The organism is Brevundimonas sp. AC546 (assembly GCF_979258305.1).
The window spans coordinates 895,508-947,418 of record NZ_OZ409849.1 but is presented as its reverse complement, the minus strand read 5'-3'; the positions used below and the strand labels follow the sequence as shown (position 1 = coordinate 947,418).

Annotated in this window: 67 protein-coding genes (1 of these 67 cut by a window edge); 49 read left to right on the top strand and 18 right to left on the bottom strand. The window is 66.3% G+C overall.

Annotated features, from left to right (window positions below; translation table 11 throughout):
* The first annotated feature begins 842 nt into the window (after positions 1-842).
* The 31 genes from rpsJ to ACZZZD_RS04640 all read left to right on the top strand — a co-directional run bounded on the left by rpsJ (position 843) and on the right by ACZZZD_RS04640 (position 17,520).
* Entirely contained in the window at positions 843-1,148 is a 306-nt protein-coding gene (gene rpsJ, locus ACZZZD_RS04790; RefSeq protein WP_003164367.1) for a 30S ribosomal protein S10, read from the top strand.
* A 21-nt stretch (positions 1,149-1,169) separates the two neighbouring features.
* Positions 1,170-1,919 (top strand): 50S ribosomal protein L3, encoded by a 750-nt coding sequence (rplC, locus tag ACZZZD_RS04785; protein WP_463433107.1) that lies wholly within the window; start codon positions 1,170-1,172, stop codon positions 1,917-1,919.
* On the top strand, positions 1,919-2,557 hold the full coding sequence (gene rplD / locus ACZZZD_RS04780) for a 50S ribosomal protein L4 (protein WP_135195321.1): 639 nt from the start codon (positions 1,919-1,921) through the stop codon (positions 2,555-2,557). Before rplC ends, rplD begins: the two co-directional genes overlap by 1 nt.
* Entirely contained in the window at positions 2,557-2,859 is a 303-nt protein-coding gene (locus ACZZZD_RS04775) for a 50S ribosomal protein L23 (RefSeq protein ID WP_159844796.1), read from the top strand. Before rplD ends, ACZZZD_RS04775 begins: the two co-directional genes overlap by 1 nt.
* Positions 2,860-2,863: 4 nt before the next feature.
* Positions 2,864-3,700, top strand: a complete 837-nt coding sequence (rplB, locus tag ACZZZD_RS04770) for a 50S ribosomal protein L2 (RefSeq protein ID WP_008259904.1) — start codon at positions 2,864-2,866, stop codon at positions 3,698-3,700.
* 2 nt (positions 3,701-3,702) lie between these two features.
* Complete coding sequence (gene rpsS, locus ACZZZD_RS04765; protein WP_135195324.1) at positions 3,703-3,981, top strand: 30S ribosomal protein S19; 279 nt, start codon at positions 3,703-3,705, stop codon at positions 3,979-3,981.
* Positions 3,982-3,984: 3 nt separating this feature from the next.
* On the top strand, positions 3,985-4,365 hold the full coding sequence (gene rplV, locus ACZZZD_RS04760) for a 50S ribosomal protein L22 (protein ID WP_159844793.1): 381 nt from the start codon (positions 3,985-3,987) through the stop codon (positions 4,363-4,365).
* Positions 4,365-5,120: a 30S ribosomal protein S3 gene (gene rpsC / locus ACZZZD_RS04755; RefSeq protein ID WP_159844791.1), complete on the top strand. Its 756-nt coding sequence runs from the start codon at positions 4,365-4,367 to the stop codon at positions 5,118-5,120. Before rplV ends, rpsC begins: the two co-directional genes overlap by 1 nt.
* A 3-nt stretch (positions 5,121-5,123) precedes the next feature.
* Positions 5,124-5,564: a 50S ribosomal protein L16 gene (rplP, locus tag ACZZZD_RS04750; RefSeq protein ID WP_087119314.1), complete on the top strand. Its 441-nt coding sequence runs from the start codon at positions 5,124-5,126 to the stop codon at positions 5,562-5,564.
* Complete coding sequence (gene rpmC, locus ACZZZD_RS04745; protein ID WP_135195327.1) at positions 5,564-5,761, top strand: 50S ribosomal protein L29; 198 nt, start codon at positions 5,564-5,566, stop codon at positions 5,759-5,761. The genes rplP and rpmC overlap by 1 nt, the downstream gene beginning before the upstream one ends.
* 10 nt (positions 5,762-5,771) lie before the next feature.
* Positions 5,772-6,014 (top strand): 30S ribosomal protein S17, encoded by a 243-nt coding sequence (gene rpsQ / locus ACZZZD_RS04740; protein ID WP_409718687.1) that lies wholly within the window; start codon positions 5,772-5,774, stop codon positions 6,012-6,014.
* An 18-nt stretch (positions 6,015-6,032) separates the two neighbouring features.
* Positions 6,033-6,401, top strand: a complete 369-nt coding sequence (gene rplN, locus ACZZZD_RS04735; RefSeq protein ID WP_003164378.1) for a 50S ribosomal protein L14 — start codon at positions 6,033-6,035, stop codon at positions 6,399-6,401.
* A 1-nt stretch (position 6,402) separates the two neighbouring features.
* Positions 6,403-6,711, top strand: coding sequence for a 50S ribosomal protein L24 (gene rplX / locus ACZZZD_RS04730; RefSeq protein ID WP_135195328.1), 309 nt, complete (start codon positions 6,403-6,405; stop codon positions 6,709-6,711).
* On the top strand, positions 6,711-7,271 hold the full coding sequence (rplE, locus tag ACZZZD_RS04725) for a 50S ribosomal protein L5 (protein ID WP_159844788.1): 561 nt from the start codon (positions 6,711-6,713) through the stop codon (positions 7,269-7,271). Before rplX ends, rplE begins: the two co-directional genes overlap by 1 nt.
* A gap of 19 nt (positions 7,272-7,290) precedes the next feature.
* Entirely contained in the window at positions 7,291-7,596 is a 306-nt protein-coding gene (gene rpsN / locus ACZZZD_RS04720) for a 30S ribosomal protein S14 (protein ID WP_135195330.1), read from the top strand.
* Positions 7,597-7,611: 15 nt separating this feature from the next.
* Positions 7,612-8,010, top strand: a complete 399-nt coding sequence (gene rpsH / locus ACZZZD_RS04715; RefSeq protein WP_135195331.1) for a 30S ribosomal protein S8 — start codon at positions 7,612-7,614, stop codon at positions 8,008-8,010.
* 1 nt (position 8,011) lies between these two features.
* Positions 8,012-8,545: a 50S ribosomal protein L6 gene (rplF, locus tag ACZZZD_RS04710; protein WP_159844783.1), complete on the top strand. Its 534-nt coding sequence runs from the start codon at positions 8,012-8,014 to the stop codon at positions 8,543-8,545.
* Between the two features lie 3 nt (positions 8,546-8,548).
* On the top strand, positions 8,549-8,905 hold the full coding sequence (gene rplR / locus ACZZZD_RS04705) for a 50S ribosomal protein L18 (protein ID WP_135195333.1): 357 nt from the start codon (positions 8,549-8,551) through the stop codon (positions 8,903-8,905).
* Positions 8,906-8,917: 12 nt separating this feature from the next.
* The gene (rpsE, locus tag ACZZZD_RS04700; RefSeq protein WP_135195334.1) at positions 8,918-9,526 is read left to right on the top strand and encodes a 30S ribosomal protein S5; all 609 of its coding nucleotides are present in this window, start codon (positions 8,918-8,920) and stop codon (positions 9,524-9,526) included.
* A gap of 2 nt (positions 9,527-9,528) precedes the next feature.
* A complete protein-coding gene (rpmD, locus tag ACZZZD_RS04695) occupies positions 9,529-9,732 on the top strand; it encodes a 50S ribosomal protein L30 (protein WP_135195335.1) in 204 nt (67 codons plus the stop codon).
* Between the two features lie 143 nt (positions 9,733-9,875).
* Complete coding sequence (rplO, locus tag ACZZZD_RS04690) at positions 9,876-10,469, top strand: 50S ribosomal protein L15 (RefSeq protein ID WP_463433090.1); 594 nt, start codon at positions 9,876-9,878, stop codon at positions 10,467-10,469.
* Positions 10,470-10,596: 127 nt separating this feature from the next.
* Positions 10,597-11,976 (top strand): preprotein translocase subunit SecY, encoded by a 1,380-nt coding sequence (secY, locus tag ACZZZD_RS04685; RefSeq protein WP_135195337.1) that lies wholly within the window; start codon positions 10,597-10,599, stop codon positions 11,974-11,976.
* 37 nt (positions 11,977-12,013) lie between these two features.
* Entirely contained in the window at positions 12,014-12,574 is a 561-nt protein-coding gene (locus tag ACZZZD_RS04680; protein WP_463433088.1) for an adenylate kinase, read from the top strand.
* A 27-nt stretch (positions 12,575-12,601) separates the two neighbouring features.
* Complete coding sequence (locus tag ACZZZD_RS04675; protein ID WP_463433086.1) at positions 12,602-13,333, top strand: energy transducer TonB; 732 nt, start codon at positions 12,602-12,604, stop codon at positions 13,331-13,333.
* A 128-nt stretch (positions 13,334-13,461) separates the two neighbouring features.
* Complete coding sequence (gene rpsM / locus ACZZZD_RS04670) at positions 13,462-13,830, top strand: 30S ribosomal protein S13 (protein ID WP_159844768.1); 369 nt, start codon at positions 13,462-13,464, stop codon at positions 13,828-13,830.
* A 9-nt stretch (positions 13,831-13,839) separates the two neighbouring features.
* Entirely contained in the window at positions 13,840-14,229 is a 390-nt protein-coding gene (gene rpsK, locus ACZZZD_RS04665) for a 30S ribosomal protein S11 (RefSeq protein ID WP_013268944.1), read from the top strand.
* Positions 14,230-14,320: 91 nt separating this feature from the next.
* Positions 14,321-15,340 carry a DNA-directed RNA polymerase subunit alpha gene (locus ACZZZD_RS04660; protein WP_463433084.1) on the top strand — a complete coding sequence of 340 codons (1,020 nt, stop codon included), beginning with the start codon at positions 14,321-14,323 and terminating at the stop codon, positions 15,338-15,340.
* A 105-nt stretch (positions 15,341-15,445) separates the two neighbouring features.
* On the top strand, positions 15,446-15,865 hold the full coding sequence (gene rplQ, locus ACZZZD_RS04655; protein ID WP_055753399.1) for a 50S ribosomal protein L17: 420 nt from the start codon (positions 15,446-15,448) through the stop codon (positions 15,863-15,865).
* Positions 15,866-15,955: 90 nt separating this feature from the next.
* Positions 15,956-16,414, top strand: a complete 459-nt coding sequence (locus tag ACZZZD_RS04650) for a GNAT family N-acetyltransferase (RefSeq protein WP_463433080.1) — start codon at positions 15,956-15,958, stop codon at positions 16,412-16,414.
* A 189-nt stretch (positions 16,415-16,603) separates the two neighbouring features.
* Positions 16,604-17,047 (top strand): LysR family transcriptional regulator, encoded by a 444-nt coding sequence (locus ACZZZD_RS04645; protein WP_463433078.1) that lies wholly within the window; start codon positions 16,604-16,606, stop codon positions 17,045-17,047.
* Positions 16,975-17,520, top strand: a complete 546-nt coding sequence (locus ACZZZD_RS04640; RefSeq protein WP_463433076.1) for a LysR substrate-binding domain-containing protein — start codon at positions 16,975-16,977, stop codon at positions 17,518-17,520. The genes ACZZZD_RS04645 and ACZZZD_RS04640 overlap by 73 nt, the downstream gene beginning before the upstream one ends.
* On the opposite strand, the gene ACZZZD_RS04635 is transcribed toward ACZZZD_RS04640, so the two are convergent.
* Both ACZZZD_RS04635 and ACZZZD_RS04630 read right to left on the bottom strand, forming a co-directional pair.
* On the bottom strand, positions 17,492-18,349 hold the full coding sequence (locus ACZZZD_RS04635) for an ABC transporter permease subunit (RefSeq protein ID WP_463433074.1): 858 nt from the start codon (positions 18,347-18,349) through the stop codon (positions 17,492-17,494). The two genes, ACZZZD_RS04640 and ACZZZD_RS04635, sit on opposite strands and share 29 nt — an antisense overlap.
* A complete protein-coding gene (locus ACZZZD_RS04630; protein ID WP_463433072.1) occupies positions 18,339-19,250 on the bottom strand; it encodes an ABC transporter ATP-binding protein in 912 nt (303 codons plus the stop codon). The genes ACZZZD_RS04635 and ACZZZD_RS04630 overlap by 11 nt, the downstream gene beginning before the upstream one ends.
* A 99-nt stretch (positions 19,251-19,349) precedes the next feature.
* Here ACZZZD_RS04630 and ACZZZD_RS04625 point away from each other — a divergent pair, with 99 nt between their 5' ends.
* The 3 genes from ACZZZD_RS04625 to ACZZZD_RS04615 all read left to right on the top strand — a co-directional run bounded on the left by ACZZZD_RS04625 (position 19,350) and on the right by ACZZZD_RS04615 (position 23,215).
* The gene (locus ACZZZD_RS04625) at positions 19,350-20,606 is read left to right on the top strand and encodes an alkaline phosphatase family protein (RefSeq protein ID WP_463433070.1); all 1,257 of its coding nucleotides are present in this window, start codon (positions 19,350-19,352) and stop codon (positions 20,604-20,606) included.
* Positions 20,607-20,668: 62 nt separating this feature from the next.
* Positions 20,669-22,390, top strand: coding sequence for a tetratricopeptide repeat protein (locus tag ACZZZD_RS04620; RefSeq protein WP_463433068.1), 1,722 nt, complete (start codon positions 20,669-20,671; stop codon positions 22,388-22,390).
* Between the two features lie 57 nt (positions 22,391-22,447).
* Positions 22,448-23,215 (top strand): SDR family NAD(P)-dependent oxidoreductase, encoded by a 768-nt coding sequence (locus ACZZZD_RS04615; RefSeq protein WP_463433066.1) that lies wholly within the window; start codon positions 22,448-22,450, stop codon positions 23,213-23,215.
* 49 nt (positions 23,216-23,264) lie between these two features.
* Here ACZZZD_RS04615 and ACZZZD_RS04610 read toward each other — a convergent pair whose 3' ends face one another.
* The 3 genes from ACZZZD_RS04610 to ACZZZD_RS04600 are packed head-to-tail and all read right to left on the bottom strand — an operon-like array spanning position 23,265 to position 28,258.
* On the bottom strand, positions 23,265-24,047 hold the full coding sequence (locus ACZZZD_RS04610) for a DsbA family protein (RefSeq protein ID WP_463433064.1): 783 nt from the start codon (positions 24,045-24,047) through the stop codon (positions 23,265-23,267).
* A 24-nt stretch (positions 24,048-24,071) separates the two neighbouring features.
* Positions 24,072-25,472, bottom strand: coding sequence for a M48 family metalloprotease (locus ACZZZD_RS04605; RefSeq protein WP_463433062.1), 1,401 nt, complete (start codon positions 25,470-25,472; stop codon positions 24,072-24,074).
* A gap of 59 nt (positions 25,473-25,531) precedes the next feature.
* Positions 25,532-28,258, bottom strand: coding sequence for an Rne/Rng family ribonuclease (locus ACZZZD_RS04600; RefSeq protein WP_463433060.1), 2,727 nt, complete (start codon positions 28,256-28,258; stop codon positions 25,532-25,534).
* A 509-nt stretch (positions 28,259-28,767) separates the two neighbouring features.
* Between ACZZZD_RS04600 and ACZZZD_RS04595 the strand changes: the two genes are divergently transcribed.
* Together ACZZZD_RS04595 and ACZZZD_RS04590 are read left to right on the top strand one after the other, a co-directional pair.
* Positions 28,768-29,943, top strand: coding sequence for an N-acetylmuramoyl-L-alanine amidase family protein (locus tag ACZZZD_RS04595; RefSeq protein ID WP_463433058.1), 1,176 nt, complete (start codon positions 28,768-28,770; stop codon positions 29,941-29,943).
* Between the two features lie 39 nt (positions 29,944-29,982).
* Positions 29,983-30,660, top strand: coding sequence for an SDR family oxidoreductase (locus tag ACZZZD_RS04590; protein WP_463433056.1), 678 nt, complete (start codon positions 29,983-29,985; stop codon positions 30,658-30,660).
* Between the two features lie 6 nt (positions 30,661-30,666).
* Here the strand turns inward: ACZZZD_RS04590 and ACZZZD_RS04585 are convergent, their stop codons facing one another.
* The gene (locus tag ACZZZD_RS04585) at positions 30,667-31,335 is read right to left on the bottom strand and encodes a J domain-containing protein (protein WP_463433054.1); all 669 of its coding nucleotides are present in this window, start codon (positions 31,333-31,335) and stop codon (positions 30,667-30,669) included.
* 45 nt (positions 31,336-31,380) lie between these two features.
* On the opposite strand from ACZZZD_RS04585, the gene ACZZZD_RS04580 reads away from it, so the two are divergent.
* The 7 genes from ACZZZD_RS04580 (at position 31,381) to ACZZZD_RS04550 (ending at position 39,940) form a co-directional block, all read left to right on the top strand.
* Complete coding sequence (locus tag ACZZZD_RS04580) at positions 31,381-31,686, top strand: BolA family protein (protein ID WP_463436084.1); 306 nt, start codon at positions 31,381-31,383, stop codon at positions 31,684-31,686.
* A gap of 79 nt (positions 31,687-31,765) precedes the next feature.
* The gene (locus tag ACZZZD_RS04575) at positions 31,766-33,586 is read left to right on the top strand and encodes a response regulator (protein ID WP_463433052.1); all 1,821 of its coding nucleotides are present in this window, start codon (positions 31,766-31,768) and stop codon (positions 33,584-33,586) included.
* A 124-nt stretch (positions 33,587-33,710) separates the two neighbouring features.
* Positions 33,711-34,175: an RcnB family protein gene (locus ACZZZD_RS04570; RefSeq protein ID WP_159844718.1), complete on the top strand. Its 465-nt coding sequence runs from the start codon at positions 33,711-33,713 to the stop codon at positions 34,173-34,175.
* Positions 34,176-34,272: 97 nt separating this feature from the next.
* Positions 34,273-35,961 (top strand): cisplatin damage response ATP-dependent DNA ligase, encoded by a 1,689-nt coding sequence (locus ACZZZD_RS04565; RefSeq protein WP_463433050.1) that lies wholly within the window; start codon positions 34,273-34,275, stop codon positions 35,959-35,961.
* Between the two features lie 51 nt (positions 35,962-36,012).
* On the top strand, positions 36,013-36,963 hold the full coding sequence (locus ACZZZD_RS04560) for a mechanosensitive ion channel family protein (RefSeq protein ID WP_463433048.1): 951 nt from the start codon (positions 36,013-36,015) through the stop codon (positions 36,961-36,963).
* Positions 36,963-37,979 (top strand): threonine aldolase family protein, encoded by a 1,017-nt coding sequence (locus ACZZZD_RS04555; RefSeq protein ID WP_463433046.1) that lies wholly within the window; start codon positions 36,963-36,965, stop codon positions 37,977-37,979. The genes ACZZZD_RS04560 and ACZZZD_RS04555 overlap by 1 nt, the downstream gene beginning before the upstream one ends.
* 110 nt (positions 37,980-38,089) lie before the next feature.
* Complete coding sequence (locus ACZZZD_RS04550) at positions 38,090-39,940, top strand: ABCB family ABC transporter ATP-binding protein/permease (RefSeq protein ID WP_463433044.1); 1,851 nt, start codon at positions 38,090-38,092, stop codon at positions 39,938-39,940.
* Here ACZZZD_RS04550 and ACZZZD_RS04545 read toward each other — a convergent pair.
* The 6 genes from ACZZZD_RS04545 to ACZZZD_RS04520 all read right to left on the bottom strand — a co-directional run bounded on the left by ACZZZD_RS04545 (position 39,925) and on the right by ACZZZD_RS04520 (position 43,512).
* Positions 39,925-40,404, bottom strand: a complete 480-nt coding sequence (locus tag ACZZZD_RS04545; RefSeq protein ID WP_463433042.1) for a chemotaxis protein CheE — start codon at positions 40,402-40,404, stop codon at positions 39,925-39,927. The two genes, ACZZZD_RS04550 and ACZZZD_RS04545, sit on opposite strands and share 16 nt — an antisense overlap.
* On the bottom strand, positions 40,401-40,952 hold the full coding sequence (locus ACZZZD_RS04540; RefSeq protein WP_463433040.1) for a response regulator: 552 nt from the start codon (positions 40,950-40,952) through the stop codon (positions 40,401-40,403). The genes ACZZZD_RS04545 and ACZZZD_RS04540 overlap by 4 nt, the downstream gene beginning before the upstream one ends.
* Positions 40,953-41,071: 119 nt before the next feature.
* Positions 41,072-42,019: an acetyl-CoA carboxylase carboxyltransferase subunit alpha gene (locus ACZZZD_RS04535; RefSeq protein WP_463433038.1), complete on the bottom strand. Its 948-nt coding sequence runs from the start codon at positions 42,017-42,019 to the stop codon at positions 41,072-41,074.
* Positions 42,020-42,109: 90 nt separating this feature from the next.
* A complete protein-coding gene (locus ACZZZD_RS04530) occupies positions 42,110-42,301 on the bottom strand; it encodes a type II toxin-antitoxin system HicA family toxin (protein WP_463433036.1) in 192 nt (63 codons plus the stop codon).
* A 66-nt stretch (positions 42,302-42,367) separates the two neighbouring features.
* Positions 42,368-42,592: a DUF1902 domain-containing protein gene (locus ACZZZD_RS04525; RefSeq protein WP_463433034.1), complete on the bottom strand. Its 225-nt coding sequence runs from the start codon at positions 42,590-42,592 to the stop codon at positions 42,368-42,370.
* A gap of 17 nt (positions 42,593-42,609) precedes the next feature.
* On the bottom strand, positions 42,610-43,512 hold the full coding sequence (locus tag ACZZZD_RS04520) for a site-specific tyrosine recombinase XerD (RefSeq protein ID WP_463433032.1): 903 nt from the start codon (positions 43,510-43,512) through the stop codon (positions 42,610-42,612).
* A gap of 125 nt (positions 43,513-43,637) precedes the next feature.
* Between ACZZZD_RS04520 and ACZZZD_RS04515 the strand changes: the two genes are divergently transcribed.
* From ACZZZD_RS04515 to ACZZZD_RS04505, 3 genes are read left to right on the top strand one after another with little or no spacing between them, the layout of a single operon-like run.
* Complete coding sequence (locus tag ACZZZD_RS04515; RefSeq protein ID WP_463433030.1) at positions 43,638-44,204, top strand: shikimate kinase; 567 nt, start codon at positions 43,638-43,640, stop codon at positions 44,202-44,204.
* On the top strand, positions 44,201-45,307 hold the full coding sequence (gene aroB, locus ACZZZD_RS04510; RefSeq protein WP_463433028.1) for a 3-dehydroquinate synthase: 1,107 nt from the start codon (positions 44,201-44,203) through the stop codon (positions 45,305-45,307). Before ACZZZD_RS04515 ends, aroB begins: the two co-directional genes overlap by 4 nt.
* Positions 45,307-45,912, top strand: a complete 606-nt coding sequence (locus tag ACZZZD_RS04505; protein WP_463433026.1) for a GNAT family N-acetyltransferase — start codon at positions 45,307-45,309, stop codon at positions 45,910-45,912. Before aroB ends, ACZZZD_RS04505 begins: the two co-directional genes overlap by 1 nt.
* Here the strand turns inward: ACZZZD_RS04505 and ACZZZD_RS04500 are convergent.
* Genes ACZZZD_RS04500 through tadA form a run of 3 tightly spaced genes read right to left on the bottom strand, consistent with a single transcriptional unit; the run spans position 45,909 to position 47,375 of the window.
* Positions 45,909-46,460, bottom strand: a complete 552-nt coding sequence (locus tag ACZZZD_RS04500; RefSeq protein WP_463433024.1) for a DUF805 domain-containing protein — start codon at positions 46,458-46,460, stop codon at positions 45,909-45,911. The two genes, ACZZZD_RS04505 and ACZZZD_RS04500, sit on opposite strands and share 4 nt — an antisense overlap.
* Positions 46,442-46,873, bottom strand: coding sequence for an MliC family protein (locus ACZZZD_RS04495; protein WP_463433022.1), 432 nt, complete (start codon positions 46,871-46,873; stop codon positions 46,442-46,444). The genes ACZZZD_RS04500 and ACZZZD_RS04495 overlap by 19 nt, the downstream gene beginning before the upstream one ends.
* Before the next feature lie 43 nt (positions 46,874-46,916).
* A complete protein-coding gene (gene tadA / locus ACZZZD_RS04490; RefSeq protein ID WP_463436083.1) occupies positions 46,917-47,375 on the bottom strand; it encodes a tRNA adenosine(34) deaminase TadA in 459 nt (152 codons plus the stop codon).
* A 12-nt stretch (positions 47,376-47,387) separates the two neighbouring features.
* On the opposite strand from tadA, the gene ACZZZD_RS04485 reads away from it, so the two are divergent.
* The 3 genes from ACZZZD_RS04485 to rsmD are packed head-to-tail and all read left to right on the top strand — an operon-like array spanning position 47,388 to position 49,921.
* A complete protein-coding gene (locus ACZZZD_RS04485; RefSeq protein WP_463433020.1) occupies positions 47,388-48,911 on the top strand; it encodes a pseudouridine synthase in 1,524 nt (507 codons plus the stop codon).
* A gap of 21 nt (positions 48,912-48,932) precedes the next feature.
* On the top strand, positions 48,933-49,346 hold the full coding sequence (locus ACZZZD_RS04480) for a GFA family protein (RefSeq protein WP_463433018.1): 414 nt from the start codon (positions 48,933-48,935) through the stop codon (positions 49,344-49,346).
* Positions 49,346-49,921, top strand: a complete 576-nt coding sequence (gene rsmD, locus ACZZZD_RS04475) for a 16S rRNA (guanine(966)-N(2))-methyltransferase RsmD (RefSeq protein ID WP_463433016.1) — start codon at positions 49,346-49,348, stop codon at positions 49,919-49,921. Before ACZZZD_RS04480 ends, rsmD begins: the two co-directional genes overlap by 1 nt.
* Positions 49,922-49,993: 72 nt before the next feature.
* On the opposite strand, the gene ACZZZD_RS04470 is transcribed toward rsmD, so the two are convergent.
* The 3 genes from ACZZZD_RS04470 to ACZZZD_RS04460 all read right to left on the bottom strand — a co-directional run.
* Positions 49,994-50,446, bottom strand: a complete 453-nt coding sequence (locus tag ACZZZD_RS04470) for a hypothetical protein (protein ID WP_463433014.1) — start codon at positions 50,444-50,446, stop codon at positions 49,994-49,996.
* 219 nt (positions 50,447-50,665) lie between these two features.
* Positions 50,666-51,130: a low molecular weight protein-tyrosine-phosphatase gene (locus ACZZZD_RS04465; protein ID WP_463433012.1), complete on the bottom strand. Its 465-nt coding sequence runs from the start codon at positions 51,128-51,130 to the stop codon at positions 50,666-50,668.
* A 36-nt stretch (positions 51,131-51,166) separates the two neighbouring features.
* On the bottom strand, positions 51,167-51,911 hold the 3' portion of the coding sequence (locus ACZZZD_RS04460; RefSeq protein ID WP_463433010.1) for a hypothetical protein. 191 nt of this gene lie beyond the right edge of the window; only the last 745 of its 936 coding nucleotides appear in the window; its start codon lies off the right edge, out of view; it ends in the stop codon at positions 51,167-51,169.

Genomic DNA, 51,911 nt, shown 5'->3' with positions numbered 1-51,911 from the left:
GAAGGGAGCCCGAGGAGGGCGGCTGCTATCAGCCAGGGTCGAAGCTGAGCAATAAACCGACGTTCGATGTTCGTCCGTCGCAAAGCTGTTGCACGACTGTCACGCGTTGCGGCGGGAATGTGTCACCGAAGGGGAGGTCCTGCGGCAAGGGGTTAACGGCCGGTCATTTCCTGGTCGTGGCCCGTGCTCGCCTGAGTGTGCGGAGATGAATTGGGAGGCCGGTGAGCCGACGGCGCCTCTACTGCCAGCGGCGTAGCCAGGGGTCCCCTCGTCAATGGCGCTCGCGCGGGGCGGCGATGGTCACGGCGGCGTCGAGCTGCATCGACTTCGCTGCGCCTATAAGAGAAGGCGACATGATCGAACTGGCGTCGCGGGCGATGAAGGTCGCCGCGCATCGGCGACTATGGACCTCGAACTGTCGCCCGAGGCGCTGTTGACGGCCGACCGGCGGCGGAGTTCGTGATAGCGGCGGTCGATGAAGTGGGTTGATCAAGCCCGATTTCGCAGGCCGCGTCGGCCCTCGAAACGGCCTGACGAAATCCCGTCGCCGCCTTGGTTTCGCCGCTTGACGAAATCGGAATCACTAGGCATAAGCCCCACTCTTGTTGGACCGGCTGTGCAGCGAACCCCTCGGGGCAGGTTGCAGACGCGGTTCGCAGGAACGACCTGAGACCCTGTTCTTTGCAGTGACCCAGGACTTAAACGGCCTTCGCGGGTGACTGCGTGGGCCGATCGTTTTTGCGGATTTGCGTTCCCTGAGGGCTTTTTGCCCGAAGGCCTTCGGTCTTTGAAATGGTTCACAGGGACGCGGTCCTCCGACCGCATTGGAAGTAAGCACCGATATGGATCAAAGCATCCGCATCAGGCTCAAGGCCTTTGATCACCGCGTCCTCGATTTCTCGACGCGCGAGATCGTTAATACCGCCAAGCGCACCGGCGCGACCGTTCGCGGTCCGATTCCGCTGCCGACCCTGATCGAGAAGTTCACCGTGAACCGCTCACCGCACGTCGATAAGAAGTCGCGTGAGCAGTTTGAAATCCGCACGCACAAACGCGTGCTCGACATCGTCGACCCCACCCCGCAGACCGTGGACGCGCTCATGAAGCTCGACCTGTCCGCCGGTGTGGACGTCGAGATCAAGATTTAAAGTAGAAAGAGGCGGGATCCGATGCGCACGGGCGTGATCGCCAAGAAGCTGGGCATGACCCGCGTGTTCGCCGATGACGGCGCGCACGTACCGGTCACTGTGCTGCAGCTCGACGGCTGCCAAGTCGTCGGCCAACGTACCCAGGAGCGTGACGGTTACGTCGCTCTCCAGCTGGGCGCTGGCACGAAGAAGGCCAAGAACACCAACAAGGCTCAACGCGAGACCTTCGCCAAGGCGGAAGTCGAACCGAAAGCCTATGTGACCGAGTTCCGCGTCGACGCGGACGGTCTGCTGGACGTGGGCGCCGAACTGTCGGCCGAACACTTCCTGGTAGGCCAGAAGGTCGACATCCAGGGCGAGACCATCGGTAAGGGTTTCGCCGGCGCCATGAAGCGCTGGAACTTCGGCGGCCTTCGCGCCTCCCACGGCGTTTCGGTCTCGCACCGTTCGCACGGTTCGACGGGTAACCGTCAGGACCCGGGTCGCACGTTCCCCGGCAAGAAGATGGCCGGCCATTACGGCACGGAAACCGTCACCACCCAGAACCTGACCGTCGTCCGCGTGGACGCCGAGCGTGGCCTGATCCTGATCAAGGGCGCTGTCCCTGGTCATGACGGCAGCTACGTTAAGGTTCGCGACGCCATCAAGAAGGCTCGCCCGGCTGACGCTCCGTTCCCCGGTGCGCTGAAGTCGAGCAAGTCTGCTGCTCAACCCGCCTCGACCCCGGCTGAAGAAGCCTCCGTCGAAGCGACCGAAGGCGGTGAAGCGTAATGAAACTCTCTGTCATCCAACTCGACGGCAAGGCTGCTGGCGACGTGGAACTGTCGGACGCCGTCTTCGGCATCTCCGACATTCGCGGCGACATCCTGGCCCGCACCGTCAACTGGCAACTGGCCAAGCGCCGCGCCGGTACGCACAAGGTTCAAACCCGCAACGAGAACTCTCGTACGGGTAAGAAGATGTACAAGCAAAAGGGCACCGGCGGCGCTCGTCACGGTTCGCGCCGTGCACCGCAGTTCGTTGGTGGTTCGCGCGCCTTTGGTCCGATCGTTCGCGATCACGGTTTCTCGCTGCCTAAGAAGATCCGCGCGCTGGCCCTGCGTCACGCCCTGTCTTCCAAGGTCAAGTCGGGCGACCTGATCATCGTCGACACCGTTTCGGTCAAGGAAGCCAAGACCGCCTCGCTGCGCGAGACGCTCGGCAAGCTGGGCTGGACCAAGGCTCTCATCATCGCGGGTCCCGAAGTCGATACGAACTTCGGCCTGGCCGCTCGCAACATCCCGCACATCGACGTCCTGCCGAACGCCGGCCTGAACGTCTATGACATCCTGCGGGCTGACAAGCTGGTCCTGACCAAGGCCGCCATCGAGGCGATCGAGGCCCGCTTCAGCGATAAGGAAGCTGCGTAATGGCTGCTCAACCTACCGCCAAACACTACGACACGATCCTCTCGCCGATCATCACCGAGAAGGCGACGATCCTGTCCGAGCAGAACAAGGTCGTCTTCCGCGTCTCCGACACGGCGACCAAGGACGAGATCGCAGCTGCGGTCGAAAGCCTGTTCAAAGTCAACGTCCTGAAGGTCAACACCCTGGTTCAAAAGGGCAAGACCAAGCGCTTCCGGGGTATCCTGGGTCGCCGGGTCGACATCAAAAAAGCGATCGTGACGCTGGCCGACGGCCAGTCGATCGACGTCACCACGGGGCTCTGATCAGATGGCCTTGAAACATTACAATCCGACCTCGCCGGGCCGTCGCGCCCTCGTGCTGGTCGACCGTTCGGAGCTCCACAAGGGCCGTCCGGAAAAGTCGCTGACCGAAGGCCTGACCAAGTCGGGCGGACGCGGGCAGGGCGGTCGCATCGCGGTCCGCTTCCGCGGCGGCGGCGCCAAGACCCTGTACCGCAAGATCGACTTCAAGCGTCGTAAGTGGGACATGGTCGGCACGGTCGAGCGCCTGGAATACGATCCGAACCGCACGGCCTTCATCGCCCTCGTGACCTACGAAGACGGCGAGAAGACCTACATCATCGCGCCGCAACGCCTTAAGGCTGGCGACACGGTGATCGCGGGCGAAAAGACCGACGTGAAGCCGGGCAACGCCATGCCGCTTCGTTCGATGCCGGTGGGTACGATCATCCACAACATCGAAATGAAGCCGGGCAAGGGTGCTCAGCTGGCCCGTTCGGCCGGCGCCTACGCCCAGCTGGTGGGTCGCGATCAGGGCTACGCCCAGATCCGTCTCGGCTCGGGCGAACTGCGCATGGTCCTGGACGGCTGCATCGCCACGGTGGGCGCGGTTTCGAACCCCGACCACATGAACCAGAACCTGGGCAAGGCCGGTCGCAAGCGTCACATGGGCTTCCGCCCGCACGTTCGCGGCGTCGCCATGAACCCGATCGACCACCCGCATGGTGGTGGTGAAGGCCGGACCTCTGGTGGTCGCACCCCGGTTACCCCGTGGGGCAAGGACACCAAGGGCACCCGTACCCGCAAGAACAAGGCTACGGACAAGTATATCATCCGTACCCGCCACGTTAAGAAGGCTCGCTAAGAATGGCCCGCTCCTCCTGGAAAGGCCCGTTTGTCGACGGGTATCTGCTCAAGAAGGCCGACGCCGTTCAAACGTCGGGCCGCAAGGACGTGATCAAGACCTGGTCGCGCCGCTCCACCATCCTGCCGCAGTTCGTCGGTCTGACGTTCGGCGTCCATAACGGTCAGAAGCACGTGCCCGTGTCGGTCTCGGAAGAGATGGTCGGCATGAAGCTCGGCGAGTTCGCCCCGACCCGGAGTTTCCCGGGTCACGCGGCGGACAAGAAGGCCAAAAGGAAGTAACTGATGGCCCAGACAAAAAATGAGCGTCGGGTCGCCCCGACCGAGGCCCGCGCCAAGCTGGTCAACGTACGCATCAGCCCGCAAAAGCTGGGCCTGGTCGCCGCATCGATCCGCGGCATGCCGGTCCAGAAGGCGCTGAACGAGCTGGAATTCAGCCGCAAGCGTATCGCGACCGACGTCCGCAAGGTCCTGTATTCGGCGATCTCGAACGCCGAGAACAACCACAACCTCGACATCGACAACCTTGTCGTCGCCGAGGCCTATGTGGGCAAGAACCTGGTGATGAAGCGTTTCGCGAGCCGTGCTCGTGGTCGTTCGTCGCGCATCCTGAAACCGTTCAGCGAGATCACCATCGTGGTCCGTGAAGCCGGCGAGGCCGCCTGATGGGTCAGAAAATCAATCCGATCGGTCTGCGCCTCGGCGTGAACCGTACGTGGGACAGCCGTTGGTTTGCCGCCGGCGCCGACTACTCCCGCCTGCTGCACCAGGACCTGAAGCTACGCGAGTGGCTGCGGGAACGCCTGGGCGCCGCTGGCGTCTCGCGCATCATCATCGAGCGCCCGCACAAGAAGTGCCGGATCACCATCTACGCCGCCCGTCCGGGCGTCGTGATCGGTAAGAAGGGCGCTGACATCGAGAAGCTCCGTAAGGACATCTCGGCGCGCACCGAAGGTGAAGTTCACCTGAACATCATCGAAGTCCGCAAGCCGGAAACCGATGCGCAGCTGATCGCTGAAAACATCGCGCAACAACTGGAACGCCGCGTGGCCTTCCGTCGCGCCATGAAGCGTTCGATGCAGTCGGCGATGCGTCTCGGCGCCAAGGGCATTCGTATGAATGTCTCGGGCCGTCTGGGCGGTGCGGAAATCGCACGTATGGAATGGTATCGCGAAGGTCGCGTGCCGCTTCACACGCTGCGCGCCGACATCGACTATGGCTTCTACGAAGCCAAGACGACCTACGGCATCATCGGCGTGAAGGTCTGGGTCTTTAAGGGTGAAGTGCTGGAGCACGATCCCATGGCGCAGGACAAGCGTTGGGCCCAGGAAGCTTCGGGTCCGTCCTCGAACGAAGGCCGCGAACGCGGCGGCCCCCGTGGCGACCGCGGTCCGCGTCGCGACCGGGGACGTGAGAACTAAGTCATGTTGCAACCGAAGAAGACCAAGTACCGCAAGGCCTTCAAGGGCCGGATCCATGGCTCGGCCAAGGGTGGCTTCTCGCTGAACTTCGGGTCGTATGGCCTGAAGACGCTGGAGCCGGAACGCATCACTGCGCGTCAGATCGAAGCGGCTCGCCGCGCGATCACCCGCCAGATGAAGCGTCAGGGCCGCGTCTGGATCCGCGTCTTCCCCGACCTGCCCGTCACGGGCAAGCCGGCTGAAGTCCGGATGGGTAAGGGCAAGGGCGCCGTGGACCACTGGGCCGCGCGCTGCCACCCTGGCCGTATCCTGTTTGAAATCGACGGCGTTCCGGACGATGTCGCCCGCGAAGCGCTCCGTCTCGGCGCAGCCAAGCTGCCGGTCCGCACCAAGGTGGTGACCCGCATCGACGCCGGCGTCGCTCATGTCGAGGTAGCCGCCTGATGACCAAGATCGCCGACTTGCGGTCGCAAACGACCGACCAACTGTCCGACGAGCTGCTGAAGCTCAAGAAGGAACAGTTCAACCTGCGCTTCCAGGCGGCCACCGGCCAAATGGAAAAGACTCACCGCGTTGGTGAAGTCCGCAAAGACATCGCACGCATCTCGACGCTTCTGCGCGAGCAGCGTGCGGCCTCGTAAGGAAACGAATATGCCCAAGCGAATTCTTGAAGGCGTGGTCGTGTCCGACAAGGGCGAAAAGACCGTCGTCGTGAAGGTGGAGCGCACGCTGCTTCACCCTGTTCTGAAGAAGATCGTTCGTCTTTCGAAGAAGTACCACGCGCACGACGAAGCCAACGCGCTCAAAGTCGGCGACATCGCTCGCATCGTCGAGTGCGCCCCGAAATCCAAACTGAAGCGCTGGGAAGTCCTTTCCACCGCCTCGGCCTCGTAATCAGAAGGATCTGATCTTATGATCCAGATGCAAACTAACCTGGAAGTGGCCGATAATTCGGGCGCCCGCCGGGTCATGTGCATCAAGGTGTTGGGCGGCTCCAAGCGCCGCTACGCCTCGATCGGCGACACAATCGTCGCCTCCGTGAAGGAAGCCATCCCTCGCGGCCGCGTGAAGAAGGGCGACGTCGTTCGCGCCATCGTCGTGCGCACCGCCAAGGACATCCAACGCAAGGACGGCTCGGTCATCCGTTTTGACAAGTCGGCCGCCGTCATCGTCAACAAGCAGAACGAGCCTGTCGGCACGCGGATCTTCGGCCCGGTTCCTCGCGAACTGCGCGCCAAGAACCACATGAAGATCATCTCGCTGGCTCCGGAGGTCCTGTAACATGGCCGCCAAGATCAAGAAGGGCGACCGCGTCGTCGTCCTCACCGGCAAGGACAAGGGCCGCACGGGCAACGTGCTGAAGGTCCTGCCTACCGAAAACCGCGTCCTCGTCGAAGGCTGCAACATGGTTCAGCGCCACACGCGCCCGAGCCAGGCTGACCCGCAGGGCGGTATCAAGAACAAGGAAGCCTCGCTTCACCTGTCGAACGTCGCGATCGCCGACGCCAACGGCAAGGCGACCCGCGTCGGCTTCAAGATCGATGGGGACACCAAGGTCCGCATCGCCAAGACGACGGGAGACGTCATCTGATGGCTACCGAAAAGTACGCCCCGCGCCTCAAGGTCGAGTATCAAGCTCGCATCCGCCAGGTGATGAAGGAAAAGTTCGGCTACACGAACGAAATGCAGGTGCCCAAGCTGGACAAGATCGTCCTGAACATGGGCATCGGTGAAGCTGTCGCGGACTCCAAGAAGGCGAACACCGCCCTCAAGGATCTGACGGCCATCGCCGGTCAGAAGGCTGTCGCCACTAAGGCCCGTAACTCCATCGCCGGCTTCAAGCTGCGCGAAGGCATGGTCATCGGCGGCAAGGTCACGCTGCGCGGCGAACAGATGTACGAGTTCCTGGACCGGTTCATCACGATCGCGCTGCCGCGCGTGAAGGATTTCCGTGGTCTGAAGGGCACGTCCTTCGATGGTCGCGGCAACTACGCCACGGGTCTGAAGGAACACATCGTGTTCCCGGAGATCAACTACGACCAGATCGATCAGATGTGGGGCATGGACATTGTCGTCTGCACCACGGCCAAGACCGATGAGGAAGCCAAGGCTCTCCTCACCGAGTTCAAGTTCCCGTTCGTGAAGAACTGAGCGGGAAGGGAAGAGCACAATGGCTAAGAAAAGCGCCGTAAACCGTAACGAAGCCGTCAAGGCCCTGGTTGCGAAGTATGCCGCGAAGCGGGCCGCCCTGAAGGCGACCGCCAACGACGAAAACCTGCCGCTGGAGGAGCGCTTCGATGCGCGCCTGAAGCTGGCTGAACTGCCGCGCAACTCCGCGCCGAGCCGCATTCGCAACCGTTGCGAAGTGACGGGTCGTCCGCGGGCGTTCTATCGCAAGCTCAAGATGAGCCGGATTGCGCTGCGTGAACTCGGCAACCAGGGCCAGATCCCTGGCCTGACGAAATCCAGCTGGTAAGGGGAGCGAACAGACATGATGATCAACGATCCCCTGAGCGACATGATCGCTCGCATCAAGAACGCGGCGACCCGCAAGCGTTCCAAGGTGCTGACCCCCGCTTCTCGTCTGCGTCAGCGCGTCCTCGACGTGCTGCAGGACGAAGGCTACATCCGCGGCTACAACCTGGTTCAGAACCCGGGTGAGTTTCCGCAGTTCGAGATCGAGCTGAAGTACTTCGACGGTCAGCCCGTCATCGCCGAGATCGCTCGCGTGTCCAAGCCGGGCCGCCGCGTCTATTCGGCGATCGGCGATCTGAAGCCGATCAAGAACGGCCTCGGCATCTCGATCCTCTCGACTTCGAAGGGCGTCATGTCCGACGCCTCCGCCCGCGACGCTAACGTCGGTGGCGAAGTCCTTTGCAGGGTCTACTGATATGTCCCGTATTGGCAAGAAAACCATCGCAGTGCCGAAGGGCGTGACTGTCACGCTCGACGGCCAGAGCGTCACCGTGAAGGGCCCCAAGGGCGAAAGCTCCTGGACCGTCGCAGACGAAATCGAAGTCACCCAGGAAGGCGACGAACTGTCGCTGGGTCTGCGGTCGGACACGCAACGCGGTCGCGCGATGTGGGGCCTGTCGCGCACCCTGGTCGACAACATGGTCGTTGGCGTCACCACGGGCTTCGAAAAGTCGCTTGAACTGGTCGGCGTGGGTTACCGCGCCGCGATGAAGGGCGACGCCCTGTCGCTGCAACTCGGCTTCTCGCACGAAGTCGATATCGCTCCGCCGGCCGGCGTCAGCTTCGCAGTGCCGAAGCAAACCGAGATCAAGGTCTCGGGCGCTGACAAGCAAGCCGTCGGTCAGATCGCCGCGGTCATCCGCAAGCTGCGTCCGCCGGAGCCCTACAAGGGCAAGGGCGTCCGTTACGCGGGCGAGAAGGTCCGTCGCAAGGAAGGCAAGAAGAAGTAAGTCATGGCTCTTTCTCTTCGACAACAAGCCAAGCGCCGCTCGGAGCGCACTCGTCGCCGCCTGAAGGCTGTCGCCAACGGTCGTCTGCGTCTGTCGGTCAGCCGTTCGGACAAGAACATCTCGGCCCAGATCATCGACGACGCCCAAGGCGTGACCGTCGCGTCTGCCTCGTCGCTGGAAGGCGGCAAGGGCAAGCGTGGTTCGGACACCGCTGCGGCCGCCGCGATCGGCAAGCTGATCGCCGAACGCGCCATCGAGAAGGGCGTCAAGGACGTCGTCTTCGACCGTGGCGAGTACATCTATCATGGACGGGTCAAGGCGCTGGCGGAAGCCGCGCGTGAAGCCGGCCTGAACTTCTAAGGGACGCGACAGATGGCGCATCAACCCCAACGTGGCGGCGGCGGCAACGACCGCAACCGTCGTGACAACCGCAATGGCCCCCAAGCCGATGGTCCGGATTCGGACATCGTCGAGAAGCTGGTCCACATCAACCGCGTCGCCGCCACCGTCAAAGGCGGCCGTCGTTTCTCGTTCGCAGCCCTGATGGTCGTCGGTGACGGCAAGGGCCGCGTCGGCTTCGGTCACGGCAAGGCGCGCGAAGTGCCGGAAGCCATCCGCAAGGCGACCGAAGAAGCCAAGAAGACCATGATCCGCGTTCCGCTTCGCGAGAACCGCACCCTGCACCACGACGGCAACGGCCGTTGGGGCGCCGGCAAGATCATGATGCGCGCTGCCCCTCCCGGGACCGGCGTCATCGCAGGTGGTCCGATGCGCGCCGTGCTCGAAACCCTCGGCGTTCAGGACGTCGTGGGCAAGTCGACCGGTTCGTCGAACCCCTACAACATGATCCGCGCGACGTTCGAAGCGCTGAAGGTCCAGTCCTCGCCCCGCCAGGTCGCGTCCAAGCGCGGCAAGAAGGTCGCGGATCTGATGGGCCGTCGCAACGACGGCGCTTCGACGCCTGAAGCTGTGGAGTCCTAATCATGGCCCCGTCCAAGAAGACCGACGCCAAGACCGTCACCGTCAAGCAGACCGGTTCGCCGATCCGCCGCAAGAACGACCAGCGCGCCACCCTGGTGGGCCTGGGTCTGAACCGCCTGGGTCGTGAATCGACCCTGGAAGACACGCCTTCGGTTCGTGGGATGATCGCCAAGGTCGCCCACCTGACCGAGATCGTCGAAAAGTAAGCCGTTTCGCCCTCTCCCGGACCCGGGGGAGGGCGTTTCTGCACTTGCGAATACCCCAAGGGTCGCCTATCAGCGGCCCTTAAATTTTTACAGCCGAGTCCGGATCAATGGTCCGGGCGCTAGCACCCGAAAGGATCAGGCATATGAAACTGAACGAAATCCGCGACAACGAAGGCGCGCACAAGAAGCGCATGCGTGTCGGCCGTGGCCCCGGTTCGGGCAAGGGCAAGACCGCTGGCCGTGGCGTCAAGGGTCAGAAGTCGCGTTCGGGCGTCGCCATCGGCGGCTTCGAAGGCGGCCAAATGCCGCTGTACATGCGTATGCCCAAGCGCGGCTTCAACAACGCCAACGCTCTGAAGCTGGCTGAAGTGAACCTGTGGCGCCTGCAAGACGCCATCGATGCTGGCAAGCTGGACGCAAAATCGGAACTCAAGGGCGACGCCTTGGTTGCCGCCGGCGTGATCCGTCGCGTCAAGGACGGCGTGCGCCTGCTGGGCACCGGTGAGCTGAAGCAAGCGCTGAACCTGGTCGTCTGGTCGGCGACTTCGGGCGCCATCAAGGCCATCGAAGCCGCTGGCGGTTCGCTCGTGCAAGAGCGCATCGCCGCCGAAGCCAAGGCCGCTGCACGCGTCGAGAAGCGCAACCTGGCCAAGGGCAAGGTTCCGCCCGCCAAGCCGCGTCTCGGCGACGAGAACAAGATCTCGGCCCGCACCAAGCGCGCCGCCGCAAAAGCCTAAGCCACGCGTCGTCGCGGCTATTAGGCCGTGGCCTGATTACACCTGCGACGACGAAAGAACGGAAGCGGCCTCGCAAGAGCGCCGCTTCTCGCCTATCTGACGACTCAATCTGTCGTGGGGACGCATAATGGCTTCGGCCGCAGAACAACTCGCCGCCAATATGAACATGGGCTCGTTCGCGAAAGCGACCGAGCTGCACAAGCGCCTGCTGTTCACGCTGGGCGCGCTCCTGGTCTATCGGATCGGGACGTACGTGCCGATTCCGGGCATCAACTCGCAGGCCTTCCTGCAGTTCTTCCAGGACCCGTCGGGTCAGCGCGGCATCCTGGACATGTTCAACATGTTCTCGGGCGGCGCGGTCGAGCGCATGGCCATCTTCGCGCTGAACGTGATGCCGTACATCTCGGCCTCGATCATCGTGCAGCTGATGGGCACCGTGTATCCGCCCTGGGAGAAGCTGAAGAAGGAAGGCGGCGAAAGCGGCCGCAAGCAGCTGAACCAGTACACCCGCTATCTGACGGTGTTCCTGGCGCTGGCGCAGTCCTTCGGCATCGCGGCGGGTCTGAACAGCACGGCTGGCCTGGTGGACAACCCCGGCATCTTCTTCATCGCCTCGACGGTCGTGACCCTGACCGGCGGCACCATGTTCCTGATGTGGCTGGGCGAGCAGGTGACGGCGCGCGGCGTCGGCAACGGCATCTCGCTGATCATCTTCGCCGGTATCGTGGCGGTCCTGCCGTCCACCATCGCGCGCCTGCTGGGCCTGGCCCAGCAAGGCCAGATGTCGGCCTTCGCCCTGCTGTTCATCGCCGTGCTGGCGGTGGCCACCGTGGTCTTCATCGTCTTCATGGAACGCGCCCAGCGCCGGCTTCTGATCCAGTATCCGAAGCGCCAGGAGGGCAACCGCATGGCCGGGGGCGAGCGTTCGTTCCTGCCGCTGAAGGTCAACACCGCGGGCGTGATCCCGCCGATCTTCGCCTCGTCGCTGCTGATGCTGCCGACGACGGTCGCGACCATGACGGCCAACGCCGATCTGCCCAGCTGGATGAGCTGGCTGCCGCTGGTGACGGCGCAGCTGACGCACGGCCAGCCGCTGTTCATGGCGCTGTATGCCGCCCTGATCGTCTTCTTCTGCTTCTTCTACACCTCGATCACCTTCAATCCCGAGGACACGGCCGAGAACCTGCGCAAATACGGCGGCTTCCTGCCGGGCATCCGTCCGGGCAAGCGCACGGCGGAATATCTGGACTATGTCCTGACCCGTCTGACCGTGATCGGCGCCGCCTACATCACCGCCGTCTGCCTGCTGCCGGAGTTCCTGGTCGCCCAGATGGGCAACAGCCTGTACTTTGGCGGAACGTCTATCTTGATCGTCGTCTCGGTCACGATGGACACTGTGGCCCAGATCCAGTCCCAACTGCTGGCGCACCAGTACGAAGGCCTGATCAAGAAGGCGAAGCTGCGCGGTCGTGGCGGTCGTGGCGCGCCCACGCCCGTGCGCCGCTAGGTCTTAAGCTGACAGACGCCCAGGGGAGGGCTGAAGCATGAACTTGATCCTGTTCGGACCGCCGGCGGCGGGCAAGGGCACCCAGGCGAAGCGGCTGGTGGAAGAGAAGGGCATGGTCCAGCTCTCCACCGGCGACATGCTGCGCGCGGCGATCGCCTCTGGCTCGGAGCTGGGGCTCAAGGTCAAGGACGTGCTGGCGCGTGGCGATCTCGTCACCGACGAGATCGTCATCGCCCTGATCGAGGATCGTCTGACCGAGGCCGAGGCCGCCGGCGGCGCCATCTTCGACGGCTTCCCCCGCACCGTGGCCCAGGCCGAGGCGCTAGACGAGATGTTGGCCAAGCGCGGCGTTCAGATCGACGCCGTCGTGCGACTGAAGGTCGATGACCACGCCCTGACCGAACGGATCGCCAAGCGGTTCGCGGAGCAGGGCCGGCCCGACGACAATCCCGAATCGTTCAAGGTCCGGCTCGAGGCCTACAACCGCAACACCGCGCCGCTGCTTCCTTATTACGAAGCCCAGGGCAAGCTGACGCAGGCTGACGGCATGGGCTCCATCGAGTCCGTGGCCAAGGCCATCGACGAGGCCCTGGCCTGATTTGCGGTTTCAGGCGTTGATCGCCTGATGACCGAACATGCCGACCCCAGACCCGAGGAGACCCGCCTGCGTCGCTGGCGAATGGCGGGTATCTTTATTGCCGTCGCTGTCGCCGAGATCGGCCTGTTCCTGCTGCTGGGGCGTGTGAGGGGGCCGGCCCAGACGCCTGTGGTCGAACCCCCGCCGTTCGAGGTCGTGCTCTACGATCCCCCGCCGCCAATCTCGACCGAACCGCCCGCGCCAGAGACGGGTGGCGGCGCGCCCGCAGCGCCCTCTGTCATTCACACGCCGCCGCCTCCGCCCAGGGAACGCCCGCGCGAGGTTCCTGCGCCGCCCATAAAGGCGCCTGAACCCGCGCCCTTGGTCGGCATCGCTCCGGTTCCGTCGCTCCAGCCCGGCTTTGGCCAGGGCGGGCAGGGGACAGGCAGCGGTGCTGGCGTCGGATCCGGCGCCGGTCCGGGGAGCGGCTCGACCGGCCCGCGCCTTGTCACCGGCCCCACCATCGGTCAGATTCGCGCCAACCACCCCTCGGGCGCGCGCAGCCGCTATGGCCGGGTGGAACTGTCCTGTATCATCCGCCTGGACAGCCGGCTGGATGGTTGTCGCGTGGTGGAGGAGACGCCGCCCGGCCTGGGCTTCGGCGCGGCGGGCCTTCAGGTCTCGGGCTTCTTCCGTTTCCAGCCCCCCACCGAAAACGGCCGACCCGTCGAGGGGCAGCGGGTCACTGTCGGCGTGGACTTCGGCCGTCCGCCGCGTTGAGGCGCCTCCAGATGTTGACGCCTCGTGAATCACATGTATAAGGGCGCCTTCCCGCGAAGGGCGCCACGCTCCTGGTCTGTTGACCGGAGCGTTTGTTGCGTCTGACTAACGCGTATCTGGAGAATTTCGTGGCCCGTATTGCTGGCGTCAACATCCCGACCAACAAGCGCGTAGAGATCGCGCTTCAGTATATCCATGGCATCGGCCCCGCCGCCGCCAAGGACATCACCGAGAAGGTGGGCATCGAAGCCGCCCGCCGCGTGAACCAGCTGACGGACGCCGAAGTCCTGTCGATCCGCGAAACGATCGACAAGGATCACACCGTCGAGGGCGACCTGCGCCGCGAGACGTCGATGAACATCAAGCGTCTGATGGACCTGGCCTGCTACCGCGGCCTGCGTCACCGCAAGGGCCTGCCGGTCCGCGGTCAGCGCACCCATACGAACGCCCGCACCCGCAAGGGTCCCGCCAAGCCGATCGCCGGCAAGAAGAAGTAAGACAGACACATGGCCAAGGAACCGGGTCGCGTAAAGAAGCGCGAGCGCAAGAACATCACCTCGGGCGTCGCCCACGTGAATGCTTCGTTCAACAACACCATGATCACGATCACCGATGCCCAGGGCAACGCGATCTCGTGGTCTTCGGCCGGACACATGGGCTTCAAGGGTTCGCGTAAGTCGACCCCTTACGCCGCCCAGATGGCCGCTGAAGACGCCGGCAAGAAGGCTCAGGAACACGGCGTGAAGACGCTGGAAGTGAACGTCTCGGGTCCGGGTTCCGGCCGTGAGTCGGCCCTGCGCGCTCTGCAGTCGGTCGGCCTGACGATCACGACCATCCGCGACGTCACGCCGATGCCGCACAATGGTTGCCGTCCGCCCAAGCGTCGTCGCGTCTAAGCGACACCGCCTAAAGCACCCCCATCTCCGTCCGCTCCATCATGGCCTCGTCGACAAGGCCGGAGCAGGCGAAACCCGTTCGAGGGACAAAATGATCGAAAGAAACTGGCAAGAGCTGATCCGTCCCGAGAAGCCGCAGATCGAGATCGGTTCCGACGCCCAGCGCAAGGCGCGCCTGGTGGCCGAACCTCTCGAGCGTGGCTTCGGCGTGACGCTTGGCAACGCGCTCCGTCGCGTTCTGCTGTCCTCGCTGCAAGGCGCGGCTGTCACGGCCATCCAGATCGACGGCGTCGTTCATGAATTCTCGTCGCTGGAAGGCGTGCGGGAAGACGTGGTCGACATCGTCCTGAACATCAAGCAACTGGCGCTGCGCATGCACGCCGAAGGCCCCAAGCGCATGACGCTGCGCGCCACGGGTCCCGGCGCCGTGACGGCCGGCCAGATCGACGTGCCGGCGGACATCGAGGTTCTGAACCCCGATCACGTCATCTGCACGCTGGACGACGGTGCGTCGGTCCGCATGGAACTGACCGTCCAGAACGGCAAGGGCTATGTCGCCGCCGAACTGAACCGTCCGGAAGATGCGCCGATCGGCCTGATCGCCGTCGACGCCCTTTATTCGCCGGTCAAGAAGGTCGCTTATCGCGTCGAGCCGACCCGTCAGGGCCAGTCGCTGGATTACGACAAGCTGCTGCTGGAAGTCGAAACCAACGGTGCGGTCACGCCGGTTGACGCCGTCGCTTATGCGGCGCGCATCCTGCAGGACCAGCTCCAGATCTTCATCACCTTCGAAGAGCCCAAGAAGGCTGTCGAGCAGTCGGACGGCAAGCCCGACCTGCCCTTCAACCCGGCGCTGCTGAAGAAGGTGGACGAGCTGGAACTGTCGGTCCGTTCGGCCAACTGCCTGAAGAACGACAACATCGTCTACATCGGCGACCTGATCCAGAAGACCGAGGGCGAAATGCTTCGCACCCCGAACTTCGGCCGCAAGTCGCTGAACGAGATCAAGGAAGTTCTGACGACGATGGGCCTCAGCCTCGGCATGGACGTGCCGAACTGGCCCCCCGAAAACATCGAAGACCTGGCCAAGAAGTTCGACGACCAGATCTAAGTTCAACCCTCCGCCCGTCTCCCCTTCGGGAGATGTCGGGGCGGTTAGAAGATTACGGTGTCAGGTCTCGCGAGAGATACCTTCGCCGGAGTAGGAGAGACCCAGATGCGCCACGGCGCCGCCCATCGTAAACTCGGTCGCACGAGCAGCCACCGCACCGCCATGTTCGCGAACATGGCCGCCTCGCTGATCAAGCACGAGCAGATCACCACGACCCTGCCCAAGGCGAAGGAATTGCGTCCCTTCGTCGAGAAGCTGGTCACCCTCGCCAAGAAGGGCGACCTGCACGCTCGTCGTCAAGCCATCAGCCAGGTTCGCGACGTGCCGCAAGTCGGCAAGCTGTTTGAAACGCTCGGCCCGCGCTACAGCGAGCGTAACGGCGGCTATATCCGCATCATGAAGGCTGGCTTCCGTCACGGCGACAACGCCCCGATGGCCGTCATCGAGTTCGTCGATCGCGACGTCGAAGCCAAGGGCAAGGACTCCGGTCCGGTCCTGGCCTTTGAAGGCGGCGACGAAGACTAAAGATTTGGTCGCATGACCAAACGCCGGAAGGGCGGTCGGAGCACTCCGACCGCCCTTTTGCTTTGCGCGGACACGGGGCATGAGGGGTGGATGAGCGTCGCCATCATTGATTTCCGTCCCAACCACGCCGCCGTCTGGGCGCAGCTGAACACGGCATGGCTGGCCGAGGGCGGGTTCGCCGTCGAGGCCAAGGATCGGCTCGCCATCGACGATCCGCAGGGCGTCTTCCTGGACAAGGGCGGGCGCATCTTCATCGCCGAGCGGGACAGGGAGGCCGTGGGATGCTGCGCCCTGGTTCCGACCGACGACGGGGTCGAGGTCTGCAAGATGACGGTCACGCCCGCCGCGCGCGGCCTGGGCTTGGCGCGTCGGTTGCTGGAGGCCTGTGAGGCGTCGGCGCGAAAGGCCGGCGCGGGGCGGCTCTATCTGGAGACCAACAGCGCGCTGACGCCGGCCATCGCCTTGTATGAGAGCGCCGGCTTCGTGCATTTGCCGGCGCGGCCGACCTCCTATGCCCGCGCTGATGTCTTCATGGAGAAACGGCTCTAGCCGTCGAGCATGGCGGCGACCGCCATGCTCCATATGAGCAGAATGCACAGGACGTAGGCGATCTGGTCCTGGCGTGAGGGGCGGGGCGGCCTTGGCGGCGGGTTCGGGAGCGGCATCGCCAAGCTTGAACCCGATTTCCCAAGCCGCAGAAATCGATTAAGCGAGTCGGTGTCTGTGAGGGGAGATCACATGTCGGGCCAGGCGCCGCCACCCCTGAATGCGTTGCGAACCTTCGAGGTCTTCGGCCGGCACAGGAGCATGACCCGTGCGGCGGCCGAGCTGTGCGTGACCCACGGCGCGGTCAGCCGCCAGACCGCGGCCCTGCAGGCGTCACTGGGCGTGGCCCTGGTCACCGGACCGCGCCATGCGTTGGCCCTGACCGAGACGGGGGCGCAACTGGCGGAGCGGCTGACGCCGGCCTTTGGCGCGATCACCGATGCGGTCAACGGCGTGCGGCAGGGCGCGGCGCGAGAGATCGAGATTTCCTGCCTGGGCACTTTCGCCCTCAAGTGGCTGATCCCGCGTCTGCCGGGGTTCCTGGAGGCCATCCCGAGGTGCGGGTGCGACTGTCGGAATCCTATGCGGCGGTCGATTATCGGCGTGATCGGTTCGACGGCGCCATTCGCATCGTAGAGCCGGCCCAGGCCCATGCCCGCACCGAATCCACACGTTTTCTGGCGCAGTATCAGGGGCCGGTCGGGGCGCCGGCCTTGATGGCGGGATTGCCGACGCTGGACGCCGTGGCGCGTGCGCCGCGCCTGCGCTCGGCCACCTTCCGTCGGGCGTGGCCGGCGTGGTCGGAACTGGCGGGCTTGGACTTGCCGACGGCGACGACGGAGCGGGAGTTCGCCCACAACCATTCGCTGGTCGAGGCGGCGATTTCGGGACTGGGCGTCGCCATTGCGCCGTGGGCCTTCGTCGCGCCCGACGTCATCGCAGGGCGTCTGGCGGCGCCGTTCGGTTTCGTGGAGCGGCCGTCGTGGTTCGCCTTCCTGCGGCCGGAGGGGCGCAAGGATGTGGCGGTGGACGCCTTCCGCGACTGGCTGGTCGCGGAAGGCGCGCGCAGTCCGCCCCCGCCTATTCCTTCGACAGGTCCTGGCGATTGAACCAGACCACGGCGGCGGCGAACGGGACGCAGATCCACAAGGCCAGGCTGAGGACGCCCTTGACCACGGCGTGATCGGGCAGATCGGCCGCCGCCATTCCGCCCTGGATGACGGCCTTGAGCAGATCGGTCGCCAGGCCTGGCGAAAGCAGGGGCAGGAGCCAGCCGTCCGTCGTCACGCCCATCGGCAGCAGGATTTGCGGCAGGAAGAACTGGGCGATGCCGATGACAAGGGGCGCGAACAAGGCCGCTAGCAAGGACCGGGTCAGCACGGCGGCGAGCAGGCCGAGCATGGTGAACTGAAGGATGCGCGCCCAGGACGTCAGGGTCAGCAGGCCGAAGTCCGCCGCCGCCGCACCGGTCATCGAGAAGGTGACGGGGCGACCAAACACCGCCGCCTGGATCAGGCTGGCGATGACATCGGACACAAGGGCCGCGAAGGTGGCCAGCACTATGACCAGGGCTACGACCACCACCTTGCCGGTCAGCAGGTTGGGACGTGTGTTGCGCGCGCTGATCAGCCGCCAGGTCTCCCAGCGATAGTCGCCCGCATAGATGATCGCCGCGCCGATCAGGACGAACATTAGGATCGCCGGATTGGCGAACTCGCTCGCGCTCTTGACCAGGGTCAGCCCCAGGTCGAGAGGACCGCCCTTCACCAGTTCGGGCGGCAACTTGCCGGCCAGCTTGGCCTCGTTGGCCTTGGCGAAGACGAAGCCGAGGGTGGCGAGAAGGATGCCCATGATCGGGACGAACAGCACGCTCCAGAACACGGCGGTGCGGTTCTTGGACAGGCGGTAGGTTTCGGATCGGATCGCGTCAACCAGCACGGTTTTGCTCCTGCACGCCGGTCCAGCCGGTTTCGCTCATGAAGACGTCTTCCAGGTCGGCGCCGATCCAGCGGGCCTCCTCGATATCGACGCCGCCCTCGACCAGGGCCTTGATGGCGGCGGCGGCCTCGGCGCGGGGCACGGCGGCCACCACGGCGTCGCCGTCCAGCGTGGCGCGCTCGCCCAGCACCGACAGAGCCTTGGCCAGGGGGGTGACGGACAGGCGCAGCCGTTCGCCGGAGGCGGTCAGGTCGGAGACCTTGCCCTCGGTGATGACCTTGCCCTTGTTGAAGATGGCGACGCGGTCGCAGACGCGCTGGACCTCCTGCAACTGGTGGCTGGCGAGGATGACGGTCACGCCGTCGTTGTCGGCCAGGCTGCGGATCAGGGCGCGCATCTCCTGGATGCCGGGCGGATCCATGCCGCTTGTCGGCTCATCCAGGATGACGAGATCCGGCTTGGTCATCAGGGCGGCGGCGACGCCCAGGCGTTGCAGCATACCGACCGAAAAGCCCTTCACGCGCCGGTTCGCCGCCTCGGTCAGGCCGACACGCTGCAGCCAGTTGTCGATCTCGGCCGACGTCACGCCGCCGTGCGCGCGGGCCAGCCATTCCAATACCTGGCGGGCGGTCATGAAGGGCGGAAAGCGTGGCGTCTCGATCATCGAGCCCATGCGGCGCATCGAGGCCGGATCGCCGATCCGGCCGCCCATCACCGTCGCCTCGCCCTCGGTCGGGCGAATCAGGCCCAGCAGGGTGCGGAACAGGGTGGACTTGCCCGCGCCATTGGGGCCTAGAACGCCGTAGACCCCGCCACGCGGGATCGACAGGGTCAGGCCATCCAAGGCCTTCACCGTCCCATAGGTCTTGGTCAGGCCGCGAATGTCGATGACGGTTTCCATGACGCAAGCTTGGCGCGAGAACCCTGTTCCCACAAGCCGTCGCAAGCCTGTCGTCCATTAAGTTTAGGCAATGGTTCGATATCGTCTCGGAGTAAGCCCATGTCCCGTTTCCTCGCCACCGGCCTGACCCTGATCGCCAGCCTTGCGGTTGCGTCCTGCGCCGGAACGCCAGTCTCGGTCCCGCCGGTCTCGCAATCCCCGGTCGTTTCCGCCTCGGCGGCGCAGGCGGCGCGACCCGATCTGGTGATTCTGGTCTCGATCGACGGGTTCCGGCCGGATTACCTGGGCAAGGGTCAGACGCCGGTGATGGACGCACTGGTCGCGGGCGGCGCGTTCGGGCCGATGCGGCCGTCCTTCCCCAGCGTGACCTTCCCCAACCACTATACGCTGGTGACGGGTCTGCACCCGGACCACCACGGCGTGGTCGGCAACCGGTTCACCGACTCGCAGCTAGGCGTCTTCACCATGGCCAGCAAGGAGAGCGGCTTCTGGGATCAGGGCGAGCCGATCTGGGTCACGGCGGAAAAGGTCGGTGTCCGCACCGGCACGATGTTCTGGCCGGGATCGGAGGTCGAGATTCACGGCGTGCGCCCCAGTCAGTGGACGCCTTTCGACCAGTCCATGCCGGGGGACGCGCGGGTGGATCGGGTGCTGTCGTGGCTGGACCTGCCGGCGGACCAGCGGCCGAAGCTGGAGACCCTGTATTTCGACATCGTGGACACCGCCGGCCACCGCAACGGACCGGATGCACCCGAGACGCGTGCGGCTGTGGCCTCGGTGGACGCCTCCGTTGGGCGATTGGTCGAGGGGCTGAAGGCGAGGGGGCTTTATGATCGGACGATGCTGGTCGTGGTGTCCGATCACGGCATGGCCGCCACCTCGCCGGACCGGGTCGTCTGGATCGACGACATCATCGACCCGGCGGCGTTGAAGATCGGCTATGGCGGGGCGGTCCTGACCGCCGACCCGGCGCCGGGGCGCGAGGCCGAGGTGCAGCAAAAGCTGGTCGGTCGTCATCCGCATATGGAATGCTGGAACAAGGCCGATGTGCCGGCGCGGCTGGTCTATGGCTCCAATCCGCGTGTGGCCCAGATCGTCTGCCTGGTCGAGACCGGCTGGCTGACGGCGACACGGGATCGGCCGGTCACCCGCGCGGGCGGCGCCCACGGCTATGACAACCAGTCGCCGGAGATGGCGGCGGTCTTCATCGCCCACGGACCGGGCGTGGTCGTAGGGAGGCGATTGACCGATCTGGACAGCGTGGACGTTCAGCCTTTCCTGGCACGGATGCTGGGGATCACGGCGCCATCGGGCGACGGCCGAGCGCAGGACACCTTGCCCGTCACCACGCCCTGATCGGGTGATTGGCGACACGGCCAATTAAGCGCACAAAGGTCGCCAAGCGGGGGAGGCGGGAAATGCGCAAGGGTTTGTGGGTCGCGACGGTTTCGGTCGCCTGTCTGATCGCGCCGGTGGCGGTGGCCGACGCCACGGCGACGGCCGCGACCCTGGCCCTGATCGCCAGTCCCCAGGTCTGCGGGCGCGTGGGCGCGGTCGGCGATGTCCAGCCGACGGCCGACATGGTCATGGTCCCCGGCTTCGGCGACGAGGGTTTCGCCGTCGATACGAAGAACCCCGAGGCTCAGGCCTGGTTCGACCACGGTGTGCGGCTGCGCTGGGCGTTCGAACATTCGGAATCGGTGCGGGCGTTTCGCAAGGCGCGGCAGCTGGATCCATCGTGCGGCATGTGCGCCTGGGGCGAGGCCTGGGCCATCGGGCCGAACCTGAACGGCGGCGGGAACGACCCTGACTCCATCGCCACGGGCCTGAGAACGGCGCGCGAGGCGCGTCGGCTAGCCGGCGACGCCACGCCGATTCAGCGTCAGATGATCGACGCCCTGATCCAGCGCTACTCCGGCAAGGAGAGCACGCGCGCCCTTCGCTTCGCCCGCGCCATGGACCGGATCGCCAAACGCCATCCCGACGATGTCTCGGTGGGGGGCATCACCGCCGACGCCTGGATGCTGCAGCCCGAGGGCGAATGGTGGGACGACAACGGCAAGGCGGCCGATCCCGCCGTGACGCGCGCCATGGAGATCTTGGAGCACAGCCTGACGGTCAAGCCGAACGATCCGGCGTCCATCCATCTCTATATCCACCTGACCGAATGGTCGGACGATCCGCATCGGGCGCTGGCCTACGGCGAGCGGCTGGCGCTGCTGGCGCCCGGGGCCAGTCACCTGGTGCACATGCCGTCGCACACCTTCTATCGGGTGGGGCGGTACAAGGACGCGATGATGTCCAACGTCAATGCCGTGGCGCTGGACAAGACCTACGACCGGCTGGCCAGCCCGCTCGGCGGCATTCGCGGCATGCGGCTGCACGCCCACAACATCCATTTCGGCATGGGCGGGGCCCTGATGGCGGGCGGCGCCGAGCGGGGGTTGGAGCTGGCCGACTGGTATATGGCGACCTATCCGCAACTGCTGGGCGCGCCCCAGCCGGGCGACGACGGCTATGTCGTCTATCGTCAGGTGATGGCGGCGGACGCCTATGCGCTTTACGGCCGGTTCGGGTCGGACGCTCAGGTCGCGGCCCTGCGCGAGCCGGATGTCGGCCGGCCGCTTATGCGGGTGGGCTGGCGCTATGCGCGCGGCGAGGCGGCGGCGCGGCGCGGCGATGCGGCGGCCGTGCGGGTCGAGGCCCAGGCCATTGCGGCCCTGCTGGCCGACAAGGCGTTCAAGGGTGCGATGGCGGATCGTCAGGTCGGCTTCGCCGAACTGTTCCAGAAGGTGCTGGAAGGCCGAGCGGCCATGATTGACGAGGATTATCCCACCGCCATCGCCGCCTATGGCCGCGCGGCGGCGATCCAGGCCATGGCGCCCGAGGGCGGCGATCCGCCGATGATCTGGTATCCGACGCGCCGGAGCTTGGCGGCTGCCTTGCTGGCGTCCGGCGATGCGGCCGGGGCCAAGGCCAAGATCGCCGAACTGCTGAAGGACTGGCCCAACGATCCCTACAGCTACTACGTGCTGTATCGCGCCGAGCAGGCGCTGGGCGACGAACCGGCGGCGAACGACGCCTTGCGCCACGCCGGCGTCGAATGGATCGGCGGGCAAATGAGTTTAGCCGAGGCCTAGCGAGGGACGGGTGCAGCACATAGGTTCGTAACTCCCCCAGTTACGGAGTATCAGACTATGAAGTTCCATGATCAGGTCGTTCTCATCACCGGCGCGGCTGGCGGCATCGGCATTGCGGCTGCCCGGAAGTTTGCTGCCGAAGGCGCAAAGCTCGTGCTGGTCGATCTGTCGCTGGACGCCCTGACCAAGGCTGCGGACGGTATTGAGGGCGACCCCCTGCTGGTCGCTGCAAATGTCGCCGAAGAGACGGACGTGAAGGCCTATGTCGATCAGGCGGTTGAGCGGTTCGGCCGCATCGACGTCTTCGTCAACAACGCGGGCATCAACGGCGCTACGGCCCCGATCGTGGATCAAACGGTCGAGAACTACACCAAGGTTCTGGGCGTCAACGTCATCGGCGCCTTCCTGGGGCTGAAGCACGTCATGAAGGTCATGATCGCGCAGAAGTCGGGCGCCATCGTCAACACGGCCTCGAACGGCGGTTGGCTGGGGGCGCCGGGCATGAGCGCCTATGTCGCCTCCAAACACGCCCTGATCGGGATCAACAAAAGCGTCGCGCTGGAAGCCGCGCCCTATGGCATCCGGGTCAACGCGGTGGCGCCGTCTGGCGTGGACACGGCCATGATCCACGACATCGAAAAGAATACGGCGCCGGGTCACGAGGCCGAGGCGCGCGCCAAGTTCCAAGCCGCCGTGCCCCTGAACCGCTATGCGACGGCGGACGAGATCGCGGACCTGATGCTGTTCCTGGCGTCGGACAAAGCGGCCTTTATCACCGGCGCCTATTATCGCATCGACGGCGGCATGGGCGCGACCTCCGCCTGATCGCCGTCTCGGGGTTCGGCCGCCATGCAGCGGCCGAACCTCTGAGGCGTCAGCGCTTGGCCGCCTCGATCAGCTTCGCGATCTCGGCCGGATCGATGCCGGGGCTGGCCTTGCCGTTGATGAAGAAGGTGGGCGTGCCGCGCAGGCGTAGCGCGGCGGCCGTGGTGTGGATGTCGGCGATGTGGCGCGTGGTGTCTGGTGCGGCGATGGCGGCCTTGGCGCGGGCCATGTCCACGCCGTTGGCGGCCAGGATGGCGTCGATGGACTCGATCGACAGGGCGCGCTCGGTCATCAGTGCGTCATAGACCTCCAGATACTTGCCTTGCTGGTGCGCGGCCAGGGCGGCGCGGGCGGCGTATTGCGAGGTGATGTCGTCGCCGCGGTCCAGGATGGGCCAGTCCTTGAAGACGAAGCGGACCTCCGGGTGAGCGGCCATCAGGGCGCGATAGTCGTGGGCCACCGCCTTGCAGCCGGGGCAGCGGAAGTCGAAGAATTCGATCACCGTGACCTTGGCGTTCGCCGGACCGAAGGCGGGGTCGCGGGCGTCGGGCGCCAAGAGGCCGGCGTTGGCGGCGACCGCCTGGTTGGTCTCTTCCACGCTGGACTCGGCTTCCTTGGCCTGCAGCGCCAGCTGCGTCTCCTCCAGCACCTCGGGGTGCGCCAGCAGATAGGATCGGACGTCGGACTCACCGGCGCTGAAATAGGGCGCGACCGAGAAACCCAGGGCGATGACCGACAGGCCGAGGGCCAGATAGCCGGCGCGCGCGCCGTTCAGCCACGCAGGCTTGGCGGTCTTGGTTTCGGGCGCAGGCGTGGGGGCGTCGTCGGTCATACAGGCTCGCAATCGGGGCAGGGGTCAGTTGAGGGTGGCCGGTCGGCGCGCGGCGTCGCGACGGTCCAGGTCGTTGAGATCGTCGGGCGTGGCGCCCGAGGCCAGGACGATGTCCACGGCCCGGCGCCATTCCATGGAGCCGGGGTCCAGCATGGAGCGGGCGCGAAGGGCGAATTGGGTCGCCTCCTTCTCACTACCGGCGGCGAAATAGTATTCGGCCGAGGCCAGGCGCGCCTCGCCCTCCTTGCCTTGCGAGGCATAGGCCTGGGCCAGCAGGCGCCAGGCCATGGTGTTGTCCTTTTCGGCGACCACAGCGTGTTTCAGCTGGTCGATGGCCTCGTCCAGATTGGCCTTGTCGTTGGTCTCGATCAGGGCGTGGGCCAGGTTGACGCGCAGCAGGGGGGCGTCAGGCTTCAGGCGAACCGCCTCGCGGTGGGCGGCGACGGCCTCGGCCGCGCGGCCTTCCTCGAACAGGATCTGACCCTTCAGTTCCTGGAAATAGGGATTGTTCACGTCGCCGACGATCAGTTCCTCCACCGCCGTCAGCGCCTTTTCCGTCTGGCCGTCGCGATACCAGGCGATGGCCCGGGCGTAGCGGCCGGGCAGGGAGGTGTTGGTCGACGGATAGTCCCGCAGCGTCGCGTTCGGCGGATCCATGAAGGCGTGAATCTTGGCCAGGATCAGGGCGTGCTGGGCCATGCGTTCGGGGCTGTCGCGGTGATCGTAATGCGGCTGTTCCTGCACATAACGCCGCAGGGTCTCGATGCGGTTCGACGACAGGGGGTGGCTGCGGAAATAGGGATAGCGACGGGCGTCCGAGAAGACCTCCTGAGAGCGGAAATTCTCGAAGAAGGACACCAGGCCCGCGCCCGATTCGCCGGCGCCTTCCAGCGCCCGTGCGCCGGTCAGGTCGGCCTCGCCTTCCTGGCTCTGCATATAGTGCAGGGCGCCGAGCGCGCCGAAATACTGGCTGGAGCCGAGCAGGGCCACGCCGGCGTCAGGTGCGCCCGCCGCGATGGCCAGGGCGCCTAGGGCCATGGTCATCAGCATGGGCTGACGGCCGGCGTCCTGGGCCCCATCGCGCAGGGTGTGCCGGTTCTTGATGTGGCCCGCCTCGTGCGCCATCACGCCCAGCAGTTCGCCCGGCGTCTTGGTGCGCAGGATCAGGCCGGTGTTGACGCCCATGATCCGCCCGCGAGTGGCGAAGGCGTTCAGCTCGTTGTCGTTGACCAGCAGGACTTCGATATCGGACGGGTTCAGCCCCATCGAGACGAAGACCGGATCGGCCCATTCGCGGACGATGCCCTCGACCTCGGTGTCGCGGATCAGGCTCTGGGCCGAGGCCTGGCCGGCGACGACGAGAGCCATCAGGCCCGCCGTCGCCGCCGCCAGAACGCGAGATGCAGATCGGGGAAGCCACCTCATGGCTTTACTCCAATAGCGACCGGCCCCCGCCTGCATCCTGACAGTCTAATCGTGACCGATCAGCGGCGCCACCACCCACGCTTGGGCTTTTCAGGCGGGGTCGAGATCTGGTTCGGGTCTTCGGCGATGATCGCCGCCACGTCGATTTCCGGCGTCGGGGCCACGAACGGCTCAGCCAGAACGGCTTCCTGAACCGGGATCGGCTTGGGCTCCTCGACCGGAGCGACCTCGACCGGCTCGGTGGCCAGGGCCTCGTGCGGGGTCACGTCCAGTTCGACCGGCGCGCCCTCGACCGTTGCCTCATTCGGCTCGATGGCCGTGTCGGGGTGCGGTTCGGTCGCGATCTCGACATTGGCGCTAGCCGACTTGCGACGCACGCGGCGACGTTGAGGCTCGGGTTGGGGCTCGGGCGCGATGACCGGCGCAGCAGCCTCGACGCTTTCACTAGTCGGTTGGACGATGACGGCCATCGGGGTCTCGGGCGAGCCGTCGGGCGGCATGCCTTCGTTGGTGGCGCGGTTCTCGACCTTGATCTCGTGGCCGACGGGGGCGTCGCCACGACCGCGACCGCGACGACGGCGACGGCGCGAACGGCCGCCTTCCTCGCCGGAGCCTTCGCCGGCTGCCACGTCCAAACCTTCGACTTCGGACTGAGCTGCAGCGGGGCGTTCGGCGCGCTCGGGACGCTCGTTACGCGGCTCGGGACGACCCGGGTTCAGCGGGTCGAACCAGACGTACGGGTCGTCCAGCGACGGGGTGCGGCCACGGACCCAAGTGTAGACATCGCGTTCGCCGTCCTCGCGGACGCGGCGACCGCCACGGCGGCCACGACGGCGGCGGCGGCCATTCTCGTCTTCCTCGTCGTCCGAGGCGTCGTCGATGTTCAGCGTATCGGCGGCTTCCGAGGTTTCGGCGACTTCAACAGTCTCCTCGTCGCGGCGACCGCCCCGACGGCGGCGATTGCGGCCCCGACCCCGATCACGGTCACGACCGCCGGACTCGGCGCGTTCAGAACGTTCGCGCGGCTCGTCGTCGTCGCTGTCCTCGCGGTCCAGCGCCTCGATATCGTCGTCGTCGTCGCCGACGATTTCCTCATCGTCGTCCTCATCCTCGTCTTCGTACAGCGAGGCGTCGAAGTCGTCGTCGAGATTGGGCATCTCGATCTCGGGCGCGACGAAGTCCTCGTTGGTCTCGGTGCGCTCGATATTGTGCTCGCCCTGGCCCAGGCTGTCGTCGATCTGGACGATGACGTTCAGGCCGCGCCGTTCCAGCAGCGACTGCAGATAGGCGCGCTTGTGGTTCAGGATGTACAGGCCGACGGCGGTGCAGACCTTCAGCACCACGACGCCCGCGCCGTTCTTGCCGGCCTCGATGTCGACCGCGCGCAGGGTCATCAGGGCGGCGGATTCGGCGGAGCGGATGCGGCCGGTGCCCTGGCAGTGCGGGCAGGCCTCGGTAGCGCCCTCGATCACGCCCAGGCGGCGACGCTGGCGGCTGATTTCCATCAGGCCGAAGGGCGAGATGCGGCCCATCTGGATGCGGGCGCGGTCGGAGGACAGGGCCTCCTTCAGCACGCGCTCGACGGCGCGGTTGTTCTTGCCCTCATCCATGTCGATGAAGTCGATGACGACCAGGCCGGCGAGGTCGCGCAGGCGCAGCTGGCGGGCGGCTTCCTCAGCCGCTTCCATATTGGTCTTGAACGCCGTCTGTTCGACGTTGCGTTCCTTGGTGGCGCGACCCGAGTTGACGTCGATGGCCACCAGGGCCTCGGTCTGGTTGATGACCAGATAGCCGCCCGACTTCAGCGGCACGACCGGCTGGTGGATCTGCGTCAGCAGTTCTTCGATGCCATTGGCCGCGAACAGGGGCCGCGAGCCGCGATACAGGTGGACCTTCTTGGCCTGGGCCGGCATCAGCACGCGCATGAAGTCGCGCGCTTCCTTGAAGCCCTCGACGCCCTCGACCTGGATGCCGTCGAAATCCTTGTCGAACATGTCGCGCACGGCGCGGCGGACCAGATTCTCTTCCTCGTAGATCACCGAGGGGGCGTGAGACGAGAGCGTCGTCTCGCGGATCGTCTCCCACAGGCGCATCAGATACTGATAATCGCGCTTGATCTCGGCCTTGGTGCGCTTGGCGCCGGCCGTGCGGATGATCAGGCCCATGCCCTTGGGCACTTCCAGAGCCGAGACGGCGCTCTTCAGGCGGCGACGGTCGGAGGTGTTGGTGATCTTGCGGCTGATGCCGCCGCCCTTGCCGGTGTTGGGCATCAGGACGCAGTAGCGGCCGGCCAGCGACAGCCAGGTGGTCAGGGCCGCGCCCTTGGCGCCGCGCTCATCCTTGACGACCTGAACCAGCAGGATCTGACGGCGCTTGATGACGTCCTGGATCTTGTAGCGACGCATCAGGCGACGCTTCAGGCGTTCCTCGTCGGCCAGGGCGCCTTCGGGATCGACGTCATCGCCCGTGGACTCACGATCCAGATCGTCCTCGTCCTCGTCGTCGTGCGCCTCGGCCATGATGGCTTCGCGGTCGGCGACCGGGATCTGGTAATAGTCCGGGTGGATTTCGTTGAAGGCCAGGAAGCCGTGGCGATTGCCGCCGTATTCGATGAACGCAGCCTGCAGGCTGGGCTCTACGCGGGTGACCTTGGCGAGGTAGATATTGCCGCGAAGCTGGCGCTTCGCACGGGATTCGAAATCGAATTCCTCAATTTGCCGTCCGTCCACGATGGCGACCCGGGTCTCCTCGGGATGCGCCGCATCGATCAGCATTGTCTTTGACATGGATAGTCTCTCTCTGGCGCGCGCAGGCCGACCGTCCCGGAACACCGGACAGGGTCATGGCGGCTCGCCGAATGAAGGTGAGGACCGGCGCACGCGACATCCCCTCGCCGAGAACGGCGAAGCGGGCTTGATCAAGCCGTTGGGGAACGCAGGCGGAAAGGCCCATTGAAGTCGTCGGTCCTGAACCGGGCGCGCCAATCCAAAACGGAAGGCCGCGACCCTGGTCCGCTCTTCGAACCATCGGCGAGGCCGGGGCGGTTCTAGGATTGGTGAAAGTCAACGCCGCGAGGAGGGCGCGCCAAGATCCGCAGAGGCGAAATCGGCGCGATCGGTTCGCGAGCGGTCACAGCATAGTCATGCAACTGGAGAATTAAAAGGCGTTCGCCTTAACCCCCTGAATACGAGCGTCTGGCAATATGGCGCTCTAGTAGGCTTGAATTGGGTTCGCCGTCGCAATGAGCGGTCGCGTTTTGACAGGTATGATGCGCTGGGGCGCGAAGGAATGGGCGATGACCGCCCTGGCCTTCGTGGTCATCTGCGTGGTCGGTCTGTTCGCGACGCGAGGGTTCGCCTGGGGCGCCCAGGGCGACGTGTTGGCCGTGCGCTTCGGCGCTGACGGGGATCGAACCCGCGTCGTCATCGATCTGGACAAGTCGGCGCAAGGCCGCGTCATCGACGCCGGCAGCGAGGGCCGCGTGGTCCTGGCCCTGAACGGCGTCGCGCCCGGACGTGGGCTGAACGGCGGCGGTTCGGGCTTGGTGCGGTCCTATGAAGTCACCTCGTCCGGCGGGTCGTCGCGGGTTCAGCTGGAACTGGCGCGCGGCAGCGAGATCGAGCGGCGCTTCCTGCTGCCGCCCGGCGACGGGGTCGGACACTATCGCTATGTCGTCGATCTGAAGGCGACTGGCGCGGCCGTGCGCGCCTCGACGACGCCGGCGCCGCGCCCCAGCGCGCCCCCGCGCCGGGCCGAACGTCCCCTGATCGTCATCGACGCCGGCCATGGCGGCAACGATCCGGGCGCCAGCGGCGCCAGCGCCCAGGAGAAACAAGTCACCCTGGCCGCAGCCCTGGCGCTGAAGACCGAGCTGGAGCGCAACGGCCGTTATCGTGTGCGGCTGACCCGGTCCGACGATCGGTATGTGGACCTGTATCGCCGGGTGTCCATCGCGCGTCAGTCTGACGCCGACCTGTTCATCTCTCTGCACGCCGACGCCGGAGCCGATCCGGCGCTGCGCGGGGCCAGCGTCTATACGTTGTCGGAACAGGGCGCCGGCCGTGCCGTGCGCGAGTTCACGCGCGGCGACAACTGGCACCGCGAACTGCACCTGCCGGGCCGTGATCCTTCGGTGGACCGCATCCTTCTGGACATGACCCAGCGCGCGACCCAGAATCGCTCGGCCCAGTTCGCCCGCGTCCTGCTGACCCATCTGGAAGGCTCGGACCATCCGCTGCTGCGCCGCAGCCATAGAGACGCGGGTCTTGCCGTACTGCTGGCTCCCGATGTGCCGGCCGTGTTGCTGGAAATGGGCTTCATCACCAATCCCGAGGACGAGCGACTGCTGACCGACGAGCGCGCGCGCCGTCGCCTGATGAAGTCGGTGGCGGACGGCATCGACCGCTATTTCCGCGAACCCTCGGCTCCGATGATGACGGCCTCGAACAGCCAGGCCGCCGGTCAGCCCTGATCCGGCGCAACCAAGCCGGTCGTCGCCGGTTTCGGGACCATGAAGAAAGCAATCGTTACGGGTGGCGCAGGCCTGATCGGATCCGGCCTCTGCAAGGCCTTGGCTGCGCGCGGGTGGGAGGTCGCGTCCTTCGACCTGAAGGCCAGCATGACCGATACGCGCCAGATACTGTGCGACATCGGCGACGAAGCCTCGGTGGCCCGGGCCTACGAGGAACTCGGCTGGTCGGAACTGGACCTGCTGGTCAACAACGGCGGGATAGCAAATCCGGTCAACGGGCCGCTGGCCGAACTGTCGCTGGAAGACTGGCGCAAGACGGTCGACAGTCATCTGACGGGCGCCTTCCTGATGAGCCGGAGCGCCATTCCGTTGCTGCGGGAGGGCGCAAGCATCATCAACATGGCCTCGACGCGCGCATTCATGTCGGAGCCGAACACCGAGGCCTATGCCGCATCCAAGGGCGCGATCGTCGCCCTGACCCACGCCCTGGCCATCAGCCTGGGGCCAAAGACGCGGGTGAATGCGATCGCGCCGGGCTGGATTTCCGGCGACGACGACCTGCGACCCGTCGATCACGACCAGCATCCCGTCGGCCGGGTCGGCCGCGTCGAGGACATCGCCCAGGCCGTGCTCTTTCTGGCTGACGCAGGCTTCGTCACGGGGCAGGTGCTGACGGTGGACGGCGGCATGACCCGCAAGATGATCTACGCCGAGTAGGCGAGATCAGGCCAGGCCGGCCTTCTTGAGCGTCTTCCAGGCCTTGATGACGCGTTGCAGCTTGGCCTCCGCGCCCCGGTCGCCGTTGTTGGTGTCGGGGTGAAAGCGTTTCAGCAGGTCGTGGTACTGGGCCTTGATCCTGGCCTTGTCCGCGCCGGGATCCAGATCCAGGTCGGCCAAGGCGGCGCGTTCAAGCTTGCCGATGCGGCGATCCTCGGTGGCGGACTGCGGCGTCTGATCGCCCTTGCGCCCGAACAGGCCGAAGCTGTCGCGCCATGAGCCTGCGCCGGTGGTGTTGGACGTGCCCATCTTGGCGGCGAAGGCGGCGGCCTCGCGCGTGAACTTGCCGGCCTGCATTTCCCAGGTCGGGCGGCCGCCGGTCATGGCCTCGTTTTCCTGAAGGTTGCGAATCTGGCCTTCACTCATGCCGGCGTAGAAGTTCCAGCCCTTGTTGTACTCGCCGGCGTGGGGCTGGCAGAATTCGTAGAAGTCGTTCAGCCGCTCGCGCGACTTGGGAGCCTTGGCGGCGGCGGCCTTGCGACAGTCGGGCCACTGGCACGGCGTCTCGCCCGGCTTGAGGTGAAGGACGTCGGCCTTGGCCGCCTCTTCCTCGGGCTTGGGCGGCTTGACCCGAATGTCGGTGAAGCGCGGCTTGTATTGAAAGGAAGCGGACATCAGCCGAAGTGTAGGGCGGAATTGGACCGCATCAAGGAATCGATCATGTCAGAAGGCCCGGTCGCGACGATTATTCGTGCAAAACTGATGGATGGGCTCTCGCCGCAACGGCTTGAGGTCGAAGATGATAGCTGGCGACACGCCGGTCACCACCATGAAGGCGGGATGGATGCGAAACCCGGCGGGGAGAGCCACTTCAATCTGGTGATCGTTTCGGCCGCTTTCCAGGGGCAATCGCGCCTTGCTCGCCAACGGGCCGTGAACGCCTTGTTGAAAGACGAGATGGCCGGCCCGGTTCACGCCCTGTCGATAAAGGCGTTGACGCCGGAAGAGGCGGGCGAGGCCGCCTGAGGAAAAAACAGCGTTCACATCGTCTTAGAACCTTCGTCTTAGCGTCATGGGACCAAACAGAACGTGGGGATCTGGCTTTATGGTGGAATCAGACGGTGTCGCGAAGGCGCTTCCGGGCGATCAACGCGCCGGGGATGCAGCCCAGGCGCTGACGGCCATCCTGCAGACGCAGTACCTCCGCTACATGATCATCGCCTCCTGGGCGGTGGGTCTGATGGGCACGGTGGGCTTGTGGCAGGCGGTGCTGTGGTTCGGCGTCACGGTCGCCGCCGGTTCGGTGCGCGGCATGGTCGAGCAGCGTTTGAGCCATCGGGTCGGCACGGGTTGGGGCATGATCTTCCCCATCGTCGCCACGGTGACAACCGGCGCCTGGGCCGTCGCCCCTCTGCTGGCCTGGTTCTCGCCTTCCGATTTTGGGCGGCCTCTGGCGCTGGCCCTGATCATTTCCGGCTATGTGCTGGTGTTCGCCCAACTGCGGAGTTCACCGCGTCAGGCCCTGATCATTTCGTCGCCCTATGGCGCGGCGGCGGTGGTCATCCTCCTCAGCCTGTGGGGCACGGGCGAGTTCTGGTCGATGCTGGCCGTCCTGCCGTTCACGGCGGCGGGTCTGTTCGTCCTGGTGACGATGACCCTGCTGCGCGAGGAGCGCATCCGCGCGTTCCAGTCACATCAGGCCCATCTGATCGAGGAACTGGAAGCCGCGCGCGACAAGGCCAATGCGGCCAACGACGCCAAGTCAAACTTCCTGGGCGTGATCTCTCACGAGCTTCGCACACCGATGAACGGCGTTTTGGGCGCGGCCCAACTGCTCAGCGCCACGCGTCTGGAAGCGACCCAGCGAGAATATCTGTCGATCATCCGCAACTCAGGCGACAACCTGCTGTCGCTGTTGAACGACATCCTCGACATGACCAAGATCGAGGCGGGCAAGATGAATTTCGAGGTGATCGATATCGCCGTCGACGGCCTGCACAAGCGGATCACCGGTCCATTCGAGGCTCAGGCGGAAGCCAAGGGACTGGAGTTCGTCTCGACCCTGGAAGGGGAAATCCCGACAGTGGTGCGTGGCGATCCGCTGCGGGTCTGCCAGGTGGTGCAGAACCTACTGTCGAATGCGGTCAAGTTCACTGAGGCGGGCCAGATCCATTACATCGTGCGCGGTCACCGCGTGTCGGAACAACGCGTGCGGTTCGAGTTCATCGTCAAGGACAGCGGCACGGGCATCGCGGCGGCGGACCTGGAGCGGCTGTTCCTGCCCTTCACCCAGGTCGATACCTCCTCGACGCGCCGGTTCGGCGGCACGGGCCTGGGCCTGACCATCGCGCGACGCATGGCCAACATCATGGGCGGCGACATCACCGTCACGTCCAGGCTGGCCGAAGGGTCGTGCTTCACCCTGGTAATCGAGGCCGAGGTGGTCGAATGGGCCAAACCCGTCGCAGCCGACGAAATCTTCGCCGAGATCGACGGCGGCGAATCCTTACGGGTTCTGGTGGTCGAGGATCACCCAGTGAACCGCATGATCCTGGAAGCCTGGATGAGTTCGGCCAGCCACGTCACCTCGACCGCCGAAAACGGCCAGATGGCGGTCGAGGTCGCGAAAGACCAGCCGTTCGACCTGATCATCATGGACGTGAACATGCCCGTGATGGACGGCCTGACCGCGACCCGACTTATTCGCGACGGCGCGGGCCAGAATGCGGGCACGCCCATCGTCGTCCTGTCGGCATCCGCTCGCACCGAAGATCACGAGGCTGGGCTGGAAGCGGGCGCAGACGCCTATCTGAACAAGCCCATCGATTTCAGCGCCCTGGCTGCCCTGATGGGCCGGGTTGGGGGCGGACGCGAGGCGGTCGGCGAGATGGCGCTGCGGCCGTCCGAGACCTCCGTCGCCGCCTGATTGCGGCGAGGACGTGTTCTGTAGATGAATGCAGACCGCTGACGGCGGTTCAGACACGCCTCAGTCGCCGCGCTCCATAACTGCGATCAAGTCGAAGCCCTTCGACGCAGATGGAGACACGATCATGAGAAAGATCCTCACCGCCACGATGGCCGCGTTGATGGCAACGACCGCCCTGGGCGCCGCCGGCGCCGCCTCGGCCCAGTCGCGCGGCGACCACCGCTATGAGCAGCGCGACCACCGCCAAGATCGTCGAGACGATCGCCGCGAGTTCCGTCAGGACCAACGCCAGGATCGTCAGGAGTATCGCCAACAACAGCGCGCTTATGCTCGCTGGCAGCGGGCCGAGCGTCGCTACAACGCCCCGCGTTATGCGCCTCCGCGCGGCTATGCGGTGCGGACCTGGAGCTACGGTCAGCGGATGCCGTCCTACTATCGGACCAACGCCTATGTGGTGAACGACTACAACCGCTATGGCCTGCGCGCCCCGCCGCGTGGCTACCAATATGTCCGCAGCGGCAATGATGTGGTTCTGGCCGCAGTCGCGGGCGGTCTGATCACCGCCGTCATCGCCGGCCTGTTCAACTGAACCACGGCCGATCCGAGATGCGCCCCGGAGGGAAACCTCCGGGGCGTTTTTCGTTCTGGTGGTGCGGCGACGCTTCGAGCGCCCAAGATGGATGACGATGCGCGCCTTCGCCGAGCTTCTGGATCGCCTGTCCCTGACGGCTTCGCGCAATGCGAAACTGGTGCTGGTGAGGGATTATCTGAGGGCGACGCCAGACCCTGACCGGGGCTGGGCGCTGGCCGCACTGACGGGCGACCTGACGTTCGACGCCGCCAAGCCGGCCATGATCAGGAAGGCGGTCGAGGGGCGGGTGGACAGCGTGCTGTTCGGCTGGTCCTACGACTATGTTGGGGATTTAGCCGAGACAGTGGCGTTGATCTGGCCTGTGACGCCCGATCACCGGCCCAATCGCGAGCCGGAGCTGGCCGAGGTGGTCGAGGCTTTGCGGACCGCCAGCCGGGCCGAGGTGCGGGACCTGCTGGAAGGCTGGCTGGATGCGCTGGAGCCTAAAGGGCGATGGGCGCTGTTGAAGCTGATGACAGGCGCCTTGCGTGTGGGGCTGTCGGCGCGGCTGGCCAAGACGGCGGCGGCGATGATGCGGCCCGACGCCGTGATGGCGCCGCCGTCGCCGGACGGGGATGAGGCGCAGACGACGCTGGAGGCCCTCGACGCCTCGGCCATCGAGGAGGTCTGGCATGCGGTCGAGCCGCCCTACGCCGACCTGTTCGCCTGGTTGGAGGGCAGGGCGGAGCGGCCCAGCCCGGATGCGCCCGGCCGGTTCCGGCCCGTGATGCTGGCGGTCGCCATCGACGAGGCGGTCGATCTGCCCAAACTATCGCCCGCCGATTACGCCGCCGAATGGAAGTGGGACGGCATCCGCATCCAGGCGGTGCTGGAGAGCGATGTCCGCAAGCTCTATTCCCGCACCGGCGACGAGATTTCGGCCGCCTTTCCCGATGTGATGGAGGCTCTGGCGTTTCAGGGTGCGATCGACGGCGAGTTGATCGTGTGGCGCGACGGGGCGGTGGCGCCGTTCGGGGATCTGCAGCAACGGCTGAACCGCAAGTCGGTGGACGCCAAGGCCATGCAGGCCTTTCCGGCGGCGGTGGTCGCCTACGACCTGCTGGCCCAGGACGGCGAAGATTTGCGGAACCTGCCATTGCGCCAGCGTCGGGCGCGGCTGGAGGCGCTGGTGAACGGCCATGCCGGCACGCGGCTGCATCTGTCGCCGGTGGTCGAGTATGCAGACTGGGATCAACTGGCGCGGCTCAGGGCCGATCCGCCGGTCGGGGCGGCGGCGGAAGGGCTGATGCTCAAACGCTGGGACAGCCCTTATCTGGCGGGCCGGCCCAAGGGGCCGTGGTTCAAGTGGAAGCGTGATCCGCACGTCATCGACGCCGTCCTGATGTACGCCCAGCGAGGGCATGGGAAGCGATCCAGCTTCTACTCCGACTACACCTTCGGCGTCTGGACGCCGGAGGGGCCGTTGACGCCGGTGGGCAAGGCCTATTTCGGCTTCACCGACGAGGAGCTGAAACAGCTCGACAAGTTCGTGCGCGACCACACCATCGACCGGTTCGGGCCGGTGCGGTCGGTGCGGGCCGAACGGGATTTCGGACTGGTGCTTGAGATCGCCTTCGAGGGGTTGAACCGATCGACGCGGCACAAGTCCGGCGTGGCCATGCGCTTCCCGCGCGTCAGCCGCATTCGCTGGGACAAGCCGGCGCGAGAGGCCAACACCATCGACGACGTGATGGACCTGCTGGACGCCATCGAAAGCGGCGGCGGCCGGATCGCCAAGGCCTGAAAACGGGCTTTCGGGGGTTCCAATCGGCGCGTCACGCGTTAGACCCGGCCTATGTCTTCAAACGCCACTCCCATCGCTGAAGCGGTCGCCGCCGGTCGCCAGGCCGTCGCCGTCGATGCCGCCATGGTCGCCAAACTGACCGATATGGCGGGTGATTTCGCCATCAACCTGACCATCGCCGTCCTGATCTTCGTCGCCACGGTCTTCGCGGCGAAATGGGCGTCGAGGGCGGCGCGGAACGCCTTGTCGCGCGTGCGGGGCTTCCGGCATGACCCGACGGTTCTCAGCTTCGCCGTCCAGGTCGTGCGTGTGGTGGTGTTCATCATCGGCATGATCGCGGTGCTGCAACGCCTGGGCGTGCAGACGACGTCGATCATCGCGGTCCTGGGGGCGGCTTCGCTCGCTGTGGGCCTGGCGCTGCAAGGCACGCTGTCGAACGTGGCGTCGGGGATCATGCTGCTGGTGCTGCGGCCTTATCGCGTCGGAGACGTGGTGGATGTGGGCGGCATGTCGGGCACGGTCCAGCGGCTGGACCTGTTCACCACCCAACTGTCGAACGCCAACAACCACAAGATCGTCATCCCGAATTCCAAGGTGCTGAGCGATCCGCTGACCAATCTGACGGGCCAGCAGACGCGCCGGATCGAGATCAACTTCACCGTCGGCTACGGCGACGACCTGAACCAGGCGCGCTGCGTCCTGGCCGACATGGCCGAGGCGCATGACAAGGTGCTGCACGATCCCCATCCCTGGACCGGGGTGACGGGCCTGCTGGACAGTTCGGTGCAGGTGACGCTGCACGCCTGGGTCAAGGTCGGCGACTGGTGGCAGACCCAGGCCGATCTGATGCAGGGCGGCAAGGAGGCGCTGGACGCAGCCGGCATCGAAATCCCGTTCCCGCATCAGGTCGCCGTGCCGTATGGCGACGAGGATGTGATGCCGGTGGTCCGGGTTCGGACCGTTGAGGATGACGCGGCTGATTTGAAGGCGACGACCCGCTGATGCGCTACGATTTCGGATCCGACAACACCGCTGGCATGGCGCCCAGCGCTATTGAAGGCCTTGTGCGGGCCAACAAGGGGTTCGCGCGAGCCTACGGCGCCGACGACGTCACCGCGCGCGCCGCCGATCAGATTCGCCAGAGGCTGGATGCGGACGCCGAGGTGCGTTTCGTCTTCAGCGGCACGGCCGCCAACGCCATCGCCCTGTCGATGCTGGCCCAACCGTATGAGGCGGTGCTGGCGCACAATGCCGCCCACATCTGCACCGACGAGACGGGCGCGCCGGGCTTCTTCGGCCATGGCGTCGGCCTGATCGGCCTGCCGGGCTTTTCGGGCAAGATCGATCCGCTGGCCTTGCAGGCGCAACTGGTCGAGCCTGAGGTGGGGCATCGCCAGCCGCCGGCGGCCCTGTCGCTGACCCAGGCTACCGAATATGGCGCGGTTTATACCGAGGAAGAACTGCGACACCTGATCGAGCCGGTTAAGGCGCTGGGATACGGCGTGCATGTGGACGGGGCGCGTCTGACCAATGCGGTCGCTTCCGGGTTCGATTTGAAGGACATCCCGCGCCTGGGCGTGGACGTTCTGGTGTTCGGCGGCGCCAAGGCGGGCGCCAACTGCGCCGAGGCCATCGTACTGTTCGACAAGCGTCTGGCGCGGCGGCTGGACAACCGCCTGAAACAGGCCGGGCAGACGGCGTCCAAGGCGCGGATGCTGTCGGGACCGATGCTGGGCCTGCTGGAAAGCGGCGACTGGGAATCAGGCGGGGCCCACGCCAATCTGATGGCGCAAAAGCTCGCGGCGGGGATCGCGGGACGCTCGCCCTTCGTGCTGGCCCATCCGGTCGAGGCCAACGCCGTCTTTGTGCGAATGCCGGCCGAGGCGCATGCGCGCCTGACCGCCCTGGGCTGGGCCTGCTATCCGTTCGACGATGGATCGGTGCGCTTCGTCTGTTCGTGGGCGACGCAGGAAGCGGCGGTGGACGAACTGATCGAGACCGTCGTCAGCCTGGGTTGAGCGACTAATCCCCGGTCACGCGCCAGCGTGGCCTTTCCCCGGTCGCAATGGGTTTCCATATGCGGATCATGGCGATACGAGGCGAGCGCTCCGGCGGCAGGCGTGACCCGATGGTCAAGGCGCAGCAGGCAGGGAGCTTACAGGACAAGACGGACGGACCCCCGACGCTGACGGCGTTGGCGGACCTTGCGCGGCTGGTGGCCCGGTCGGGCGCGCCGCACCTGAAACTGAGGCTGACTTTCGCCATCCTGCTGACGCTGGCGGGCAAGGGGCTGGGCGTGATGGCGCCGCTGGTGTTGGGCGCGGCGGTCAACCGGCTGGCGGCGGGGCAGGGCGCGGCGGCGGCCGTCGGCTGGGGCTTTGCGGCCTTCGCCATCGGCTGGACGGTCGTGCGTTTTCTCTCTGCGGCCTCTCCCTTGATTTCGGACGTGGTGTTCGCGCCGGTGCGCGCCGCCGCCCAGCGCACCACTGCGGCCGAGGCCTTCGCCCATGCGCTGAGCCTGTCGCTGGACTTTCACCAGACCAAACGTTCGGGCGCCCTGTCGCGAACGATGGATCGCGGGTCTCGGGCGGTGGACTTCCTGCTGCGCATCCTGGCCTTCAACCTGATCCCGACCGGGGTCGAGCTGGTGCTGGCGGCGGGGGTGCTGGGCGCGAAATACGACTGGCGGTTCGCCGCCGTCGCGGTGGTCGTGGTGGTGATCTACACCGCCGCCACGTTCGCCATGTCCAACTGGCGGCTGGAGCATCGCCGGATCATGAACGCGGCGGATTCCGAGGCGGCCGGCGTCTCGGTCGACGCCCTGCTGAACTATGAGACGGTCAAGTCGTTCGGCGCTGAGACGCGTGCGGCCCAGACCTATGACCGGGCGCTGGGCGACTATGCCGAGGCCTCGCTGAAGGCCAACAGCTCGCTGGCCATGCTGAACGGGATGCAGGCCCTGGTGATGAACCTGGGGCTGGGCGTCATGGCGGTGATGGCCGGTTTCGAGGCGGCGGCCGGGCGCATGGGGCCGGGCGACGTGACGGCGGCGGTGCTGATCATGATCTCGCTGTATGCGCCGCTGAACATCCTGGGCTTCGCCTATCGGGAAATCCGCCAGTCCTTCATCGACATGGAGGAGATGCTGAAGGTGACGCGTCAGACGCCCCAGGTCGCGGACGCCGCCAATGCGCTGGCCCTGCCGCGCCCGGTCGATGCGCGTGGCGCCTCCGTTCGGTTCGAGCACGTCGGCTTCCGCCACGATGCGCGCGCCAATGGGCTGGAGAACGTCAGTTTCTATGCCGCGCCCGGCACGACGACCGCGCTGGTCGGGCCGTCCGGCTCGGGCAAGTCCACTATCGTCAAACTGGCGCTGCGTCTGCTCGATCCGCAGGAAGGCCGCGTGCTCATCGACGGCCATGATGCGCGCCAGGTGACGCAGGCGTCGTTGCGCGCCGCCGTGGCCCTGGTGCCGCAGGACGTGGCCCTGTTCAACGACACCTTGGGCGCCAACATCGCCTTCGCGCGACCCGATGCGGACGAGGCCCAGGTCTGGGCGGCGGCCGAGGCGGCCGAACTGGCTGACTTCATTCGCGGCCTGCCGGACGGGATGGAGACGCGGGTCGGGGAGCGCGGGCTGAAGCTGTCAGGCGGCGAACGCCAGCGCGTCGGCATAGCGCGGGCGCTGCTGGCAGATCCCTGCATCCTGATCCTGGACGAGGCGACCAGCGCCCTGGACAGCCGCACCGAAGCGGCGATCCAGAAGACCCTGCAAAAGGCGCGTCATGGCCGCACGACCCTGGTGGTGGCGCACAGGCTGTCGACCGTGGCGGACGCCGATCAGATCCTGGTGCTGAAGGCCGGGCGGATCGTCGAGCGCGGCGGGCACCATGAGCTGGTCGCGCGGCAGGGCGGGGAATACGCCGCCCTGTGGCGCAAGCAGACGCGCGCCGGCAAGACGTCTCAGGTCGCGGACTGATCGCTCGCGGGCAGTTTGCGGCGCAGGACTTCGTGCAGATTGCTCAAGATGGCGCTGCGGGCGGCCTGCTCCTCGGGCGGCAGGGACAGCAGGACCTTCATCGCCTGGGCGTGAACGGTGGCGATGCGCCAGTCGAATCCGCCCTGGCGCGGCGCGGCGTCCAGCAGGTCGCACAGACCCTTGGCCGCCGTACACAGGTCGTCCATCGCAAACGGGCTGGCCGCATCGATGATCTGGCTGGAGGCGGAATAGGCCAGGTCGAGCCGCATCGGCTCGATCAGGCCGGGATCGGGCTTGGCCAGCAGGACGGCGATGTTGTCGGCGATGATGGCGCGCGCCTGGCCCTGCAAGGCGTCCAGATTGGCCTTGGCCTGGGCCAGGGCCACGCCGACGCTGACGCCGCCCGGCCGGTCCAACATCTCGGACAGGCGAGAGCGGCGTTGGTTGTGCGTGATGACGGTCATAGGGCCAGGCTCTCCATCGCATTGGCCTTGCGCAGCATGTCAGCCCGGCGTTCGACGCCCTCATAGCCGCTGTGTCGGAACCGGCGATCCGGCCCCAGATAGTCGCCCACCTCCAGGAAGGGGCGGCTGTCGCGCGCGACCCACAGGATACGCTCCAGCAGCATGGCCGCGCTGAAGGGCTTGGTGACGACGAAGTTGGCGCCGCAATCCCGCGCCTCGGCGACGCGACCGCGCCGGATATGGCTGGCCGTCATGATGACGGGGGTGAAGGCGTTGGGGTTGGGTCCCGAGCGCCTCAGCCAGCGCACCAGCTCGAACCCGTCGATGTCGGGCATGTCGGTGTCCACAACCAGCAGGTCGATAGGCTTGTCGGTCAGCAGCTTCTTGGCCTCTGTCCCGGTGCCGCAGGCGTATGTCGGCCGGATGCCGAAGCCGGTCAGGGCGTTGGATGTCAGCGTCAGGGAGAAGGGCGAATCATCGACGATCATTGTGACCGCGCCGCCCAGGTTGAAGACGGCGCTTTCGCGCAGGGACTCGCCGCCGCTCATGCCTGACAGGCTCGGTTTGGTCGCGCCGCAGTGATCATGGCCGGTCGCAAACCCCGATGCGCTCCAGTGAAGGTCACAGCGTGGCAGACGATGGTGGACGCTGCGTTAACGCTGTTCCGTCAGAAGGCGCCGATGGCGTAGAACCGGTCGGCGCGACGCTTCTTGATCTGCTGGGGCGATAGGCCCTCGAAACCTTTCAGCTCCTCGGCCAGCACGTCGCCGACATTGGCCATGGCGGCGTCGCGGTCGGTGTGGGCGCCGCCGACCGGCTCCTCGATAAGACGATCCACGATCTTCAGGCCCATCAGGTCCGGGCCGGTGATCTTCATGGCCATGGCCGCGTCCCTGGCCCGCGCACCGTCGCGCCACAGGATGCCGGCCGCGCCTTCGGGCGAGATGACAGAATAGATCGAATGTTCCAGCATCAGCACGCGGCTGGCGGCGGCGATTGCGATGGCGCCGCCCGAACCACCTTCGCCGGTGATGGTGGCGATGGAGGGCACGCCCAGGGTCAGGCAACGCTCGGTCGAGCGGGCGATGGCCTCGGCCTGGCCGCGCTCCTCGGCGCCCAGGCCCGGATAGGCGCCGGCGGTGTCGATGAAGCTGAGGACCGGCAGGCCGAACTGCTCGGCCATGTCCATCAGGCGCACGGCCTTGCGATAGCCCTCGGGTCGGGCCATGCCGAAGTTGTGGGTGATGCGGGTGGCGGTGTCGTGGCCCTTTTCATGGCCCATGATCACGACCGGACGGCCGCGAAAGCGCGCCAGACCGCCCAGGATGGCCTGGTCGTCGCCGAACTGGCGGTCGCCGTGCAACTCGTTCCAGTCGGTGAACAGGCTCTGGACATAGTCGATGAAGTGCGGCCGCTGCGGGTGGCGCGCGACCTGGGTCTTCATCCAGGGATCCAGACCGGCGTAGGTCTTCTTGCGCAGCTGTTCGGCCTTCTTGCGCAGGCCCTCGATCTCATTGTCGAAATCGCCCGAGGCGTCGGACAGCAGCGACAGCTCCTCGATCTTGGCTTCCAGATCGGCGATCGGCTTTTCGAAGTCGAGATAGTGCGTGGCCATCAAGGCGTCCGGGAACTGCAAGCGGGCAAGAGCGCCCTTAGGGAAGGCGGGGGAACCTAGAGAGGTCAACGCCGCCGGGCAAGCGGCGGTTCAGAAGGCCTTTGGCAAACCGGCCTGTTTGAGGATTTCGTTGGCCATAATCCGCATCGGCTTGGAGGGAACGGTGACTTGGCGACCTGCTGCATTGCGCCACTTCTCGTGACTGCCCTTTCCGCCTGGAACGCGCTCGAAGCCAGCATCTCTAAGCCGCAGCGTCAGGTCTCGATAGTAGTCCTGAACCATCAATCGCCCCCGGAAATCGAATCTAAAACCGATTCTCGCGCGGGCAGCAAAGTCGCAACGCCATGGTCAGGCTGCGACCAGATCGAGTTGCCGTGACGCCTCGAAACGAATGGCGACGGGTTCGTGGATGTCCAGATTGGAGGCGAGGAGGTCGGGCGCGAAATGCCTGATGAGATCCTCGAACTCTTCCAGCGTGTCCGTCTGAAGGACGAGGCCCGGAATGTCGGACTCGCTGTACCAAACGTTGGCCTCAGCGTCCCAGATCGCCTTGACGTAGAATGAATGCGCCATGGCCTGAATATGCGCTGTCAGTCGTCGCGCGCCAAGGGGTGGTTTTGCTGGACGACCTGGGCCAGGCGGTCGGTGGCGACGTGGGTGTAGATCTGAGTGGTGGCGATGTCGGCGTGGCCCAGCAGGGTCTGGACGACGCGCAGGTCGGCGCCGCCTTCCAGCAGGTGGGTGGCGAAGGCGTGGCGCAGGACGTGGGGGCTGACGCGGGCCGGGTCGATGCCCGCCGTGATCGCGGCCTCGTCCAGCAGTTGGGCGAAGCGGCGCGGGGTCAGGTGGCCGGTGCGGCCGGAGGAGGGGAAAAGCCAAGGGCTGTCGGGCGCGTCGGGCTTGCGCTTCTCGTCGCGTGCCGTCAGCCAGGCCTTGATGGCCTCGCGGGCAGCGGTGTTCAGGGGCGCGAGCCGTTCCTTGTTGCCCTTGCCCCTCACGATCAGATAGGCGGGGTCGCGGCGGATGGCCTCGACCTTGAGCCCCAGCAGTTCCGAAACGCGCAGGCCCGAGGCGTAGGCCATCTCGACCAGGGCGATCAGGCGCAGGCCCGCCGCCGCATCTCGGCTGGCCGAGGCGGCCAGCAGGGCGTCGATTTCGTCGCGGCTTAGCACCTTGGGCAGGGACCGCCCCTGTTTCGGCGCGTCGAGGCGGCGCGACGGATCGTCGGTGCGCCAGCCCTCGGCCAGGGCGAACCTATAGAACTGGCGCGCGGAGGACCGGCGGCGAGCGGCGGTGGCGGCGGACAGGCCGCGCCGCGACAGGTCGGCGAACCAGGCCTCGACCGCCTCGGCATCGGCCTTCATCAGGCCGCCGGCGTCCGACAGCGCCGTCTGGGCGTCCGCCAGATCGCGGCCATAGGCGGACAGGGTGTGGGGCGAGGCGTCGCGTTCGACGGCCATCATCTCCAGAAAGGCCTCGATCTGGGGCGTCATCGCGCGAACCTGCCGTCGAACGGATGGCGCAAGGTCAGGCTTGGTGTAGAGGTTTCCTGGATCATGCCTGCCCGAGCCGCCGCCTTCGCCGTCCTTTCGACCGACCGTTCCGCCGGAGCCGCCGGATGAGGCGGCGCGCGAATCCGGGACCGACCCGCACCATAGCCCTGGTCGGGCTGATGGGGGTGGGCAAATCGTCGGTGGGGCGTCGGCTGGCCAGCCGACTGAGGCTGCCGTTCGCCGATGGGGATGTGGAGATCGAATCGGCGGCCGGGATGACGGTGTCGGAAATCTTCGCCGCTCTGGGCGAGGCCGAGTTCCGGGCGGGCGAGGCGCGGGTGATCCGCCGCCTGCTGGAAGGGCCGCCCATCGTGCTGGCCACCGGCGGCGGGGCGATGATGAACCCCGAGACGCGCGCCCTGCTGAAGGCGCGATCCGACACCGTTTGGCTCAGGGCCGATCTGATGGTGATCGCGGAACGGGTGGCGCGGCGCGACACGCGCCCCCTGTTGCGCGGCAAGGACCCGCTGGAGGTGCTGACCGGCTTGGCCGAGACCCGCTATCCCATCTATGGCGAGGCGGACGTGATGGTGGACGTGGGCCAGGGCTCACACGGCCAGGCGGTGGACGCCATTCACAAGAACCTGCGCCGACACTGGCGCCACAGACGCCGCGCGGAGACGAAGACGTGACGATCATTCCGGTCAGCGGCGGGGCCTTTGCGGCCTATGACGTGGTGGTGGGACGCGGCCTGCTGGCCCAGGCGGGCGCTTATGTCGCGCCGCTGGCCAAGGGGCGGACGGTCATCGTCACCGACGAGACGGTGGCGGGCATCCATGCCCAGGCCCTGACGGCGTCGCTGGCGGCGGCGGGCGTGAAGAGCGAGATCGTGGCGGTGCCGGCCGGGGAGGGATCCAAGTCCTTCGCCCAGCTGGAGCGGGTGCTGGATCGGCTGCTGGAGATCGGGCTGGACCGCAAGGACGTGGTGATCGCCCTGGGCGGCGGGGTCGTGGGCGACCTGGCGGGCTTGGCGGCGGCGCTGTTCATGCGCGGCGTCGACTTCGTGCAGATTCCCACGACCCTGCTGGCCCAGGTGGATTCGTCGGTCGGAGGCAAGACGGCCATCGACACGCCGCGCGGCAAGAACCTGGTCGGCGCCTTCCATCAGCCGCGTCTGGTGCTGGCGGACATCGACGTGCTGGCGACCCTGCCGGAGCGTCAGGTGAAGTCCGGTTGGGCCGAGGTGCTGAAGCACGGGCTGATCTGCGACGCGGCCTTCTTCGACTGGCTGGCCGGCGAAGGCGCGGTGGGCGCGACCGGCGATCCGGCGGCGCTGGAGCGGGCGGTGATCCGCTCGGTCGAGATCAAGAGCGCGGTGGTCGGCGAGGACGAGAAGGAGGCGGGGCGGCGCGCCCTGCTGAACCTGGGCCACACCTTCGGCCATGCGGTCGAGACCGAGGTCGGGTTCGACGAGGGCGCGCTGGCGCACGGCGAGGCGGTGGCTCTGGGGTGTTGCATGGCGTTCCGGTATTCGGCGCGCGAGGGGCTGTGCTCGGCGGACGACGTGGCGCGGGTCGAGGCTGTGGTCGCGGCGGCGGGCCTGCCGACGCGGCTGGCGCAGGCGGGGACGTTCGCGGCCGACCGGCTGCTGGCCCTGATGGCGGGCGACAAGAAGGCCGAGGGCGGGGCGCTGACCCTGATCCTGGCGCGCGGCATCGGCCAAGCCTTCGTCGCCAAGGGCGTGGACGCCGCCAAGGTGCGTGCCTTCCTGATCGAGGAAGGCGCGACCGCGTGATGCGGATCGCCACGGTCGCGCTGGAGGATCGGTTCGTGCGGCTGGAGCCGTTCGAGGACGGGCTGAAGGGCGAGGTGCGGGCGGCGCTGGATTGCGACGCCGCGTCCTGGGACATCATGGTCGCCCCGGCCTATGGCGCGCATTTCGAGGCCTGGTGGACGGCGGCCCTGGCGGCGATGCAGGCCGCCACAAGGATCGCCTATGCGGTGCGGCGGCTGTCCGATGGTGCGGTGGTCGGCACGACCAGCCTGTACGAAATCAACCCGGCCTATCGCCGCTGCGAGATCGGCTCGACCTTTTATCGGCCAGAAGCGAGAGGCGGGGCGATCAATCCGGCCTGCAAGCGGCTATTGCTGGGCCACGCCTTCGACGCAGGCGCGGTGCGGGTCGAGATCATCACCGACGCCGTCAACGCCCAGAGTCAGGCCGCCATTCTCAAGCTGGGCGCCAAGGCCGAAGGCGTGCTGAGGAAGCACAAGATCACCTGGACCGGCCGGGCGCGCGACACCGCCATGTTCGCCGTGATCGACGACGACTGGCCCGCGGTGCGCGACGGGCTGGATCGAAGGTTGGCGGTTGAAAGTCCTAGCTGTCTGACGATCTAGATGTCAGCCAGTGGATTTGGCCCAAATCGATTAGCTTCGGGATTGCCGCGCAGAAAGAGTATCTCGATCAGGCCCCAGACGAAGAATGGCGCGACCAAGAAGACAGCGCCGACTATCGCAAGAATGACGACTGCCGGCCTGTCGAGAGGAAGTCTCGAAAGGGCCGAGACGGCGAGAATGTGCGGACCAAAGAAGCAGACGAGCCACCACCCGCTGCGCCCCCTGTCGTGAAGCCGCCGCACGAACGCCCCTAGCAAATACCAGCCCATCACGACGCCGAAGATGAGCACAGCGATGTTGACGGCGGTCAAGTTCGGAGCAACGGCGCCAATCAAATGAAGAGGCGTCAGAAGGAGGCCAAAGCCATAGAACGTGGCGAGCGAGAGATAGAAACGTCGCCGCGAGAGGCGACCCGAAAACTTCAGATTTCCACTCACCATGTCCTTGAGCCAGTTCATGGATTGCGTATCGCCGTTTGCCATCTCCGGGGCAAGCCATGGCAGCGCTTGCTCATTTAGCAAGGTCGCGATCAGTCCACCGCCCGGCATTGCGTCGGCTGGCGGCCTTCGACGGACCAGGTGGCGAGGACGCCCTTGCCGCGCAGTTCGACGTTGGAAGCGCGGTACCAGATGCCGTCGGCGGCGCGTTCCTGATACAGGTCGATGGCCTCGCCGGATGAGTTGCGGATGGTCGCCATCTGGCGCGGATTATCGAAATCGACCGACAGGCGCTCGCCGTTGTCGCACAGATAGACGGTGTGGACGACGCGGTTCAGGGTTCGGTCCTGGATCTCGGCGCCGGTGCGCTGGCGGGCGGTCTGGGCGTCGATGGCGCGTTCCTTGACCTCGTCGCCGGTGGTGGGCGCCCTGTCGGGGTCGGGACCGCAGGCGGTCAAAAGGGCGAGGGCTGCGAGGCCGCTGAAGACGATCGACTGCGGCAGATCCGGCTTGAACAACGACATTCCCTCCACGGCGACGCCCAACAGCGCAGCTTTTCGCGGCGTTCTAACGTGCGCCGCCCGCCGCCGTTCCCCGCCGTTGACGGAAGAAGGACTTGAGCAGGGTGGACGCCTCTTCGCCCAGAAGACCTGAGTCCGTCGCCGGGCGCCAGTGGCAGGTGGGTTGTTCGAACAGGCGAGGGCCGTGGATGACGGCGCCGCCCTTGGGATCGTCGGCGGCCCAGACGACGCGGCCGATGCGGGCGTGGCTGATGGCGCCGGCGCACATGGCGCACGGCTCCAGCGTCACGTAGAGGGTCAGGCCCGTCAGGCGGTAGTTGGCGAGCGCCGTCGCCGCGCGACGCATGGCGACGATCTCGGCATGGGCGGTGGGGTCGTGTGACGCGATGGGACCATTGGCGCCGGTCGAAATTACCTCACCTGAGGCAGGATCGACAAGAATTGCACCCACAGGCACCTCTCCTGCGTCCGCCGCCGCTTGCGCTTGGTCCAGCGCCATGCGCATGAACCGCTCATCATGGTCCGCCATACAGACGACAACGACAAGAAGCCCCGCGCCCGTCAAGACGAACGGTCGCCCCGGCCCTTTAAATCCTCCGGTCCCCGCAAGAGCGGCGACGGGACGAAATCCTATGGCGACAAGCCACGCAGCCCTCGCGAAGACGGCCCCAAGCGGTTCGGCGACAAGCCTGACCGGCCCCGCAGCGACAAGGGCGGCAAGTCCAAGACGCCCGAAACGCCCCTGCGCGCCGAGCGAATCGCCAAGACCATGGCCCGCGCGGGCATCGCCTCGCGCCGTGAGGTCGAGCGTCTGATCGGCCTGGGCAAGGTGGCGGTGAACGGCCGCATCCTGGATACGCCGGCGACCCTGGTGACGCGCGACGACGTGATCACCGTGGACGGCAAGCCCATGGGCTCGACCCAGGCGACGCGCGTCTGGCGCTATCACAAGCCCGCCGGCCTGCTGACCAGCCACAAGGATCCGACGGGTCGCCCGACGGTGTTCGACGCCCTGCCGGCCGGACTGCCGCGCGTGATCTCGATCGGACGGCTGGATCTGTCGACCGAAGGCTTGCTGCTGCTGACCAACGACGGCGAGCTGAGCCGGGCGATGGAGCTGCCCTCGGCCGGGCTGGTGCGTCAGTACCGGGCGCGGGCGCGGGGTAAAATAACCCAAGAGCAGTTGGACGAGCTGAAGAACGGCGCCGTGGTGGAGGGCATCTCCTACGGTCCCATGGTGGCGACGCTGGACAAGGCCAAGGAAAGCAAATCCGAGGACGGCCGCACGCCGAGCAACCTGTGGATCTCGGTCTCGATCACCGAGGGCAAGAACCGCGAAGTCCGCAAGGTGCTGGAGTCCGTCGGCCTGACGGTCAACCGCCTGATCCGCCTGGCCTATGGTCCGTTCCGCCTGGACGTCCTGCCTGTCGGGTCGGTCGAGGAGATCGGGCCGCGTGTGATCCGCGAGCTGCTGGCCGACTACATCCGGCCCGAGAACCTGCCGACCGGCAATACGGTCGAGACGCCTGCGCCCATCCCCGGTCGTCGCGTGTCCACGCCGATCCTCAAGGGCAACTCCGGCTCGGCCATGTCGGACCCGTCGCGCAAGCCCAGCCGGGTCCGCGCCGCCGAGACGGCCCAGGCCGACGCAGTGGAACGCCGCGAGCGGCCGCCCAAGAAGGAAGGCTGGGCCAAGGCGACGCCCCGCACCGTCCATCCCAAGAAGACCTACAAGCCTCGCGAGGACGGCGACCGCCCGGCGCGCGCCTATACGCCCCGCGAAGACGGCGACCGTCCGGCCCGCACCTATACGCCGCGTGACGGCGCGCCGGCGCGCAGCAGCGACGGTCCCAAGCGCGAGTACAAGCCGCGCACGGCGGCTGGCCCGGAGGGCGCCAAGCGCGACTTCAAGCCACGCGGCTTCGGCGCGAGCGGCAGCAGCCGCGAGACGCGGCCGCCCCGCACCGGCGGCGGCAAGCCGGCCGGCCCGTCGGGCACCAGCGGTCGCGCGCCGGGGGGCAAGCCCCGCACGCCGCGCTAAGAGGCGACTGGAGACCTGACGATGGATGCACGCCTGTCCGGCCGGTGCCTGTGCGGCGCTGCGACCTTCACCGCCACGCCTAACGGCGGCATGCACGCCTGCCATTGCCCCACCTGCCGGCGGCAGTCGGGCGGCATCCTGTTCAGCGTCGATTGCGGCGACAGCGTCGAGGTCCAGGGGGATGTGGCGACCTATGTCTCGTCCGACTGGGCGACGCGGCAGTTCTGCCCGGCCTGCGGGACCGGCCTGTTCTGGCGGTCGAACGACGGCGCGATCACCATGGTCTCGGCCCAGGCGTTCGACGATCCGACGGTCTTCGCGCTGGAGGATGAGTTCTGCATCGAGAGCAAGCCGGACGGCTATGCGCTGGCGGGCGACCGGCCGCGCCTGACCACCGAACAGCTGTGGGCGCAGTTCGCGCCGCCTGAGGCCTGATGCGGATCGTCGCCGGAAGCCTGAAGGGCCGAGCGATCGTCGCGCCGGAGGGGCAGGGCACGCGCCCGACCTCGGACCGCGCGCGGCAGGCGGTATTCAATGTGCTGGAGCACGCCGCGTGGGCGGAGAGCCTGCAGGGTGCGCGGGTCATCGACCTGTACGCCGGATCGGGCGCCCTGGGGTTCGAGGCCGTCAGCCGGGGGGCGGGCTTCTGCCTGTTCGTGGAGACCGACGACGGGGCGCGGGGCGCCATCCGCGAGAACGCCGACGCCTATGGGGTGATGGGCCGCACCCGCGTGCATCGGCGCAGCGCCACGGACCTGGGCGTCCGGCCCGGATCGGACGGCGAGGCCTTCGACATCGCCTTTCTGGACCCGCCCTATGGCAAGGGGCTAGGCGAGCAGACGCTGCTGCGGCTGCTGGAGGGGAACTGGCTCAAGCCCGGCGCCCTGGTGGTGTTCGAGCGCGGGTCGGACGAGCCGGAGATCGACACGCCCGGCTATCGGCGGCTGGACGCGCGCGACTATGGCGCGGCGCGGGTGCTGTTCCTGAAGGCCCTGGCCCCGACCGCCTGAGCGGGAAAAGTGCACTCCAAATTTTTTTGAGTGCACTTTAGTGCAGATTTTTGCGAGCGGGTCGCAACCGCGTCAGTCCTCGGGCGGCGGTCCCAGCAGGGCCTCGTCCTCCTGTTCGACCTCGCGCCGCATTTCGTCGCGCGCGGCGCGGACCTCCTCGCGGCTCATGCCCCTGAAGAGGTCCTTGTCGAACTCGCGGGATTCGCGGATCAGATCGTCGGCCAGACCGCGCCAGCGGCGGGCGTCCGTCGCGCGCCCGCTCTCGATCGCCTCGGCGAAACGCAGGCGCGCGGTGCGGGCCAGGTCGTCCATGTCCATGTCGGCATAGAGACCGAGGTCGAGCTCGCCGGGCGGCGGCTCGACCTGGTCGCTGCGCCGCCAGCCGTATTTGCGGGCGCGACGGCGAAAGGCGGACAGGCCCAGGTCGTGGCGGCGACACACGGCCTCGGCGCTGAGGCCGGACAGATAGTCGGCGCGGGCTTGGGCCCAGGTTTGAGCGGCGCGGATGCGGTAAACGTCGGTCATGACCGCAGCCGTAAACCAACGCTACGTCAAATGCGGACGTGGGCGTGTCCTGTCCTTCTCCCGTTGGGAGAAGGTGGCCCGAAGGGCCGGATGAGGGTCGGGTCTATCCGTCGGCGTCAGCCGCCGCAGGAACTCAAGTCCGACGCCCGACCCTCACCCTTTCGGCTTGGCGCATCGCTGCGCTCTGCGAGCCTCAAGCCCTCTCCCAACGGGAGAGGGTTACAGCTTTTCGACCAGGCCGCGCGCGGCGGCCGTCACCTCGGCCCAGGTGATCTCGAACCCGGCGTCGTCGCCGAAATAGGGATCGGTCACGGCCTGGCCCTCGCGGCCGGGGACGTGGTCGAGCAGCAGGCTGAGTTCGGCGGTCGCGCCCCCCTCGTCGTCCTTGGGCGCCAGCTGGCGCAGGTTCTCAAGATTGTCGTGGTCCAGGGCCACCACATGGGTGAAGCGGCGGAAATCGGCCTGCGTCACCTGCCGCGCCCGCAACCCCGAGATCTCGGCCCCATGCCGCCGCGCCGTCGCCTGCGCCCTCGGGTCCGGCGGCTCGCCCGCATGCCAGTCCCCGGTCCCGGCGGAATCGACGATCAGATCGAGACGGAGCCGCTCAGCCTCGGCGCGCAGGGCGGCCTCGGCGAGGGGCGAGCGACAGATGTTGCCGAGGCAGACGAAGAGGATGGAGGGCAAAGTTTCAAGCAATGGATGATGAGTACGAAGAAGTTCTTATAGGGGAGGGTCTTTTAAACTGATAAGCGTGAATGTCTCTCGTACTATCGCGCCTTCCTTTAGTATTTTTCGGACTTGGAATTTACCAATGGCTCGATGTTCCATCCATTTCCGATTGAGATCGACGATCGCATCTGCGGTAAATGCTTTCGACATTCTGCCGCGAACCGTTCCTCTTGGACCGTCTGTTCTGAACTCCATTTGATGACCTTCCGGCAGAGCCGACGAGAAAACGCCGACGATATCTTCTTCTCCGTCACTAACGGTTGTGATTGTTGCTCGAGTCTCCGCCCGCGCAATGGCAGGAGAAGAGAGTGATCTGTCCTTGTCCCCGCTAACAATTCGGAAGGTCGCTCCGGCAATTCTCATGTGCTCAAAAAAGGTCTTTGCAGTCGCCAAGACTCTTTCGTCAGACTCCAAGACCGCGGCTTGAAAGCGCTCTTCATCATCCTCACCAAATGCGGCGATTAGATCTGAGACATGATCGACGCTGTCCTTAAGTGACGAGTCAATTAAAGCTGTTTGGCTATCGATTTCTTCAAGAACGAATCCAAAAGAGCCTCTGACAACATCAGTAATATGGAGTCGCGCGGAACCCTTATTTGGCACTATTCCTCGTTGGCCCAAACCCCCAGTCTCGTGAGCCATCTGCTTGGCCACCAAGTCTTGAAAAATAGAGACCGCTCGCGTCCCAAACTCGCTCTCGATTCCCCGGTTGCCAACGACAGGTGCGCCCCCGAAA

Bases quoted from the DNA above. Each gene is read 5' to 3' on its own strand.
- ACZZZD_RS04600 (WP_463433060.1), bottom strand. From the start codon at position 28,258: ATGTCAAAGACAATGCTGATCGATGCGGCGCATCCCGAGGAGACCCGG.
- ACZZZD_RS04500 (WP_463433024.1), bottom strand. From the start codon at position 46,460: ATGCCGGGCGGTGGACTGATCGCGACCTTGCTAAATGAGCAAGCGCTG.
- rpsQ (WP_409718687.1), top strand. From the start codon at position 5,772: ATGCCCAAGCGAATTCTTGAAGGCGTGGTCGTGTCCGACAAGGGCGAA.
- ACZZZD_RS04520 (WP_463433032.1), bottom strand. From the start codon at position 43,512: ATGACGCCCCAGATCGAGGCCTTTCTGGAGATGATGGCCGTCGAACGC.
- ACZZZD_RS04590 (WP_463433056.1), top strand. From the start codon at position 29,983: ATGAAGAAAGCAATCGTTACGGGTGGCGCAGGCCTGATCGGATCCGGC.
- ACZZZD_RS04650 (WP_463433080.1), top strand. From the start codon at position 15,956: ATGAGCGTCGCCATCATTGATTTCCGTCCCAACCACGCCGCCGTCTGG.
- ACZZZD_RS04485 (WP_463433020.1), top strand. From the start codon at position 47,388: ATGGTCCGCCATACAGACGACAACGACAAGAAGCCCCGCGCCCGTCAA.
- rpsN (WP_135195330.1), top strand. From the start codon at position 7,291: ATGGCTAAGAAAAGCGCCGTAAACCGTAACGAAGCCGTCAAGGCCCTG.
- ACZZZD_RS04555 (WP_463433046.1), top strand. From the start codon at position 36,963: ATGCGCTACGATTTCGGATCCGACAACACCGCTGGCATGGCGCCCAGC.
- ACZZZD_RS04540 (WP_463433040.1), bottom strand. From the start codon at position 40,952: ATGAGCGGCGGCGAGTCCCTGCGCGAAAGCGCCGTCTTCAACCTGGGC.
- rpmD (WP_135195335.1), top strand. From the start codon at position 9,529: ATGGCCCCGTCCAAGAAGACCGACGCCAAGACCGTCACCGTCAAGCAG.
- rplF (WP_159844783.1), top strand. From the start codon at position 8,012: ATGTCCCGTATTGGCAAGAAAACCATCGCAGTGCCGAAGGGCGTGACT.
- rplC (WP_463433107.1), top strand. From the start codon at position 1,170: ATGCGCACGGGCGTGATCGCCAAGAAGCTGGGCATGACCCGCGTGTTC.
- rplD (WP_135195321.1), top strand. From the start codon at position 1,919: ATGAAACTCTCTGTCATCCAACTCGACGGCAAGGCTGCTGGCGACGTG.
- rpsE (WP_135195334.1), top strand. From the start codon at position 8,918: ATGGCGCATCAACCCCAACGTGGCGGCGGCGGCAACGACCGCAACCGT.
- ACZZZD_RS04530 (WP_463433036.1), bottom strand. From the start codon at position 42,301: ATGGTTCAGGACTACTATCGAGACCTGACGCTGCGGCTTAGAGATGCT.
- ACZZZD_RS04660 (WP_463433084.1), top strand. From the start codon at position 14,321: ATGATCGAAAGAAACTGGCAAGAGCTGATCCGTCCCGAGAAGCCGCAG.
- ACZZZD_RS04595 (WP_463433058.1), top strand. From the start codon at position 28,768: ATGACCGCCCTGGCCTTCGTGGTCATCTGCGTGGTCGGTCTGTTCGCG.
- ACZZZD_RS04560 (WP_463433048.1), top strand. From the start codon at position 36,013: ATGTCTTCAAACGCCACTCCCATCGCTGAAGCGGTCGCCGCCGGTCGC.
- rplO (WP_463433090.1), top strand. From the start codon at position 9,876: ATGAAACTGAACGAAATCCGCGACAACGAAGGCGCGCACAAGAAGCGC.
- ACZZZD_RS04645 (WP_463433078.1), top strand. From the start codon at position 16,604: ATGTCGGGCCAGGCGCCGCCACCCCTGAATGCGTTGCGAACCTTCGAG.
- ACZZZD_RS04775 (WP_159844796.1), top strand. From the start codon at position 2,557: ATGGCTGCTCAACCTACCGCCAAACACTACGACACGATCCTCTCGCCG.
- ACZZZD_RS04565 (WP_463433050.1), top strand. From the start codon at position 34,273: ATGCGCGCCTTCGCCGAGCTTCTGGATCGCCTGTCCCTGACGGCTTCG.
- rpsC (WP_159844791.1), top strand. From the start codon at position 4,365: ATGGGTCAGAAAATCAATCCGATCGGTCTGCGCCTCGGCGTGAACCGT.
- ACZZZD_RS04625 (WP_463433070.1), top strand. From the start codon at position 19,350: ATGTCCCGTTTCCTCGCCACCGGCCTGACCCTGATCGCCAGCCTTGCG.
- ACZZZD_RS04675 (WP_463433086.1), top strand. From the start codon at position 12,602: ATGACCGAACATGCCGACCCCAGACCCGAGGAGACCCGCCTGCGTCGC.
- rplB (WP_008259904.1), top strand. From the start codon at position 2,864: ATGGCCTTGAAACATTACAATCCGACCTCGCCGGGCCGTCGCGCCCTC.
- rplP (WP_087119314.1), top strand. From the start codon at position 5,124: ATGTTGCAACCGAAGAAGACCAAGTACCGCAAGGCCTTCAAGGGCCGG.
- ACZZZD_RS04505 (WP_463433026.1), top strand. From the start codon at position 45,307: ATGCGGATCGCCACGGTCGCGCTGGAGGATCGGTTCGTGCGGCTGGAG.
- ACZZZD_RS04585 (WP_463433054.1), bottom strand. From the start codon at position 31,335: ATGTCCGCTTCCTTTCAATACAAGCCGCGCTTCACCGACATTCGGGTC.
- ACZZZD_RS04620 (WP_463433068.1), top strand. From the start codon at position 20,669: ATGCGCAAGGGTTTGTGGGTCGCGACGGTTTCGGTCGCCTGTCTGATC.
- rpsS (WP_135195324.1), top strand. From the start codon at position 3,703: ATGGCCCGCTCCTCCTGGAAAGGCCCGTTTGTCGACGGGTATCTGCTC.
- ACZZZD_RS04680 (WP_463433088.1), top strand. From the start codon at position 12,014: ATGAACTTGATCCTGTTCGGACCGCCGGCGGCGGGCAAGGGCACCCAG.
- rplR (WP_135195333.1), top strand. From the start codon at position 8,549: ATGGCTCTTTCTCTTCGACAACAAGCCAAGCGCCGCTCGGAGCGCACT.
- ACZZZD_RS04610 (WP_463433064.1), bottom strand. From the start codon at position 24,047: ATGACCGACGACGCCCCCACGCCTGCGCCCGAAACCAAGACCGCCAAG.
- ACZZZD_RS04550 (WP_463433044.1), top strand. From the start codon at position 38,090: ATGGTCAAGGCGCAGCAGGCAGGGAGCTTACAGGACAAGACGGACGGA.
- ACZZZD_RS04525 (WP_463433034.1), bottom strand. From the start codon at position 42,592: ATGGCGCATTCATTCTACGTCAAGGCGATCTGGGACGCTGAGGCCAAC.
- ACZZZD_RS04575 (WP_463433052.1), top strand. From the start codon at position 31,766: ATGGTGGAATCAGACGGTGTCGCGAAGGCGCTTCCGGGCGATCAACGC.
- ACZZZD_RS04630 (WP_463433072.1), bottom strand. From the start codon at position 19,250: ATGGAAACCGTCATCGACATTCGCGGCCTGACCAAGACCTATGGGACG.
- ACZZZD_RS04580 (WP_463436084.1), top strand. From the start codon at position 31,381: ATGTCAGAAGGCCCGGTCGCGACGATTATTCGTGCAAAACTGATGGAT.
- ACZZZD_RS04545 (WP_463433042.1), bottom strand. From the start codon at position 40,404: ATGACCGTCATCACGCACAACCAACGCCGCTCTCGCCTGTCCGAGATG.
- rplE (WP_159844788.1), top strand. From the start codon at position 6,711: ATGGCTACCGAAAAGTACGCCCCGCGCCTCAAGGTCGAGTATCAAGCT.
- rpsK (WP_013268944.1), top strand. From the start codon at position 13,840: ATGGCCAAGGAACCGGGTCGCGTAAAGAAGCGCGAGCGCAAGAACATC.
- rpsJ (WP_003164367.1), top strand. From the start codon at position 843: ATGGATCAAAGCATCCGCATCAGGCTCAAGGCCTTTGATCACCGCGTC.
- ACZZZD_RS04515 (WP_463433030.1), top strand. From the start codon at position 43,638: ATGAGGCGGCGCGCGAATCCGGGACCGACCCGCACCATAGCCCTGGTC.
- ACZZZD_RS04570 (WP_159844718.1), top strand. From the start codon at position 33,711: ATGAGAAAGATCCTCACCGCCACGATGGCCGCGTTGATGGCAACGACC.
- ACZZZD_RS04615 (WP_463433066.1), top strand. From the start codon at position 22,448: ATGAAGTTCCATGATCAGGTCGTTCTCATCACCGGCGCGGCTGGCGGC.
- rsmD (WP_463433016.1), top strand. From the start codon at position 49,346: ATGCGGATCGTCGCCGGAAGCCTGAAGGGCCGAGCGATCGTCGCGCCG.
- rpmC (WP_135195327.1), top strand. From the start codon at position 5,564: ATGACCAAGATCGCCGACTTGCGGTCGCAAACGACCGACCAACTGTCC.
- ACZZZD_RS04480 (WP_463433018.1), top strand. From the start codon at position 48,933: ATGGATGCACGCCTGTCCGGCCGGTGCCTGTGCGGCGCTGCGACCTTC.
- ACZZZD_RS04470 (WP_463433014.1), bottom strand. From the start codon at position 50,446: ATGACCGACGTTTACCGCATCCGCGCCGCTCAAACCTGGGCCCAAGCC.
- ACZZZD_RS04535 (WP_463433038.1), bottom strand. From the start codon at position 42,019: ATGGCCACGCACTATCTCGACTTCGAAAAGCCGATCGCCGATCTGGAA.
- rpsH (WP_135195331.1), top strand. From the start codon at position 7,612: ATGATGATCAACGATCCCCTGAGCGACATGATCGCTCGCATCAAGAAC.
- secY (WP_135195337.1), top strand. From the start codon at position 10,597: ATGGCTTCGGCCGCAGAACAACTCGCCGCCAATATGAACATGGGCTCG.
- rplQ (WP_055753399.1), top strand. From the start codon at position 15,446: ATGCGCCACGGCGCCGCCCATCGTAAACTCGGTCGCACGAGCAGCCAC.
- tadA (WP_463436083.1), bottom strand. From the start codon at position 47,375: ATGCGCATGGCGCTGGACCAAGCGCAAGCGGCGGCGGACGCAGGAGAG.
- rplN (WP_003164378.1), top strand. From the start codon at position 6,033: ATGATCCAGATGCAAACTAACCTGGAAGTGGCCGATAATTCGGGCGCC.
- rplV (WP_159844793.1), top strand. From the start codon at position 3,985: ATGGCCCAGACAAAAAATGAGCGTCGGGTCGCCCCGACCGAGGCCCGC.
- rplX (WP_135195328.1), top strand. From the start codon at position 6,403: ATGGCCGCCAAGATCAAGAAGGGCGACCGCGTCGTCGTCCTCACCGGC.
- ACZZZD_RS04495 (WP_463433022.1), bottom strand. From the start codon at position 46,873: ATGTCGTTGTTCAAGCCGGATCTGCCGCAGTCGATCGTCTTCAGCGGC.
- ACZZZD_RS04605 (WP_463433062.1), bottom strand. From the start codon at position 25,472: ATGAGGTGGCTTCCCCGATCTGCATCTCGCGTTCTGGCGGCGGCGACG.